51 protein-coding genes (1 of these 51 running past the window's edge) are annotated in these 57,671 nt (G+C 67.0%); 12 read left to right on the top strand and 39 right to left on the bottom strand.

Going from position 1 to position 57,671, the window contains the following annotated elements:
- The 22 genes from NL2_RS04290 to ccmA form a co-directional block, all read right to left on the bottom strand.
- Positions 1-1,674, bottom strand: partial view of an SPOR domain-containing protein gene (locus NL2_RS04290; protein WP_169799461.1) — the 5' portion only. 990 nt of this gene lie to the left of the window's left edge; only the first 1,674 of its 2,664 coding nucleotides appear in the window; the start codon lies at positions 1,672-1,674; its stop codon lies off the left edge, out of view.
- 129 nt (positions 1,675-1,803) lie between these two features.
- Positions 1,804-3,309, bottom strand: coding sequence for a cell division protein FtsZ (gene ftsZ / locus NL2_RS04285; RefSeq protein ID WP_068072547.1), 1,506 nt, complete (start codon positions 3,307-3,309; stop codon positions 1,804-1,806).
- Positions 3,310-3,508: 199 nt separating this feature from the next.
- The gene (gene ftsA, locus NL2_RS04280; RefSeq protein ID WP_068072057.1) at positions 3,509-4,792 is read right to left on the bottom strand and encodes a cell division protein FtsA; all 1,284 of its coding nucleotides are present in this window, start codon (positions 4,790-4,792) and stop codon (positions 3,509-3,511) included.
- A 6-nt stretch (positions 4,793-4,798) separates the two neighbouring features.
- A complete protein-coding gene (locus NL2_RS04275) occupies positions 4,799-5,749 on the bottom strand; it encodes a cell division protein FtsQ/DivIB (protein ID WP_068072053.1) in 951 nt (316 codons plus the stop codon).
- Entirely contained in the window at positions 5,749-6,702 is a 954-nt protein-coding gene (locus NL2_RS04270) for a D-alanine--D-alanine ligase (protein ID WP_068072051.1), read from the bottom strand. The genes NL2_RS04275 and NL2_RS04270 overlap by 1 nt, the downstream gene beginning before the upstream one ends.
- Positions 6,699-7,607 carry a UDP-N-acetylmuramate dehydrogenase gene (gene murB / locus NL2_RS04265; protein WP_068072049.1) on the bottom strand — a complete coding sequence of 303 codons (909 nt, stop codon included), beginning with the start codon at positions 7,605-7,607 and terminating at the stop codon, positions 6,699-6,701. Before murB ends, NL2_RS04270 begins: the two co-directional genes overlap by 4 nt.
- The gene (murC, locus tag NL2_RS04260) at positions 7,607-9,022 is read right to left on the bottom strand and encodes a UDP-N-acetylmuramate--L-alanine ligase (protein ID WP_068072048.1); all 1,416 of its coding nucleotides are present in this window, start codon (positions 9,020-9,022) and stop codon (positions 7,607-7,609) included. The genes murB and murC overlap by 1 nt, the downstream gene beginning before the upstream one ends.
- A gap of 67 nt (positions 9,023-9,089) precedes the next feature.
- Positions 9,090-10,286, bottom strand: a complete 1,197-nt coding sequence (gene murG, locus NL2_RS04255; RefSeq protein ID WP_068072047.1) for an undecaprenyldiphospho-muramoylpentapeptide beta-N-acetylglucosaminyltransferase — start codon at positions 10,284-10,286, stop codon at positions 9,090-9,092.
- The gene (locus tag NL2_RS04250; protein ID WP_084355856.1) at positions 10,283-11,512 is read right to left on the bottom strand and encodes an FtsW/RodA/SpoVE family cell cycle protein; all 1,230 of its coding nucleotides are present in this window, start codon (positions 11,510-11,512) and stop codon (positions 10,283-10,285) included. The genes murG and NL2_RS04250 overlap by 4 nt, the downstream gene beginning before the upstream one ends.
- Positions 11,509-12,825, bottom strand: coding sequence for a UDP-N-acetylmuramoyl-L-alanine--D-glutamate ligase (gene murD, locus NL2_RS04245; protein WP_068072046.1), 1,317 nt, complete (start codon positions 12,823-12,825; stop codon positions 11,509-11,511). The genes NL2_RS04250 and murD overlap by 4 nt, the downstream gene beginning before the upstream one ends.
- Positions 12,826-12,832: 7 nt before the next feature.
- Entirely contained in the window at positions 12,833-13,897 is a 1,065-nt protein-coding gene (gene mraY, locus NL2_RS04240) for a phospho-N-acetylmuramoyl-pentapeptide-transferase (protein WP_068072044.1), read from the bottom strand.
- Positions 13,898-15,367, bottom strand: a complete 1,470-nt coding sequence (locus tag NL2_RS04235; protein ID WP_068072042.1) for a UDP-N-acetylmuramoyl-tripeptide--D-alanyl-D-alanine ligase — start codon at positions 15,365-15,367, stop codon at positions 13,898-13,900.
- Positions 15,364-16,878, bottom strand: a complete 1,515-nt coding sequence (locus tag NL2_RS04230; RefSeq protein ID WP_068072041.1) for a UDP-N-acetylmuramoyl-L-alanyl-D-glutamate--2,6-diaminopimelate ligase — start codon at positions 16,876-16,878, stop codon at positions 15,364-15,366. Before NL2_RS04230 ends, NL2_RS04235 begins: the two co-directional genes overlap by 4 nt.
- Complete coding sequence (locus NL2_RS04225; RefSeq protein WP_068072541.1) at positions 16,875-18,596, bottom strand: peptidoglycan D,D-transpeptidase FtsI family protein; 1,722 nt, start codon at positions 18,594-18,596, stop codon at positions 16,875-16,877. The genes NL2_RS04230 and NL2_RS04225 overlap by 4 nt, the downstream gene beginning before the upstream one ends.
- A 5-nt stretch (positions 18,597-18,601) precedes the next feature.
- Entirely contained in the window at positions 18,602-19,342 is a 741-nt protein-coding gene (locus NL2_RS21520) for a hypothetical protein (RefSeq protein ID WP_174522588.1), read from the bottom strand.
- A complete protein-coding gene (rsmH, locus tag NL2_RS04215) occupies positions 19,339-20,334 on the bottom strand; it encodes a 16S rRNA (cytosine(1402)-N(4))-methyltransferase RsmH (RefSeq protein ID WP_068072040.1) in 996 nt (331 codons plus the stop codon). Before rsmH ends, NL2_RS21520 begins: the two co-directional genes overlap by 4 nt.
- A complete protein-coding gene (locus tag NL2_RS04210; RefSeq protein WP_068072038.1) occupies positions 20,331-20,837 on the bottom strand; it encodes a division/cell wall cluster transcriptional repressor MraZ in 507 nt (168 codons plus the stop codon). Before NL2_RS04210 ends, rsmH begins: the two co-directional genes overlap by 4 nt.
- A 333-nt stretch (positions 20,838-21,170) precedes the next feature.
- A complete protein-coding gene (locus tag NL2_RS04205) occupies positions 21,171-21,839 on the bottom strand; it encodes a Gldg family protein (protein WP_068072037.1) in 669 nt (222 codons plus the stop codon).
- A gap of 135 nt (positions 21,840-21,974) precedes the next feature.
- A complete protein-coding gene (locus NL2_RS21010) occupies positions 21,975-22,430 on the bottom strand; it encodes a hypothetical protein (RefSeq protein ID WP_068072035.1) in 456 nt (151 codons plus the stop codon).
- A 14-nt stretch (positions 22,431-22,444) separates the two neighbouring features.
- Complete coding sequence (locus NL2_RS04195) at positions 22,445-23,455, bottom strand: cysteine synthase A (RefSeq protein WP_068072033.1); 1,011 nt, start codon at positions 23,453-23,455, stop codon at positions 22,445-22,447.
- 70 nt (positions 23,456-23,525) lie between these two features.
- Positions 23,526-24,188, bottom strand: a complete 663-nt coding sequence (gene ccmB / locus NL2_RS04190) for a heme exporter protein CcmB (protein WP_068072032.1) — start codon at positions 24,186-24,188, stop codon at positions 23,526-23,528.
- Entirely contained in the window at positions 24,185-24,772 is a 588-nt protein-coding gene (gene ccmA, locus NL2_RS04185) for a heme ABC exporter ATP-binding protein CcmA (RefSeq protein ID WP_068072030.1), read from the bottom strand. Before ccmA ends, ccmB begins: the two co-directional genes overlap by 4 nt.
- Positions 24,773-24,840: 68 nt before the next feature.
- Here ccmA and NL2_RS04180 point away from each other — a divergent pair, with 68 nt between their 5' ends.
- Both NL2_RS04180 and NL2_RS04175 read left to right on the top strand, forming a co-directional pair.
- Positions 24,841-25,131 carry a 4a-hydroxytetrahydrobiopterin dehydratase gene (locus tag NL2_RS04180; RefSeq protein ID WP_068072029.1) on the top strand — a complete coding sequence of 97 codons (291 nt, stop codon included), beginning with the start codon at positions 24,841-24,843 and terminating at the stop codon, positions 25,129-25,131.
- A gap of 13 nt (positions 25,132-25,144) precedes the next feature.
- Entirely contained in the window at positions 25,145-25,450 is a 306-nt protein-coding gene (locus NL2_RS04175) for a DUF1428 domain-containing protein (RefSeq protein WP_068072027.1), read from the top strand.
- Between the two features lie 118 nt (positions 25,451-25,568).
- Here NL2_RS04175 and NL2_RS04170 read toward each other — a convergent pair whose 3' ends face one another.
- From NL2_RS04170 to NL2_RS04160, 3 genes are all read right to left on the bottom strand, one after another.
- Positions 25,569-27,887 (bottom strand): TonB-dependent receptor, encoded by a 2,319-nt coding sequence (locus NL2_RS04170; protein ID WP_068072025.1) that lies wholly within the window; start codon positions 27,885-27,887, stop codon positions 25,569-25,571.
- A gap of 170 nt (positions 27,888-28,057) precedes the next feature.
- Complete coding sequence (locus tag NL2_RS04165; RefSeq protein ID WP_068072023.1) at positions 28,058-28,873, bottom strand: SDR family oxidoreductase; 816 nt, start codon at positions 28,871-28,873, stop codon at positions 28,058-28,060.
- Positions 28,874-28,906: 33 nt separating this feature from the next.
- A complete protein-coding gene (locus NL2_RS04160) occupies positions 28,907-29,524 on the bottom strand; it encodes a DNA-3-methyladenine glycosylase family protein (protein WP_068072538.1) in 618 nt (205 codons plus the stop codon).
- A gap of 151 nt (positions 29,525-29,675) precedes the next feature.
- Between NL2_RS04160 and NL2_RS04155 the strand changes: the two genes are divergently transcribed.
- Positions 29,676-29,993 (top strand): 2Fe-2S iron-sulfur cluster-binding protein, encoded by a 318-nt coding sequence (locus NL2_RS04155; RefSeq protein ID WP_068072021.1) that lies wholly within the window; start codon positions 29,676-29,678, stop codon positions 29,991-29,993.
- A gap of 134 nt (positions 29,994-30,127) precedes the next feature.
- On the opposite strand, the gene argC is transcribed toward NL2_RS04155, so the two are convergent.
- The 3 genes from argC to NL2_RS04140 form a co-directional block, all read right to left on the bottom strand.
- Entirely contained in the window at positions 30,128-31,081 is a 954-nt protein-coding gene (argC, locus tag NL2_RS04150) for an N-acetyl-gamma-glutamyl-phosphate reductase (protein ID WP_068072019.1), read from the bottom strand.
- A complete protein-coding gene (locus tag NL2_RS04145) occupies positions 31,078-31,830 on the bottom strand; it encodes a C40 family peptidase (protein WP_245647565.1) in 753 nt (250 codons plus the stop codon). The genes argC and NL2_RS04145 overlap by 4 nt, the downstream gene beginning before the upstream one ends.
- A gap of 107 nt (positions 31,831-31,937) precedes the next feature.
- A complete protein-coding gene (locus NL2_RS04140; protein ID WP_068072535.1) occupies positions 31,938-33,332 on the bottom strand; it encodes a leucyl aminopeptidase family protein in 1,395 nt (464 codons plus the stop codon).
- Positions 33,333-33,384: 52 nt separating this feature from the next.
- Here NL2_RS04140 and NL2_RS04135 point away from each other — a divergent pair, with 52 nt between their 5' ends.
- The 5 genes from NL2_RS04135 to glnA all read left to right on the top strand — a co-directional run bounded on the left by NL2_RS04135 (position 33,385) and on the right by glnA (position 38,160).
- Entirely contained in the window at positions 33,385-34,236 is an 852-nt protein-coding gene (locus NL2_RS04135; RefSeq protein WP_245647564.1) for a DUF3298 and DUF4163 domain-containing protein, read from the top strand.
- Between the two features lie 126 nt (positions 34,237-34,362).
- The gene (locus NL2_RS04130) at positions 34,363-35,139 is read left to right on the top strand and encodes a hypothetical protein (protein ID WP_068072016.1); all 777 of its coding nucleotides are present in this window, start codon (positions 34,363-34,365) and stop codon (positions 35,137-35,139) included.
- A complete protein-coding gene (gene map, locus NL2_RS04125) occupies positions 35,136-35,960 on the top strand; it encodes a type I methionyl aminopeptidase (RefSeq protein ID WP_068072013.1) in 825 nt (274 codons plus the stop codon). Before NL2_RS04130 ends, map begins: the two co-directional genes overlap by 4 nt.
- Before the next feature lie 300 nt (positions 35,961-36,260).
- Positions 36,261-36,599: a P-II family nitrogen regulator gene (locus tag NL2_RS04120; RefSeq protein ID WP_068072011.1), complete on the top strand. Its 339-nt coding sequence runs from the start codon at positions 36,261-36,263 to the stop codon at positions 36,597-36,599.
- A 148-nt stretch (positions 36,600-36,747) separates the two neighbouring features.
- Positions 36,748-38,160, top strand: coding sequence for a type I glutamate--ammonia ligase (glnA, locus tag NL2_RS04115; RefSeq protein WP_068072010.1), 1,413 nt, complete (start codon positions 36,748-36,750; stop codon positions 38,158-38,160).
- A 104-nt stretch (positions 38,161-38,264) separates the two neighbouring features.
- Here glnA and NL2_RS04110 read toward each other — a convergent pair whose 3' ends face one another.
- Entirely contained in the window at positions 38,265-39,332 is a 1,068-nt protein-coding gene (locus tag NL2_RS04110; protein ID WP_068072008.1) for a DUF5694 domain-containing protein, read from the bottom strand.
- 193 nt (positions 39,333-39,525) lie between these two features.
- On the opposite strand from NL2_RS04110, the gene NL2_RS21005 reads away from it, so the two are divergent.
- Positions 39,526-39,675 (top strand): lmo0937 family membrane protein, encoded by a 150-nt coding sequence (locus tag NL2_RS21005; RefSeq protein WP_157083021.1) that lies wholly within the window; start codon positions 39,526-39,528, stop codon positions 39,673-39,675.
- A 345-nt stretch (positions 39,676-40,020) separates the two neighbouring features.
- Positions 40,021-41,445 carry an aldehyde dehydrogenase family protein gene (locus NL2_RS04105; protein WP_068072005.1) on the top strand — a complete coding sequence of 475 codons (1,425 nt, stop codon included), beginning with the start codon at positions 40,021-40,023 and terminating at the stop codon, positions 41,443-41,445.
- A 275-nt stretch (positions 41,446-41,720) separates the two neighbouring features.
- Here NL2_RS04105 and NL2_RS21000 read toward each other — a convergent pair whose 3' ends face one another.
- From NL2_RS21000 to NL2_RS04070, 8 genes are all read right to left on the bottom strand, one after another.
- Complete coding sequence (locus tag NL2_RS21000) at positions 41,721-42,125, bottom strand: hypothetical protein (protein WP_157083020.1); 405 nt, start codon at positions 42,123-42,125, stop codon at positions 41,721-41,723.
- A 95-nt stretch (positions 42,126-42,220) separates the two neighbouring features.
- The gene (locus NL2_RS04100) at positions 42,221-46,447 is read right to left on the bottom strand and encodes a translocation/assembly module TamB domain-containing protein (RefSeq protein ID WP_084355853.1); all 4,227 of its coding nucleotides are present in this window, start codon (positions 46,445-46,447) and stop codon (positions 42,221-42,223) included.
- Positions 46,447-48,693: a BamA/TamA family outer membrane protein gene (locus NL2_RS04095; RefSeq protein ID WP_245647563.1), complete on the bottom strand. Its 2,247-nt coding sequence runs from the start codon at positions 48,691-48,693 to the stop codon at positions 46,447-46,449. The genes NL2_RS04100 and NL2_RS04095 overlap by 1 nt, the downstream gene beginning before the upstream one ends.
- 55 nt (positions 48,694-48,748) lie before the next feature.
- On the bottom strand, positions 48,749-49,618 hold the full coding sequence (locus NL2_RS04090) for an arginyltransferase (RefSeq protein ID WP_068072003.1): 870 nt from the start codon (positions 49,616-49,618) through the stop codon (positions 48,749-48,751).
- Between the two features lie 173 nt (positions 49,619-49,791).
- Entirely contained in the window at positions 49,792-50,709 is a 918-nt protein-coding gene (locus NL2_RS04085) for a glycoside hydrolase family protein (RefSeq protein WP_068072000.1), read from the bottom strand.
- A gap of 4 nt (positions 50,710-50,713) precedes the next feature.
- Positions 50,714-51,490 (bottom strand): SDR family oxidoreductase, encoded by a 777-nt coding sequence (locus tag NL2_RS04080; protein WP_068071998.1) that lies wholly within the window; start codon positions 51,488-51,490, stop codon positions 50,714-50,716.
- A 73-nt stretch (positions 51,491-51,563) separates the two neighbouring features.
- Positions 51,564-52,838 (bottom strand): threonine ammonia-lyase, encoded by a 1,275-nt coding sequence (locus NL2_RS04075; protein ID WP_068071997.1) that lies wholly within the window; start codon positions 52,836-52,838, stop codon positions 51,564-51,566.
- 81 nt (positions 52,839-52,919) lie between these two features.
- Positions 52,920-53,300, bottom strand: a complete 381-nt coding sequence (locus tag NL2_RS04070) for a VanZ family protein (protein ID WP_157083019.1) — start codon at positions 53,298-53,300, stop codon at positions 52,920-52,922.
- A 167-nt stretch (positions 53,301-53,467) separates the two neighbouring features.
- Here NL2_RS04070 and NL2_RS04065 point away from each other — a divergent pair, with 167 nt between their 5' ends.
- Together NL2_RS04065 and NL2_RS04060 are read left to right on the top strand one after the other, a co-directional pair.
- Complete coding sequence (locus tag NL2_RS04065) at positions 53,468-54,367, top strand: NAD(P)-dependent oxidoreductase (RefSeq protein ID WP_068072522.1); 900 nt, start codon at positions 53,468-53,470, stop codon at positions 54,365-54,367.
- Entirely contained in the window at positions 54,364-56,097 is a 1,734-nt protein-coding gene (locus NL2_RS04060) for an amidohydrolase (protein ID WP_068071995.1), read from the top strand. The genes NL2_RS04065 and NL2_RS04060 overlap by 4 nt, the downstream gene beginning before the upstream one ends.
- A gap of 253 nt (positions 56,098-56,350) precedes the next feature.
- Here the strand turns inward: NL2_RS04060 and tatC are convergent, their stop codons facing one another.
- Together tatC and tatB are read right to left on the bottom strand one after the other, a co-directional pair.
- Complete coding sequence (gene tatC, locus NL2_RS04055) at positions 56,351-57,190, bottom strand: twin-arginine translocase subunit TatC (protein WP_068071993.1); 840 nt, start codon at positions 57,188-57,190, stop codon at positions 56,351-56,353.
- Positions 57,187-57,582 carry a Sec-independent protein translocase protein TatB gene (tatB, locus tag NL2_RS04050; RefSeq protein WP_068071992.1) on the bottom strand — a complete coding sequence of 132 codons (396 nt, stop codon included), beginning with the start codon at positions 57,580-57,582 and terminating at the stop codon, positions 57,187-57,189. Before tatB ends, tatC begins: the two co-directional genes overlap by 4 nt.
- Positions 57,583-57,671 lie beyond the last annotated feature (89 nt).

The raw sequence follows: 57,671 nt of genomic DNA, 5'->3' as shown, positions 1-57,671 counted from the left end.
CGACGCTGCCACCGCTGGTGCGGGCACGGTCGTGGCAGGGCGCTGGCCTGACGAACCGATGCTGCTGAAGCCTGGTGCGGGAACGGGCGATGCAACCGCGAGCCGGACCGGCGCACGGGTCGCAATGGTCGGCGCCACGGTGGCTGCCGACGTGCCGATTGGCCCGGTCATGCCTGCAGACACCGGCGGCGCGGCGACAACACGCGTCACCGGCGGCGCCGAATAGGTTACCGGCGTCTGCGCCGGTCCGCTCGTCGCCGGACCGGATATGGCCGAATGGACGACCGGCGCGGTGCCGCCCGGCTTGCTGCTGACCACCTGCGCCTTGCCGCCGCCCACTTGCGTCGCGACGGCTGCAGCGGGACTTTGCGCCAACGTCGATACCGGCACGGCCGTTGTGCGCGAGGGCGCGAAAGTCGCAACGCCGCCCTGAACGGACGCGGTTGCGGCAGCGGTTGCCGCCGTGCGGGGTACCGGCGCCAGTCCGCTTTGCCCGCGGATCGGCAGGCCGCGCGACGGGCCTGCCGCGGGCGGAAGGTCGAGCCGCGACGGAATGATCGGCTGGTACGGCGTGACCGATGCCACGCGCACCGGAGGCTGGCTTGAATCCACCGGCGGCAGTTCGGCCGACGCGCTGCGGACGACGGGCACATCCTCGCTGCCGGGCCGGCGCCGCTTGGCGCGGCTGGTTTTCTCATCGTCGCGCCCGCGATCGCGCGAGGATGCGCCCAGCGGTTCGCCGACCGGGATCAGGCCGGCATCCGCCCCGCGCCCGTTGCGCGGTGAGGCGGCGGCATATTGCGCGGCGCGCGGATCGTCGCGACCGATGTCGGCGGCTCGGGGAAACCGGCCGAAATTGGCCGCTGCTGCCTGCTGTGCCGCGGTCAGGCGCGGCATGTAGCGCAAGTAGGGCGAAATCGCGGTGGCGAGATCGGGCGGCATAGTCGCGTGGGCGATCGACACCGCTTCATCCTGGTTGCCGGTGATCGCCATGATGAACGCCCGAGTGCGCCAGGCCGGGCGATCCTGCTTCTGCACCAGCGGGCTCAGCACAGTATCGGCGGCGCGCTTGTCGCCGGCAATCGCCAGGCTCAGCGCATAGCGGCGGGTCACCGTGTCGCTGGGCGCGCGGCTCAGCGCCACCTGATACCAGCGCTGGGCGGTGCCGGGATCGCCGACCAGATCATACGCCAGCCCACGATCGGCAGCGACCGAGGCCACGTCCACGCCCGCCTTTTCGGCGGCATCGAAATAGCGGATCGCATCGTAGGGATCGTCGTTCTGGACCATCGCGCTGCCGATCTGCGCCTTGACCCGGCCGTTGCCCGGCGAAACTTCATCGGCGCGCGAAAAGAAGCCGAGCGCGGCCTCGTTGTCGCCCAGCCGCAGCGCGGCGTTGCCTGCCGCCATCAGCGCATCGGCGTTGCGCGGATCGCGCGACAGCCGGCCCAGCGCGGCGTTGAGCTCTGCACTGCCCGATCCGCTGGTCGACTGCACCATGGGGCGCGACGCGGTGGCCGGTTCATCGACATCGTCTTCCTGCGGCGCAGGTCGGGCCGAGACAGGCGGCGCGGATGCGAACAGCGCCAGCGCGCTGACGGCACACAACGCGCCCGTCGCTCCACGCGAAAACCCGGCCGGTCGACCGCCCGCGAACATGGAAGTGAAGTTCATCGTGCCGCGCATATAGCGCCACCACCATTAATCACAGGCAACAAGTGGCCCCGGTGCGAAAAAACGCGCACCGGGGCCACTTGTGCTATCGGACTCCGGCAAGGCGGCAGGCTGGCTGCCGGTCCTGCTTTACTGGTTGTTCTGGCGCCCGAGGAAGCGCGGAATGTTCAGCGCCCCACCTTCGTCGCCGTCTTCGTCATCAGCTGCCGCGCCGCTGTTGCCGCGCGACAGGTTGGCCATACGCTCGAACAGGGTGCTGCCGCCACCACCGGTGGTCACGCGTGGCGCCGGGCGTTCGGAACTGCGGCCGAAACGCGGCGTAGCCGTCGGTTCGGCTTCGACGGGCGCCGCAGAACCGTGGGGCGCAGCGGCCTCGACCGCCGCTTCCGCCGCAACCGGCGGCGCAGCGGTGTGCGTTTCGTCGAGCTCGAACGTGAGATCGAGGGCATCGTCAGCGTCATGCGTGGCCTGGCTGGAAGCCTCGGCAACGGGCGTAGCGACCGCCGGGGCAGCAGCGGGGGCCGGGGCAGCAGCCGGTTCGCTTTTTGCCGCCTCGGCAGCAACGGGCGCGGGTTCGGCAGCGCGTGCGGGCGTAACGCTCGGGAACGCGGGACCGCGCGACGAACCGGCGAAGGTCATCGGACGCGCCGCCTGTTCGGCCATTTCGGCGTTCTGTTCGATGCCGGTGGCGACCACCGACACGCGGATCTTGCCGTCGAGGTTGGGATTGAACGCCGAACCCCAGATGATGTTGGCGTTGGGATCGACCAGTTCGCGAATGTGGTTGGCGGCTTCGTCGACCTCGAGCAGCTTCATGTCGTCGCCGCCGATGATCGAGATGATCACGCCCTTGGCGCCCTGCATCGAGACACCATCGAGCAGCGGGTTGGCGATCGCGCGTTCGGCGGCTTCCAGCGCGCGGTTTTCACCGTGGCCTTCGCCGGTGCCCATCATCGCCTTGCCCATCTCGCCCATGACCGAGCGCACGTCGGCGAAGTCGAGGTTGATCAGGCCGGGCATGACCATCAGGTCGGTGATCGAGCGGACGCCCTGCTGCAGCACTTCGTCGGCCAGCTGGAACGCTTCCTTGAAGGTGGTTTCCGCCTTGGCGACCAGGAACAGGTTCTGGTTGGGGATGACGATCAGCGTATCGACATGCTTCTGCAGTTCCTCAATGCCCGATTCTGCGGCGCGCATGCGACGCGTGCCTTCGAACAGGAACGGCTTGGTCACCACGCCCACGGTCAGCACGCCCTTTTCGCGCGCGGCCTTGGCGATCACCGGTGCAGCGCCGGTGCCGGTGCCGCCGCCCATGCCCGCAGCGATGAAGCACATGTGCACGCCGTCGAGCGCACGCTCGAGGTCATCGAGCGTTTCCTCGGCAGCGGCGCGACCCACTTCGGGACGGGCGCCAGCGCCAAGGCCCTGCGTGATGTCGGGGCCCAGCTGGATGCGATGTTCGGCGATGGAATTGTTCAGCGCCTGCGCGTCGGTGTTGACCACGACGAAGTCGACGCCCTCGACTTTGGCATTGATCATGTTGGCGATGGCGTTGCCGCCAGCGCCGCCGACCCCGATCACGGTGATCCGCGGCCGAAGCTCGTCGATGGCCGGCGGTCCGATGTTGATGCTCATGTCGATCTCCAAGCGGGGTGCGAGGGTATAAATTACGAATATACCGGCTTGTGGCACACAACGATTCGTCGAATCAAAGCCAAATTAACCTTTTCCACAGGCTGAAGCCGCCAAACGGCCCACAATCGCGAATTTCCGACCGTGCTTCGCGAAGTTCGAGCCCGATCCGCAACTCGGTCTGCCGGGTTTCTACGTACCATCAGAAGTATTCGCGCACCGCGCGATAAACCCGGTTGACCAGGCCCAACCCCGAATATCGCATCGTTGGCTGGTAGGCGGGGCCGATCTTGCGGATGTCGACCGGGTCCGCCGCCGCGTACAGCAGCAAGCCCACCAGCGTCGACGAGCTGGGCGTGGCGTGGCCTTGCGGCAGCCCGATCATCGTCGGCGGCCCGCCGATCCGCACCGGTCGCCCGAGCGCGCCCTGGGCGTAGTCTGCCAGCCCTGGCAGCTGCGCCCCGCCGCCAGTCAGCACCACTTGCTGTCCGCGCTGCCCGGAAAAGCCCATCGTTTTGAGGGCGCGGGCTACTTCGTCGGAGAAATGCGCGAGCTGCTGGGTGATCACCGAAATCAGCTCGGCGCGCGGGATGCGGTTCTTGTCATCGGCATGGCGCGCGGTCGGCCCGGTGCCTTCGGCGTCGCCCGGCGCGTTGACCGGGATCATCTCGCGGTGATCGGCGGGGCTGGCGATGGCCGATCCCGACATGCATTTGAGCCGTTCGGCCTGGTGGCGGCGAATGCCGAACGCCGACGCGATGGCATCGGTGACGTCGCTCGACCCGAACGGGATCACGCTCATCCCCAGCAACATGCCGTTGGCATAGACCGATACCGTGGTCACCTCGGCGCCGAATTCGACCAGCGCGACGCCCAGTTCGCGTTCTTCGGGTGTCAGGCATGCGTGTCCGGCCGCCACCGGCGAACCGACGATCGCCTCGACCTCGAGGTGCGCGTTCTGCACCGCCTCGCTGATGTTGCGGATCGGCGCGCCATCGGCCAGCATCACGTGGATGTCGACCGCAAGCCGCTCGGCATGCAGGCCCCGGGGATTGGGCACGCCGTGCGCGCCGTCGAGCGTGTAGTGCGCGGGCTGCGCATGCAGCACCATGCGGCCATCGGGCTGGATCACTTCGCGACCCGCGACGAGCAGGTGCTCGATATCGTCCTGTTCGATCCGGCGGCCGCCGATATCGACCTCGACGCGGGCGGTCGAGCTGGCCAGCCCTGCTCCGGAACAGCCGATCCACACCCGGCTGACCCCGGTGTTGGCCATCTTCTCGGCGCGTTCGATCGCATCGCGCACCGCATGGGTCGCCGCCTGCATGTCGGTAACATAGCCGCGCTTGATGCCCTGCGCGGCGCGATGCCCGGACCCGAGCACGACCATCTCGCCGGTTTCGGACAAGCCGGCGATCATCGCCGAAACACGGAACGATCCGATGTTGACGGCGGCAAAGACCTTGGTGATGCGGGGCGCGGCCATCGATGTTCAGTCCTTCTTCGCGGCGGACTTTGCCGCGACCTTGGCCGACGCCTTGGCGCGATCTTCGCTGGCGGCTTCATCCGCCCGGCCGGGCACCCGCAGATAGATCCGATCCGGCGCGCGCATGTCGATCGTGGCGACCTTGCCGCCCAGCAGCCGGTTGACCCCATCCATCCGCGCGAAGCTGAGCAGCGCGCCCGCCGACTGGTCCGCGCCTTCGGGCAGCGCGAGCACCTGCCCGGTCTTGAACGTGATGTTCCAGCGACGGTTGCCGACCCATTCGGCTTCGGCGACCTGTGGCTTCAGCGCTGGTGCCGCATCGAGCAGGTGGCCGAGTTCCGCCGTCTTCTGCCCTGCGCCCGCGCCCGACATCTGCAACAGGCCACGCGCCTTGGCCGACGAGACGGTCTCTAGTTCCTGGCCGGTCTCGTCGATCAGCACCAACTTGTCGGCCTTCTTGAGCACCGCGTGGGGCACGCGTTCGACCACATCGACCACCAGTGTATCGGGCAGTTGCCGCGAAACGCGCGCGTCCTTCACCCATGACAGCTGGGTCAACGTGTCGCGCAATCCCGCCACATCGACTTCGGGCATGGCCTGATCGCGCTGGCCCAGCACCTTTTCATAGATCTTCAGCTCGTTCATGCGGTTGACGCCGCGCACTTCCACGCGCTTGACCTTGAACCCGGCCTCGCCCGCGACGACTGCCAGCTGCTGCTGCGCCATCGCCGGAACGCCGGCAAAGCTGGCCACCAGCCACGCCAGCACCACCGCTCCGCCCAGAATGACGGACAGCACAATGCGATGCAGCGTTTCCTCGCTGAACGGCATCCACCGCATCACCGTGTCCATAACGCTGCCGGTGCGCTTGCGCGCGACCGCAACCTTGCGCTGGGTGCCCTTGGCGGCGGCAGCGCGCCGCACGCCCTTGCCGCCGCGCCGGATCGTTTGCGCCATCAGTTGTGCCCCCCGGCTTGCTGCTTCATGGCGAGCGCGTCGGCGATGATCGCCTCGACCAGATCGCCGTAATCCATGCCGACGTGGCGCGCCTGTTCGGGCACTAGGCTCAGCGGCGTCATCCCCGGCTGGGTGTTGACCTCGAGCAGAAACAGACCTTCGGCCCCCTGCTCGTCGTCCCAGCGGAAGTCCGCCCGGCTGGTGCCCTTGCACCCCAGGATGCGGTGCGAGCGCAACGCATAGTCCTTGCACAGTTCGGCGATGTGGTCAGGGATTTCGGCGGGGCAGACGTGCTCGGTCATCCCGTCGGTATACTTGGCGTCGAAATCGTAGAAGCCCGACTTGGGCTTCAGCTCGGTGACCATCAGTGCCCGATCGGCGATCACCGCCGTGGTCAGCTCGCGCCCGCGGATGAACGGTTCGGCCAGCAACCGGTCGAATTCCTGCCACGGCCCGCGCGCATCGCGGCTGATCGGGTTGCCGTAGTTGCCCTCGGCGGTGACGATGGCGACGCCCACCGACGATCCTTCGTTGACCGGCTTCAGCACATACGGCCGCGCCAGCGGATCGCGTTCGTACAGTTCGGCACAGTCGACGATGCGCCCGCCGGGCATCGGGATACCGTGCGGCACCAGCGCGTGCTTGGTCAGTTCCTTGTCGATCGCGATGACCGAGGTGGCGAGGCCGGAATGGGTGTAGGTCAGGCCCATCAGGTCCATCATGCCCTGCACCGTGCCGTCTTCGCCGGGCGTGCCGTGCAGCGCGTTGAACACCACGTCGGGCTTGGCTTCGGCCAAGCGCGCGGCGACATCGCGGTCCATGTCGATGCGCGTGACCGTGTGCCCGCGCGCCTCCAGCGCATCGGCCACGCCATTGCCGCTCATCAGCGAGACCGCGCGTTCGCTCGACCACCCGCCCATCAGGACGGCGACATGGAGTTTGGGGAGCGTCACGACTTTCGGCCTACTCTCTGAATTTCCCATTCCAGCTCGACGCCGGACTTTTCGCGCACCCGACGCCGGACTTCGTCGCCAAGGTTTTCGATATCGGCGCTGGTGGCGGTGCCGGTGTTGATCAGGAAGTTGGTGTGCTTCTCGCTCACTTGCGCGCCACCGATCGTCAGCCCGCGACACCCGGCGTCATCGACCAGCTGCCACGCCTTGTGGCCATCCGGGTTCTTGAACGTCGATCCACCGGTCTTGCTGCGCAACGGTTGCGAGGCTTCGCGCGCGGCGGCGATGCGATCCATCTCGGCCTGGATCGCGGTGGGCTCGCCGGGTCGTCCCCGGAACCGCGCAGCGACCACGATCGCGCCTTCGGGTAATGTTGAGTGCCGATAGGTGTAGTTCAATTCGGCCGCCGGCAGCGTCACGCGGTCCCCGTTTCGCAGCACCACGCCGCAATCGACCATCACGTCCTTGACCTCGCAGCCATACGCGCCGCCGTTCATGCGCGCGAAGCCTCCGACCGTGCCGGGGATCGAGCGCAGGAATTCCACACCGGCAATCCCGGCGTCGCGGGCGGTGGATGAAACCAGAATTCCCGAAGCACCGCCGCCACATGCCAGCGTCACGTCATCCACTTTCGCAACATCGGCAAACGCCTTGCCCAGTCGCACCACCACGCCCGGAACCCCGCAGTCGCGCACGATCAGGTTGGACCCCAGCCCCAGCGCCATCACGGGAATCGCGGGATCGAGATCGCGCAGAAAATCCTGCAGATCCGCCACATCCTTCGGCTCGAACAGCCACTGCGCTGCGCCGCCCGCCTTGAACCACACCAGCGGCGCAAGCGGTGCGTTGGGCGTCAGCTTGCCGCGCACAGTCGGCATCGTCTCGGGAGGCAGTGTATCGGCCATCACGCAGCCTTGCCCCCCTGCCGGGCGATGGCGTCGGCAAGGCCAGCAGCCCACTTGGTGATGTCGCCCGCGCCCAGGCACACGATCATGTCGCCGGGCTGGATCATGCCCGCAAGCTCTCCCGCCAGCGCATCGGCGCTCGCGATCAGGTGTGCCGACCGGTGCCCGCGCGCTTTCACGCCATCGACCAACGCGGCGGAATCAACGCCTTCGATCGGCTGTTCGCCGGCAGCATAGACCGGCGCGACATAGACCACGTCGGCATCGTTGAACGCGGCCTGGAAATCTTCCATGTGATCGCGCAGCCGCGTGTAGCGGTGCGGCTGGACCACCGCGATCACCCGGTTCTGCACGCCCTCGCGCGCGGCGGCGAGCACCGCGCGGATCTCGACCGGGTGGTGGCCGTAATCATCGATGATCGACGCACCCCCAACTTCGCCGACTTTGGTGAAGCGGCGCTTGACCCCGCCGAACTTGGCAAAGCCGGACTGGATCACATTGTCATCGCAGCCCATTTCCGCCGCGACCGCCACGGCGGCCAGCGCGTTCTGGACGTTGTGCTTGCCCGGCATGGGCAGTTCGATCCCGTCGATCCGCCGCTGCGAGCCATCGCGCTGGCGCAACACCACGTCGAAGCGGTTGCCGCCGGGAACGGGCGTCACGTTCTCTCCGCGCACATCGGCTTGCGCGGAAAAGCCGTAGGTCACCACGCGCCGGTCGCGCACTTTGGGGATGATGCCCTGGACTTCGGGATGGTCGATGCACAGCATCGCCGCGCCATAGAACGGCACATTCTCGATGAATTCGACGAAGCACTCCTTCACCCGGTCGAAACTGCCGTAGTGATCGAGATGTTCGGGATCGATGTTGGTGACCACCGCGATCGTGCCGTCGAGCCGCAGGAAACTGCCGTCGCTCTCGTCCGCCTCGACGACCATCCAGTCGCTGTCACCCAGCCGGGCGTTTGAGCCGTAGGAATTGATGATGCCGCCGTTGATCACCGTCGGATCGATCCCGCCGGCATCGAGCAAGGCCGCGATCATCGAGGTCGTGGTGGTCTTGCCGTGCGTGCCGGCAACCGCGACTGTGCGCTTCAGCCGCATCAGTTCGGCGAGCATCTCGGCGCGGCGCACCACGGGAATGCGCTGTTCGAGCGCGGCGGCGACTTCGGGATTGTCGCGCTTCACCGCCGTCGAGGTGACGACGACTGCCGCCGTACCGACGTTTTCGGCGCGGTGGCCGATCATCACCGCAATGCCACGCTTGCGCAGACCTTCGACGACATAGCCTTCGGCGATGTCCGACCCTTGCACCGAATAGCCCATGTTGTGCATCACTTCGGCGATGCCCGACATGCCGATGCCGCCGATGCCGACGAAGTGGATCGTCCCGATGTCGGTGCCGACGCCCTTCATGGCCGGGCCTTCCCGGTCATGAAGGGCGTCGACGTCCGCTTATCCTGAGCTTGTCGGAGGACCTCCTTCATTCGGCACCTTCCAGCGCCAGCGCTTCCTGACCGGACAGAGATTCGGCATTCCCGGTGACACGGATCACGTCCATGATCGGCTCCGCACCGAAACTTTCCACCAGATCCGCCAGATCGGACACGGCGTTGGGCAGCCCGCAATTCCACGCGGCATGCGCGGCGATCGAGAGACTGGCGGGATGCAGCGCCATCGCCTGGATCTGCTTGGCCAGTTCCTTGGCGGTGAACCCCGTCTGGCGGATCGCGCGCGCGCCGCCCGCTGCAACGATTTCGCGCGTGTTGGCCGCCTGATGATCGTCCGTCGCGATCGGCAGGGGGACGAGGATCGCGGGGCGGCCCACAGCGGTCAGTTCGGCAATCGTCGAGGCACCGGCGCGGCCGACGAACAAGTGCGATTCAGCCAGGCGCCCGGCCATATCCTCGAAATAGGTGCCGAGTTCTGCCGGGATCTGGTGCCCGGCATAACGCGCGCGCACCGCTTCGATATCTTCGGGCCGGCATTGCTGGGTCACCTGCAACCGGTGGCGTAACGACGGCGGCAGCATCGCAAGGCCATCGGGAACGACATCCGCGAGGATCGACGCGCCTTGGCTGCCGCCCGTGACGAGCACGCGGAACAGCCCGTCTTCGGTGAATTCGGGGAATGGCTGCCCGCGCAGTTCGAGCACTTCGGGACGCACCGGATTGCCGACGAGGCGGACTTTGCTCCACAGCTTGGGATCGAGGCGGTCCACCGCATGGTACGACGTGGCGATCGCATCGACACGCTTGGCCAGCAAGCGGTTGACCCGGCCGAGCACCGCGTTCTGCTCGTGGATCACGGTCGGGATTTTGGCAGACGTGGCGGCGAGCAAGGCCGGCAGGGCCGGATAGCCGCCAAAGCCGACGACGGCCGACGGCTCGAAGCTTTCGAACAGCCGCAACGCCATCGCACGGCCCCGAAAGATCGCGCGTCCGGCGCGCAGCCACGACAGCGGCCCGCCCTTGAACACGCCGCGACCGAGCCGCCCGGCAGGCAGGACGTGCGCGGGCAGCGAGGCCGGCTTGCCCGGGATCTTGGCACCGCGCTCATCTGTCACCAGCGCAACGTGATGGCCGCGACGTTCGAGTTCCTGCGCCAGCGCGAAAGCGGGCAGCAAGTGCCCGCCCGTACCACCGGCGGCGAGGACATAGTGGCGTGATACGGCACTCATTTGCGCGTCAGCTCCGGAAACGACAGGGATTCGCGCGAAAGATAGGGATTGCGCCGCGTGATCGCGAGCAGGAAGCCCACCCCGAGCAGGAGCGCGATGGTCGATGACCCGCCGTAGCTGATCAGCGGCAGCGTCATGCCCTTGGACGGAAACAGCTGCAGGTTGACCAGGATGTTGATGAACGCCTGCCCCACCAGTTGCGCGGTCAGGCCGGCGGCGGCCAGGATCGTGAACAGGTCATCCTCGTCCACCAGACGCAGCAGCACCCGCACCGCGATGGCGCAGTAGACCATCACCACGATCGCGCAGACCACCAGCCCGAATTCCTCGCCGATGACCGAGAAGATGTAGTCGGTGTGCGCCTCGGGCAGCGCCATCTTGCGGCTGCCGAGCCACAGGCCCGCGCCGTTCCACCCGCCCGCCAGCAGCGTGCGCATGGCCAGATCAACCTGGTCGAACTCGGACCCGCCCGACAGGAAGTTGTCGATACGATGCGTGGCGTTCGGGTAGAACAGGTACGCCGCAATCACCACCGCGACCGCGCCGCCGATCGCCCACAGCACGCGCGTGATCGACAGGCCCGACAGCAGCACCAGCACGAACCACACCCCGCAGAACAGCATGGTCGATCCGAAATCGGGCTGGAGCATCAGCAGGCACCCGGTGAGACCGAGCAGTACCAGCGACAGCGACATCACCGGCAGGTTGGGATCGCGAACCCGCCACGACAGGATCCACGCCACCGCGATCGAGAACGCAGGCTTGAGGAATTCGGACGGCTGCAGGCTGAAGCCGATCCACAGCCAGCGCTTGGCGCCTTTGACCTCGCTGCCGATCACCGGGACCAGCAGCAGCGCCACGATCATCGCCGCGCACAGCAGGATCGCGAGGCGCCGTGCCGCCTCCTTGGGCAGCAGCGAGGCGATGAACATCGCCACCAGCCCCACCGTCAGCCAGCGCAAGTGGAGCCAGAAAAAGTAGAGATCGGAAAGCTGCTTGGTTGAAGTCGATAGGCGATGCGCGCTGGCCGGCGAAGACGCGGCGACCGCGACCACGCCGATCGCGACCAGCGTCAGGATCAGCGCCAGCAGCACGCGATCGATCTCGCGCCACCAGATCAGCAGTTCGCTGCGCCGGCTGCGGCGATAGCGCGAACCGGCGCCGACCACGCGCACGCCTCCATCGCGGGTGGTGGTGGTGACAAGGCGGGTGGGCGTGGTGTTCATGCGCGCGGCCCTCGTTGCTCGGCTATCAGCGCCTCGACGATCTGGCGGAAGGAATCGCCGCGCGCTTCGAAATCACGGAACTGGTCGAAGCTGGCGCAAGCCGGCGACAGCATCACGACATCGCCCGGTTGCGCCGCGACCATCGCCTGGCGCACCGCATCGCACATCATCTCGCTGCGTTGCACGGGCATCTGCTGTTCGAGCAGTTCGGCAAAGCGCGGTCCGGCCTCACCGATGGTGTAAGCGGCGACAACGTGATCGAAATAGGGTGCGCACTCGTCGAGCCGATCGCCCTTGGGCAAGCCGCCGACGATCCAGTGGACGCGCGGGAACGCCGCCAGAGCGGGCGCGGTCGATGCCGGGTTGGTCGCCTTGCTGTCATTGATGAACAGTACCCCGTGGTATTCGGCCACGCGTTCCATGCGATGTGCCAACCCCTTGAAGCTGGCCAGCGCCGGGCGCCATTGCGCTTCGCGCAGCCCCAGCAACGTTGCGATCTCGACCGCGATGGCGGCATTCTGGAGATTGTGCGGGCCTTGCAGCGATGGCCAGCCGGCCTGCCCCGTCAGCGTATCGGGATCGACGACATGGACCGTGCCTGGATCGCGCGCCGCCATGACCTCGCTCGCGATCTTCAGCGTATCGCGATCGCCGCGCCCGAACACCGCCTGCTGCCCGGCATGCTGCATGGCGAACAGGCGAGCCTTGGACGCGACATAGCCTTCGAACCCGTCGTAGCGATCAAGGTGATCGGGGCTGAGGTTGATCAGCGCCGCGATGTCTGCCGCAAGGTTGAGCGTCAGGTCGATCTGGTAGCTCGACAGTTCGAGCACGTAGACGCCGCCCGCCGCCAGTGGGTCCTGGCCCAGAACCGGCAAGCCGATGTTGCCACCCATGCGGCAAGGCAAGGCCGCGCTGCGGCACAAGTGGTGGACCAGCGCGGTAGTGGTCGACTTGCCGTTGGTGCCGGTGATCGCGACCACGCGGTGCGGCGGCAGGCTGGGGCGGGCCATGGCGAACAGCTCGATGTCGCCGATCAGCGGCACCCCGGCCTCGCGCGCGGCTGACGCGATCGGGTGGCGGTTCAGCGGCACGCCGGGTGACACGACCACGCCGTCGAACCCGGCGAGGTCTATCGACACCGGATCGCCGATCTCAGCGCGCCCGGCGACCAGTTCGCGCGCTTCCTCGCGGTTGTCCCACGCGGTGACCATCGCGCCGCTGGCCAGCAGCGTCTCCACGCTCGCCAGCCCCGACCGCGCAAGGCCGAGCACTGCAAAGCGCTTTCCGGCAAAGGCGGAGGAGACGATCATCGGACGGTCATCGCACCTTCAGCGTGGCGAGGCCGGCCAGCGCCAGCACGATCGACACGATCCAGAACCGGATCACGACGGTCGACTCCTTCCAGCCGAGCTGCTCGAAGTGATGGTGGATCGGCGCCATGCGGAACACGCGCTTGCCGGTGCGCTTGTAAACGAACACCTGGATGATGACCGAGGCGGCTTCGAGCACGAACAGGCCACCGACGATGGCCAGTACAATCTCGTGGTGCGCGGCGACCGCGATCACGCCCAGCGCCCCGCCCAGTGCAAGGCTGCCGGTGTCACCCATGAACACCGCAGCCGGCGGCGCGTTGAACCACAGGAACGCCAGCCCCGCGCCCATCACCGCGCCGCAGAAGATCGCCAGTTCGCCCACGCCGGGCACATGCGGGATGCCGAGGTAGTGGGCGTAATCCGCGCGGCCCGCCAGATAGGCGATGATCGCGAACGTGCCCGAGGCGATGATCACCGGCATGATCGCCAGCCCGTCGAGCCCGTCGGTCAGGTTCACTGCGTTGCCGGCACCCACGATCACGAACGCGGCGAACAGGTAATAAAAGGGCCCGAGGGGGATGTAGAGGTTGCTGAAGAACGGGACGTAGAGGTTGGTTTCGCCCACCACCAGCCACGCCGCGATTCCGGCGACGATGAATTCGCCCACCAGTCGCGCCCGGCCCGAAACACCGCGATGGCTGGCTTTGCGGACTTTATCGAAATCGTCGAGGAAGCCGATCAGACCGAACCCGATGGTGACCGCCAGGCACGCCCAGACATAACGGCTATTGAGATCCATCCACAGCAACAGCGACAGCGTCAACGCCGTGACGATCATCAGCCCGCCCATCGTCGGCGTGCCGCGCTTGGCGAGATGCGTCTGCGGGCCGTCCTCACGGATCGGCTGGCCCTTGCCCTGGCGCACGCGCAGCATGTTGATGAAGCGCGGCCCGATCAGCAAGCCGATGAACAGCGCGGTGATCAGCGTCGTTCCGGCACGGAAAGTCTGGTATCTGATGAGGTTGCTGAATCCCTCGAAATGCAGCCAGTGCGCCAACAGATAGAGCATTCAGTTTTCCCTGCCCGTCAAGGCCCGCACCAAGGCGCCCAGCCCGACAGAATTCGACCCTTTTACAAGGACGGCATCGCCGCCCTCGGCGCTTTTTCCGGCGAGGCATTCTGCGGCCTCGGCGGTCGTTGCCACATGCGCCACATCGATTCGCGCGGCAAGCGTTTGCGCGTCGTTTTTCCCCAAGGCTTCAGCAAGCGCGGCCATTTCGGTCCCGACCAGGATCACGCGATCGACCTTGGCGGTGCGCAACGGTTCCGCCAGTTCGGCATGATAGCGCGCTTCCGCCTCGCCCAGTTCCTTCATCGCACCCAGCACGGCGATCCGCCGCCGCGCGGGCGTCGCGCCCAGTTGCAGGATCGTTGCGCGCATCGAGGCGGGGTTGGCGTTGTAGCTTTCATCGATCAACAGCGCCTGGCCCGAACCGTCGCCGCCGCTGGCCGCGATACGGTGGCGCGCACCGCGTCCGGCAAGCCCTTCCATCTCGGCCAGGGCCAGACCTGCCGCGCCCAGATCGCCGCCGACCGCGCGCACGGCCGCCATCACCGCCAGCGAATTGACCACCCAGTGGGCGCCCGGCATGGCAATGGTGTAGCACACCCGCCGGTCACCCAGATCGGCCGTCACCAGCGTGCCGCCGCCCGGCGCGGGCACCGCATCGAGCAAGCGGACTTGCGCATGGGCCGCCAGGCCAAAGCCGATGACCGCGCCGGCATGGCGTTCGGCCTTGGCTCTGAGCCTGGCGTAATGGGGGCTGTCGGCAGGAATGATCGCGACACCGTCGGGCTCCAGCCCCTCGAAAATCTCGCCCTTGGCGTCGGCGATGTCTTCCTCGCCGGAGAAGAAGCCGATGTGGGCAGGCGCGATCGTGGTGACGAGCGCGACGTTGGGCCGCACCAGCCGGGTCAACGCCGAAAGTTCGCCGGGATGGTTCATGCCCATCTCGAACACGCCGAACCGGCTGCGCGCGGGCATCCGCGCCAGGCTGAGCGGAACGCCCACGTGGTTGTTGTAGCTTTTGACCGAGCGATGCGCGCGCCCCCGGCTGCCACGATCGAGCGCGGCGAACAGGGCTTCCTTGACCCCGGTCTTGCCCGCCGATCCGGTCACGCCGATGATCGCAGCTTCGGTGCGCGCACGCGATGCGCGGGCCAGTGCCTCCAGCGCGACAAACGTGTCGGCCACCAGCACGTGCGGCTGCGCGATCGGGCGATCCACCACGGCGGCCTGTGCACCCTTGGCAAAGGCGGCGTCGAGGAAACGGTGCCCATCCGATGCTTCGCCCTTGAGCGCGAAGAACAGGTCGCCCTCGATCACGTCGCGGGAATCGATCTCGACGCCCGAAACCTCGAACGCAGCGGACGCGACACCGCAGGTCGCCTCGGCGATTTCGGCGGACGTCCACAACGCCAATCCACGAACATCGGACGCATCGACGGGCCACTGCAACAGCGCGGGGTGGGCATTCATCGGCGAGTTTCCTTCTGCGTTGCGTCCCCTCGCGCAAGTGTATCCTGCCCCGGCCGGTCGTCTGCCGCAGCTGCTTCGCGCGCGACCTGAACGTCGTCGAACGGCAGCACGCGCATGGCATCGCCCGCGCCAACGATCTGGCCCTGTTCGTGGCCTTTGCCGGCGATGAGCACGATGTCATCGCGACCCGCATCCGCGATGGCGGCGGCAATGGCAGAGCGGCGGTCGCCGATCTCGGTCGCGCCGGGACAGCCCGCCAGCACAGCACGGCGGATGGCGGCAGCATCCTCGCCGCGCGGGTTGTCGTCGGTCACGATCACGCGATCCGATCCCGCCGCCGCGCTGCGCCCCATCTCGGGCCGCTTGCCTTCGTCGCGATCGCCGCCGGCGCCGAACACGGTGATCAGCCGGCCTTTCACATGCGGGCGCAGCGCGGCAATCGCCGCCTCGATCGCATCGGGAGTATGCGCATAATCGACATAGACTGGTGCACCGGCGCGGTTGATCGCCGCCCGCTCGAGCCGCCCGCGCACCGGCTGGAGCCGCGCCAGCGCATCGAACACCTGCCCCGCATCGCCGCCGCTCGCCAGCACCAGACCGGCCGAGACCAGCGCGTTGGCGGCCTGGTAGCCCCCGATCAACGGCAGCGCGATCTTGCGCGTGGTGCCGTCGTGCTCGATCTCCAGCGTCTGGCCAAGCTGCGTGGGGGTACGGGCGAGCAGACGGACCCCCGTCCCCTGCTCGCCCACCGTGAGCAGCCGCAACCCCCGTTTGCGAACATGCTCGCAAGCGCGTTCCGACCAGGCATCGTCCGCCCAGACCACCGCCGTGCCGTCATCGGCCACGACTTCGTCGAACAGCCGCATCTTGGCCGCAAAGTAATCGTCCATCGTCGCGTGGTAATCGAGATGATCGCGGCTGAGGTTGGTGAACGCGCCCGCCACCACGCGCAGCCCTTCGTTGCGGTACTGCGACAGGCCATGGCTCGACGCCTCATACGCGACGTGGGTCACGCCCTCGCGTGCCAGCCCGGTCATGTTGGACAGGAACGTGACGATGTCGGGCGTGGTCAGGCCGGTCGAGATCGATTCATCGGCGGTGGTCACGCCCAGCGTGCCGATCGAGGCGGCGGGGTGCCCGCCCATCCGCCAAATCTGGCGGGTCATCTCGGCGGTCGAGGTCTTGCCGTTGGTGCCGGTGACTGCGACGATGGTCTGCGGCACGGGGGTGAAGAACCGCGCGGCCAGCAGGGCAAACGCGCGGCGCGGTTCCACGTCGGCGATATGCTCGGCCCCCGCAACGACCGCGTCGGGCGCCGCGACGATCGCGATCGCACCAGCGGCGATGGCGGCGGAAATATAGTCCTCGCCATTGAAGCGGGTGCCGCGAAATGCGCCGAACACCGTGCCCGGGGCTACCTTGCGGTGATCGATGGCGAAACCGGTGACGATCTCGTCGGCGTTGGCGGTGACGGAAAGGCCTGCGTCCTGCGCCAGCCGACCCAGTTTCATTCGCCCTCTCCGTTGCCGACCAGCGGCGAGAGATCGGAAATGTCGATGTCGCGCGTGCTGTCGGGATTGATGCCCAGCAGCGGGCCGATGCGCGGCACGACCCGGCCCACCACCGGCGCGGCGTTCCACGCGGCGGTGCGCTGGCCCGACGTCGCCTGCGTGCCTTGCGGCTCATCGAGCATGGCGATCACCACATAACGCGGCTTGTCCATCGGAAAGGCGGCGGCGAATGTCGCGATGAGGTTGGTCTTCTGATAACCGTGTGCACCCGGCTTTTCTGCCGATCCGGTCTTGCCGCCCACGCGGAAGCCCGGCGCATTGGCCTTGCGGCCGGTGCCGTCGGCCACGATCATGCGCAGCAACTGGCGCATCCGCGCGCTGGTCGATGCTTTGAACACGCGCCGTCCGGCCGCCGCGTGACCCGGCTCGACCTTCATCAGCGTGGCCGGGCGCCACACGCCGCCGTTGACCATCGCGGCATAGGCCGCAGCGAGGTGGAGCGGGGTCAACGCCACGCCGTGGCCATAGCTGACCGTCATCGTGGTGATCCGCGCCCAGTCGCCGCGCGGCCAGATCGGAAAGCCGCGCGCCGGCAGTTCGATGAACGGCCGTTCGTTGAAGCCCAGTTGCATCATCGTGGCCCGCAATGCCGGGCCGCCCAGCTTGTCGGCCACTTGCGCGGTGACGATGTTGGACGAATGGATCAGCGCCTCGGGCACATTGAGCGACGCGCCGAAGCTGTGGCTGTCATGGATTTGATAGCCCCCGATCTGCAGCGGGCGCCCCGAAGGATAGCGCACCGACAGGTCGGTGACGACGCCGGCGTCGATGGCAGACGCGATGGTGATCGGCTTGACCACCGATCCCAGTTCGTAAACCTGGTTGGTGACGCGGTTGAACACCAGATCGTTGTAAGCCAGATCGCTGCGGTTGGGGTTGAACGAGGGCAGCGATGCCAGCGCGACGACTTCGCCGGTATCGACATCGAGCACGATCCCGGCCGCGCCTTTGGCGTTGCTGTCGGTCATGCCGCGCCCAAGCTCGTCTTCGAGCGCGCCCTGCACGCGCATGTCGATGGCCAGCGCCGTGGGCATCCCGCGCAGCGCGGGATCGTTCAGCCGCTGGTCGAGCACCTGTTCCATGCCGACATGGCCGTGGCCGGTTTCATCGACGAACCCCAGCACGTGCGCGGCGAGCGACCCTTGCGGGTAGAACCGCTGGCTTTCGCGCGGGAATTCCAGCGCCGGCTCGCCCAGCGCGAAGATGCGGTTGGCGTCCTCGGGCAGCATGCGGCGGCGCAAGTAGCTTGGCCGGTCGGACTTCAGGCGGCGCAGGAAATCGTTGTAATCGCCGTCCGGAAAAATCTGCATCAGCGCAGTCGCGATTTCCTCGGGCGTCTTGACCAGCGGGCTGCCACCTTCCGCGCCGAACGCCTTGGGATTGTACCACAGCGCATACGCGGGAATGGCGCGGGCCAGCGGCGATCCGTTGCGATCGACAATGTCACCGCGCGGCGGCAGCAGCGCCTCGGCCATGCTGCGCGCGTCGGGCGCGGGCTCGAACAGGCCGAGCTGCGCGATCCGCAGCAGCGCGGCCAGCGTGGCGAACATGAACAGCGCCACCACCACCAGCACGCGCACTTTGGCGGTGACCAGCGAACGCTGGCGTTCGTTCGCCAGTTCCACGCGACCCGATGCGATAGCGGCCTGGGCGGTCATCGCGTTCACTCGTGGCTCTCCTTGTGAGAGGTGGCGGGACGGGCCGAAGCCAGCTTCTTGCCATCATGCGCCGCAGCATGGTGCGTAGAAGCGTCGGAACGATCGGATTTGCCTGCGCCCGCGGCCTTGTGCTTGCCCGTGGCGGCCGACTTTTCCCCATTCTGGCGGTCGACCCCGCCAAGGTGGGCCGCAGCGTTATGCGAGGCGGTTTCGCCATCTGACCGCTCGACCGTCGACAGGCGCTTGCCCAGCGCAGCGGCGGCGGCGGCGTGATCGACCAGCGGAGTGCGTTGCGCATCGCCCGACAGCGCCGGCTTTTCGTCGGCCGCCGTCATGCCATTCAGGGCCTTGCCGGTCAGCGGCGAAACCATCGCCGGGAAAGCAGCCTGTGCGGCCACGCTGTCGTCGGCCGACGCCACCCGGATCGGCGCGGGCGCATCGGGTCCTGCCGGCTTGCCCAGCGCGGCGAGCTGGCGCTCGTTTTCCAGATACTGACCCGACGTCGGCGCGACATAGCCGAACTCCACGTCGTTCCACGCTTTCAGCTGCTGCTGGTTGGCCCGCGTTTCGAATTCGGTTTCGAGGTAGGTTTTCTGCTGACGCAGCGCGACGATCGTGTTTTCGGCGTGCCGCACCTGGCTGCGCAGCGCATTGACGCGGAACGCCAGCACCAGCACCAGCGCCGCGCACAGGCCCAGCAGCGCGAACCAGCCGATCGAGCGCATACGGTTGGGGCTCAGCATCATGCCGCGCTCCTCGTGCCGCGTGACGAACCGGTGTCGCGTGCCGGGGCGGCGGTGCGCGAAGCCCAGCGCAACGTGGCCGACCGCGCGCGCGGGTTGCGCGCCTGTTCGGCCTCGCCGGGGCGGATCGCGGGCGAAGGCTTGTCGAAACGGGCAGGCTCGGTCGTGGCGGCCATGGGCACATGCCGCGATCCGCCACCCTGCGATCCGCTCGCCTCGCGCAGGAACTGCTTGACGATCCGGTCCTCGAGGCTGTGGAAGCTGACCACCGCCAGCCGCCCGCCGGGCGCGAGCAGGCGCTCGGCCGCCGCCAGTCCCTCGACCAGTTCGTCCAGCTCGCCGTTGACGTGGATGCGCACCGCCTGGAAGCTGCGCGTCGCCGGATCCTTGGGCGCGCCGGGGCGATAGCCAAGCGCCTTGCGCACCACATGCGCAAACTGACCGGTGGTTTCCAGCGGCCGCGCGGCCACGATGGCGCGGGCGATCCGGCGCGACTGCCGCTCTTCACCGTACTGATACAGCACGTCGGCGATCGCCGCTTCATCCGCTTCGTTGAGGAAATCGGCGGCGCTGGGCCCCGACTGCGACATGCGCATGTCGAGCGGGCCGTCGGACGAAAAGGCGAATCCGCGCGCCGCCTGGTCGAGCTGCATCGAGCTCACTCCAATGTCGAACACCACGCCCTGGACATGGGCGATCCCGGCCTCCGCCAGCCCTTCGACCAGTTCGGAAAAGCGGCGGGCATGGAGCACCAGCCGCGGCGCTTCGCCTCCGCCGGACGTCTGGGCTTCGGGCCAGCGGGCGCCCGCCTCGATCGCGTCGGGATCGCGATCGAACGCATGGACGGTGGCACCGGCCTCAAGCAGGCGGCGCGTATAGCCGCCCGCACCGAACGTCGCGTCGATGATCACCGCGCCGGGAACCGGCCCCAGCGCTGCAACCACTTCGTCGAGCAATACGGGAATGTGCGGGACGGATGAGAGGGCTGCGGTCATTTGCGCCGCCCCTTGCCCGCAGCCGCTTCGGCCATCAGCGCGCGGCAGCTGGCCTGCGCCGATTCCCAACCTTCGCCGATCGCCAGCAGGCGGTCCGGGCTCCAGATCGTGAACGAGCTGCCGCCGCCGTGAAAGTACAGCGCATCGCCCACTTCGCGGCTGTTGCCGAGGTGTTCGGGCAGCACGAACCGGCCCGATTCATCGAACGAGGTCGGGGTAAAGCCATAAAGCTGGCCTTCGCGCGTGGTGCGGTTGAAGGTTTTGTCGCCCAGCGCCTTGGCCATGTCGAATTCGCGTTCGATCTGCGCTTCGAATTCATCGACCCGCGACAGGCCGAAACCAACGAGGCAGGGCAGTTCGGCGTGGAGATCGAGGCACAGCGTCCGCTGGCCGTCGGAGGAATTGCGCACGGTGGTCCGGAAGTCGGCAGGGAGCACGAAGCGGTTCTTTTCGCCGCGTAGCGAAAAGCCATGCCCCCAGTACTTTACCGGCCCTCCCGCCACGCCGTTACCCCGTCCGCGAAGAACTCCCTCTGCTCGACCCGCGCCCGCGCGCGGTTCGACCCATCCCCCGCGGATGTGATCTGGAGTCCGTCCCGATAGCCAGAATGCTTAACGCGGGACGGGGCGGGAGCAAAGGGGAAAATACGGGAATATGTGCACTACTTCTGAATCATATCCATATTTTCAGATGCACAAGGTTAACGCGATTGCTTTGTATTCCAAATGTTCTCGTGGACTCGCGACGCCATTGCGGGGATTCGTGCGGATTAGTTGAAATGACCGTGATGGCGGCCCGCAGTTTCCCGCTGGGCCCGCCCATTCGACCGCAAGCGATCAGTCGGCGAACGCTTCTTCGAGCAGCGCGCCAAGCGCCGCAACGCGCGCGGCAGTGTCGTCGGCCGGTTCCAGCATGGCGGCATCCGCCACGATCAACGCCCGCCCCCGGCCGATGCGGCAACGCGCGACAAGACCGTTCGCAGCGATCGCACAGTGCGCATCGAAGCCGCCTTGGCGCAGCGTCAGTTCGCCGGGCAGGTTCACCGGAATGGCGCCGGGCTGCACGCTATGTTCGCCCGGCACGCGGGTTTCGTCGAACAGTAGTTGCAGCCCCCATCGCGCCAGGATCGGCGAGAGCAGCGCGATGTCCTGCGGGCGTCGGCGATCCCCCGGCGCAAACGCGCTGTCCCATGTCAGCGCGGGATCGACGAACAGCAGCAGCCGGCCTCCGCCGCGCAGCCATGAATCGAGCGCGACGTTTTCAGCCGGGCTCAGCGGGCGCGGCTGCGCGATCAACAGCCGATGCGGCAGCCGCAAACGATCGAGCGTATCGAGCGCAGACGGGCGATAGCGCCGCTCCAGCGCCAGCTTGGCCCAATGCGGCGGACCGGGCGACGCCAGCTGCTGCGCGACGCCATCCGCTTCGTTCCACAGGATCGGCAGGCTGGTGAACAGGCCCAGCTCAGGGCGGTCATCCGGCCCCGGTCGCGAGCTGGCCAAGGCCATGCCGAGCCATCCCGCGCACGCGATGGCCAGCAGCGCAACGATCCACCGAGGAGCGCTGGCCCATCGCGGAGGCAGAAGCGGGCGCAGACGTCTCAGGCGCACGGATGTGTCATTGCCACCGGCGCGCGCAACCGCTCAGCGGCGGGTGGGGGCCGCAGGTGCTGCGACGGCAGGGGCGCTCGGTGGCCGGGCCCCGGTGACCGCACCGCCGCCCGGAGCACCGGCCGCACCCGCGCCCGCCTTGCCCACCGGCAGTTCGGGCACCACGCCCATGTCGACCAGCGGATCGTTGGCGGCCGAACTTGCGGCTGCGCCGGGGGTGGCCCCCGCTCCGGTCAGCGATATCGTCGCCCGTTCCGCCAGCTGCGCCCGGTCCATGATGATGTTGGCCAGGCTCACCAGCAGAAGCATCCCGGCCAGCCCGAACAGCCCGACCTGCAGGCGATGCACCGCCTGCGCGCGGCGTTCGCGCGGGGACAGGGTCACGTAGTGGACGGGGATCGGCGGACGGGCCAGTTCGGCAGACGAAGCCATGAACCCGCCGGGCGAGGCGGTTCTTTCACGTTTGAGCGGATTGGCGAACCGGGCCATCCGCCGGTTCTAACTTATTGCTGCAGCCAAGGGAACACCGGCAACTGCTTCTGCTCCAGCCATTGCGCGTTGTAGAGCGAGGAGAGGTAGCGGAAGCCGGTGTCGCACAGGATCGTGGCGACGCGCACGTCCTTGCGCCCTTGCGCCACCAGTTGCTGGCCCAGCGCGATCGCGCCGGCCACGTTGATGCCGCTCGACAGGCCCAAGCAGAGCCCTTCTTCCGAAAGCAGTCGCCCGACCCAGCGCAGGCCTTCCTCGTCCGAGATGCGGAACTGCGTGTCGATCGGCGCGCCGTCGAGGTTGGCGGTGATCCGCCCCTGCCCGATCCCTTCGGCGACCGATGACCCTTCGGCCTTCAGCTCGCCGTGGGCGTAATAGTTGAACAGCGCCGCGCCGTGCGGGTCGGTCAGCGCGATGACCACGTTCTCGTCGAAGGATTTCAGCCCCATGCCGACGCCGGCGATGGTCCCGCCGGTGCCCGCGGCACACGTGAAGCCATCGATCCGGCCGTCCATCTGCGCCCAGATCTCGGGCGCGGTGCTTTCGATATGCGCGCGGCGGTTGGCGATGTTGTCGAACTGGTTCGCCCAGATCGCGCCCTCGGTCTCCTCCGCGATGCGGCGCGAGGTGTGGACGAAGTGCCCCGGATTGGAGAACGGCGCGGCGGGCACAAGCACCAGTTCCGCGCGCAGCGCGCGCAGCGTGTCCATCTTCTCGCGCGATTGCGTTTCGGGCATCACGATCACGGTCTTGTAGCCGAGCGCATTGGCGACCAGCGCGAGCCCGATGCCGGTGTTGCCGGCGGTGCCTTCGACGATCGTGCCGCCCGGCTTTAGGATACCGCGCTCTTCTGCGTCGCGCACGATCCACAGCGCGGCGCGGTCCTTGACCGAGGCGCCGGGGTTGGCGAATTCGCACTTGCCGAAAATGTCGCACCCCGCGTCCGCGCTCGGCCCGGCGAGGCGGACGAGCGGGGTGTTGCCGATGAGCGATAGCGTGTCGGGGAGCGTGGTGTGGGACGTCATACTGCTGGAACTAGGGAGCGTGACGGCATTCGGCAACGCAATTGAACTTGCGCGGCCGTTGGCTGGACTATCACTCGCGTCCTGCCCGGATCGCCGCGCCGCCCGCAAACGGCGCGATCGCCAGCGCCGCCAGGCTTGCGGCGGCCAGCAGCAGCAGCCCGCCCTCGCCGCCCCGCTGGAGCGAGCCTGCGCCAAAGATCAGCAGCGGCACCGCCAGCGGGATCGCCAGCAACCCGCCCAGCGCCGACCCGGCGCGCAAGCCGGCGGTGAGCGCGGCGATGGTGACGCCGATCGCGGCCAGTCCCGGCGTGCCGAGCAGCAGGCCCAGCTCGACCGTGGCCAACTGCGCGCCATCGAGCGACAGGAGCCCGGCGGCAATCGGCGCGGCCAGCATCAGCGGCACCCCGAAGCTCAGCCAGTGCGCCACGATCCGCGACACCAGCAGCACTTCTTCCGACAGCCCGCGCAACGCCCACTGGTCGAAAAATCCCGCCTCGACATCGGGCTCCACGAGCCGGTCGAGCGGCAGGATCGCGGCGAGTAGCGCGCCGACCCAGATCACCCCCGCGCCGGTGCGCTGCAGCAGCCGCGCGTCGGGGCCCACCGCGAACGGGAACAGCATCGCCACCGCCATGAAGAACAACAGCGGCAGCACCGCCCCGCCGCGCCCTTGGGCGCCTTTCAGCAGCAGCACGAAGTCGCGCACGAAGATGGGCCACAGGCGGGCAATCATGGCACGTAATCCGCCAACGCGGTCCGGGCGAGATGCGGCAAGTCCACCGGCTGGTGCGAGGCGATCACCGCGATGCCACCGCCTGCGCAATGCGCCGCGATCCCGGCCTGCGCCACGCCCGACCAATGACTGTCGAGCCCGTTGAGCGGTTCGTCGAGCAGCCAGATCGCCGCGCCACTCGCTGCGATCCGCGCCAGCGCGGCGCGCTTGCGCTGCCCGGTGGACAAATAGCGCACCGGCACGTCGGCCAGGTCGGCCAGTCCGAAATCGGGGAGCGGAGCTGTGGCATCGGGCGCAATGCGATCGACGCGTCTCCAGAACGCCAGCGCCTGTCCCAGCGGCAGATGCCCGTCGAGCGCCAGCCGCTCGTCCGCCAGCGCCAGCGTGCCCTCGCTCTCAACCAGCCCCGCAAACGGCGGCAGCAGCCCGGCCAGAATGCGGATCAGGCTGGACTTGCCGATGCCGTTGGCGCCGACCAGCTGCAACGCCTCGCCCGGTGCCAGCACCAGCGAGAGCCCGCGAAACAGGATGCGGTCACCGCGCCGACAGGCGAGATCGGTCGCGGCGAGGCGGGGCACTTGCATGACGCGGGGCGATAGGGGAAACCTGCCGCACTGCCAAGCCGACCCCCGGCACCCCTGCGGAGAGCCTCATGCCGATCGCCCGCCTGACCGATGCCGAATGCGACGCCGCGCTGGCGGCCCTGCCCGGCTGGACCTTGCGCGCCGACGGACTGGCGATCGAACGCACGTTCAGGTTCGCCGACTTCGTGCAGGCCTTCGGGTTCATGGCGCGCGTCGCGATCCTCGCCGAAAAGGCTGATCACCATCCCGAGTGGTTCAACGTCTACAACCGCGTGGAGATCACCCTCACCACGCACGACGCGGGCGGGCTCAGCCGCCGCGACATCACCTTGGCCCAGACGATTTCCGCCATGCTGTGAAGGAAACCCAGCCATGTATGTCGCCGGAATGGTCATCCCCGTGCCCGCAGACAAGCTGGACGCCTATCGTGCCTGGGCCGAGAACGGGGCGCGGATATTCCGCAAGTATGGCTGCCTCGAGATCGTCGAATCGTGGGAAGACTTTGTGCCCGACGGCCAGCACACCGACTTCCGCAAAGCGGTCGCCGCTCAGGCGGGCGAGAAGATCGTGTTCACCTGGCAGATCTGGCCCGACAAGCAGACCCTCGACGCCGCCGAAGCCCGCATGCACGAAGGCGGCGCGCTGGATGTCGCGGGCGAGATCCCGTTCGACGCATAGCGCCTGATCCTCGGCTGCTTCGCGCCGATCTTCACGATGGGGCGCGATTGAGCGAAGTGTCGCAGCGACGGTCCCGCCCCCCGGGATGCACCGGAGGCAGGATCGCTTCACCGCCGGATCAGCGGAACGAACCGCTCAGCATCACGCCGAACACGCGCGGTTCGTTGTAGATGCCGGCGCGGTAGTTCGAGGTGTCGATCACCCCGACCAGATTGGTCTTGTTGGTCAGGTTGCGGGCAAAGCCGGCAACTTCATACCGTCCGAACGCATAGCCCGCTTTCAGGCCCAGCTCGAAATTGCCGTTCGAGATGTACTCGACCGACTTGTACAGGACATAGTTGACCTTACCCTGCATGTTGAAATCGCCGCCGACGAACAGCCGTCCCTGGCCCTCGCCCAGCGGCAGGTCGTAGCGCCCGCTGATGTTCAGGTTGAACGTCGGCGCGTTGGGCAGCGTATTGCCGTTGATCTGCGCGAAGTAGTTGTTGCCCACGCGCACCACCGGGTTCAGCACCGTCTGCGAAAGAACGCCGCCGGCCGCGCCGGTCTGGGCGAAAACATTCGGGTCCTGGATTTCGGTGTGGAGCAGGCTCAACCCCACGTTCATGCTGAAATTGGTCACCGGCTTGATCGCCAGTTCGGCCTCCATGCCATAGCCCTTGGCCTTGTTGGCGTTGAACAGCACGCCGTTGCCGTTGCTGTCGTTGCCGTTGAGCTGGATGTTTTTGACGACGTAGTAGAACCCGGTCAGGTTGAAATGCACCGCGCCATCGAGCCACGCGCTTTTCAGCCCGGCTTCGTAACTGGTGTTGGTTTCCGAAGTCGCGGTGGTGAACGGCGAATTGAACACCGCCGAACGGCCCTGGATCGTCGGCCCCCTGAAACCGCGGGCGACCCGGGCGTAGAAGCTGAGGTCGCGGCTGGCGCTGTACAGCAGGCTCGCGTCCCAGCTCGGCTTGGTGTCGGCCAGATTGACGTGGGTGGCACCGCCAAAGGTCGAGACGTTGGCGATCGAATTCGCCGTCTTGAGCAGCGTCGTGTCCTTTTCGTCGCGCGTGACGCGGACGCCGCCCGTCGCGGTCAGCTGGTCGGTCAGCTGGTAGCTGGCCTGGCCGAACACCGCCCACGAGGTGTTGACGTTGCGCAGCAGCACCCAGTTGTTCGGGTTGGGCGTGGTGCCCAGCACATTGCTGGTCAGGAAGAACGCGCGCTGGTCGAACTCGGTCATGTCGCGCGAATCGAAGTAGATCCCGCCCAGCTGCCACTTGAACCGCCCAGTGTCGGGGCTGGCGATGCGCACTTCCTGGCTCCACTGGTTGAGGCTGCGCAGGCGGCCCTGCGATTCGCCGCAACCCACCGCGCAGATGTTCGGTGCCACGCCGCCGAAGTTGGCGGCCGCGCCGCCATCGGTGTCGCCGCGACTGAAGCCCGAGGCATGTTCCCACGCCGTGATCGAGGTCAGCGTCGCAAAGCCCATGTCGTAATCCGCCTTCAGCGAGATACCGTGGGTCTTGTAGGCCTGCGGGTTGTTCTGCGCCTCGTCGTAGGCGACGACCGTCCGATCGAAGTTGTCGGGCACAGTATGCGTGCCCTTGATGATCGACCCGCGATAGAAGATCGACGCGGAGCCGTCGTAGTCACGGTAATGGCCCGACAGCCGCAGGCTCAGCGCGTCGGTGGGCTTGGCCAGAAACTGCAGCCGCACGTCGCGCTCGTTGAAGCCGCCCATCACGTTCTTGCCGGGAACCGTGCCGTCATCGGACGGGCCGGCGTAAGTGTTGCTGATCCAGTTGTCGCGGTGCTGGTACAGTCCTGACAAGCGGAAGCTGAGGCTGCCGTCGCTGCTCAGCGGACCGCCGACCCCGGCATCGGCGTTGATGCTGTTGTAGCGGCTGTAACTGACCGAACCCTGGCCGTTCCAGTCCGTACTGGGCTGTACGCTGTCGAACTTGACGATGCCCGCCGTGGTGTTGCGGCCGAACAGCGAACCTTGCGGACCCTTGAGCACTTCGACTTGCGCAATATCGAACGCCGGGTTCGATTTCAGCACGACATGTTCTTCGACCACGTCATCCTGGATCACCGACACTGGCTGCGAAGCGCCGAGGTAGAAGTCGATGTTGCCCAGGCCGCGAATGTAGAACCGGGGGAAAATGCGCCCGGTCGTCGATTCGACATAAAGGCTGGGCACTTTGCCCGACAGCGAGAGCAGCGTGTCAGCGCCTGCGGACTGGTAATCGTGCAACGCCTGCGTGGTCAGCACCGACACCGCGACCGGCACTTTCATTGCGTCTTCCGAGCGGCGCTGGGCGGTGACGACGATCGTGTTGCTCGCGCTTTCGTCCGCTGGCGCATCGGCGGCGCGGGCGGCGGCGGGGAACAGCGCGAGACTGGCAAAGCCGACGAGAAGCACGGGAGCGAACGACGAACGGGTCATGCAGAATCCTTATTTACCAATGCGCTGCGGATCCGCGCGCTAGGCCAGTATGCGATGACCGACTAGTGCCCCGCCCCCGTGTAGCTTTTGTTGCAGTGCAAAATTGTCCGCCGATGCGACATTTCGGCAACGCCTGTGCGGGCTTGGGCAGCACTCTGGACGCGATCGCCTTATTCGCCCTTGCCCGGCCCCATCAGCCCGCGCATCCGCTTGCGCACGCGGCCCGGCATCCAGCGGGCCGCAAAGGCCAGCTGGCGTGAGGTCTTGCCGACCAGCGTGTGCAGCACTTGCCCGTGCACCGCATCCCACGCGGCTTGCGCCACCACCTCTACGGGCGTGAATTCCAGCCCTGCGGCCACGACCACATCGCGCGATGTCTCGTTGGTGCCCGGCACCACGCGGGCCAACAGCGGGGTGTCGATGAAGCCGGGCAGCAGGTCGCGCACCTTGATCCCGGCACCATCGACGCCGGCCTGCGCCCATTCGCCATCCAGCGCCTCGGTCAGCGCGCGCACCGCGAACTTGGTGGCGGAATAGACCGCCAGACCGGACGATCCGTAATGCGCGGCGGCGGACGCAGTGTTGAGCAGGCAGCTTCCCGGCGTGGCGGCAAGGTAGCGATAGGCGGCTTGCGCACCATAGACCACGCCGCGAAAGTTCACGTCGATCAGCGTGTCGATCTCCCACTGTTCATTGTTCACCAGCGGGCCGCCGGAGCCGACTCCGGCGTTGTTGAACAGCACATCGAGCCGCCCGTCGGTGGTGGCAGTGAACGCCGCCAGCGCCGCGTCCCATGCCGCACGGTCGCGCACGTCGAGCGGGTGGAGCCAGGCTGCACCCGGTGGCAGAAGCGCGGCGGTTTCGGCCATGCCGCCCTCGTTGACGTCGGCCAGCCCGACCAGCCAGCCCTCGGCGGCAAAGCGGATCGCCACGGCGCGGCCGATGCCCGATCCGCCCCCGGTGATGAAGATCGCCTTGCGCGCCATGCCGTGCCCTCCCGGTTTTGTTGAAGGAGGCACTTACAGCGCGGGGTTGTTGTAGCAATGCCAGGTGAAGATCGCCGCCGCGCCGCGATGGGGACGCCATGCCTCGCCGAGGGTACGCGTCAGCTTTTCGTCGGGTCGCGCCTCCAGTTCGAGCAGCTTGTGCAGCCCGGCCTGCACCGCCAGATCGCCGGCCGGCCAGATGTCGGCGCGGCCTTCGGCGAACAGCAGGTAGATTTCGGCCGACCAGCGCCCGATGCCCTTGATCCTGACCAGTTCGGCGATAGCTTCCTCGTCATCGACCGGCAGATTGTCGAGATCGAGTTCGCCCGAGATCACCAGTTCGCACAGCGACCGCGCATAACCCTGTTTCTGCCGCGACAGGCCGCAGGCGCGCAGGGCGTCGAAATCCGCGTCGAGCAGGTCCTGCGGCGGCAGGTCATCGCCCAGCAGCGCCTCGAGCTTGGCCCAGACCGAGGCGGCGGCGGCCACGCTCACCTGCTGGCCCACGATCGTGCGCAGCAGCGTGGCATAGCCGGTCTCGCGGATGCGTGGTTCGGGGTAACCGACGCGTTCCAGCGCGCGCGCCATCCCGGGGGAAAGTCCGGCGATATGATCGAGTCCCAGCCGTATCGCATCGGTGCCAAGGCCCATGTCCATCCCGTTCGCGTTTCGTGGCCAAGCGGATCGCTTGCCAAACCTTGCGCCAGCCATTAGCAGCCCGGCCCAAAGCCGAACAGGCCATCAGGCCGGGGCTGCGAACAACCGGGGACGTTTTGCGCCCCAGTACCAATGAGGATGGACGATGCCCAAGCTGATCGTGATCGACCGTGCCGGTGAAGAAAAGATCGTGGAAGCCGAAACCGGCCTGTCGGTGATGGAAGCGATCCGCGACAACGGTTTCGACGAACTGCTGGCGCTGTGCGGCGGCTGCTGCAGCTGCGCCACCTGCCACATCCACGTCGATCCGGCGTTCAAGGACAAGCTGCCCGCGATGACCGAGGACGAGAACGACCTGCTCGACAGCTCGGATCACCGCGACGCAAATTCGCGCCTGTCGTGCCAGCTGCAGATGAGTGCGGATCTCGACGGCCTCAAGGTGACGATCGCCGAAGAGGATTGAGAATAGCTCTCTCCCCCGCGAGGGGGAGAGATACGAAGCCTTGGGCCGCAGGGCCTAGGCGGAGTTGAGAGGGGCGGACGCAGCGCCTTCCCCCTCTCCCAACCCTCTCCCCCTACCGGGGGCGAGGGCTTTTACTACAACCGCAACCCCGCCGTCTCATCCAGCCCGGCCATCAGGTTCAGGCTTTGCACCGCCGCGCCGCTGGCACCTTTGCCCAAGTTGTCGAGTCCTGCCACCAGCCGCGCCTGCGATCCGTCGGCGCTGGCCAGCACGTGCAGTTCCAGCCCGTCCCACGGTTCCATCGACGCGCGCAGCAGCAGTTCGCCGTCGGCGGGCGGCTCCTGCGACACCGAAACGACCGGCGACCCGGCGTAGAATTCGGTGAGCGCGGCGCGGAAGGCGTCGGTCGATCCCATACCCGGCCCCTTACCCGGCCCCATGCCCGCCATCGCGCCCAGCGGCAGCGGAATTTCCACCACCATGCCGCGATGCGCCGGAATGACGGCGGGGGTGAACAACGGGGCATGCGCCAGCCCGCTGAGCGCCTGCATCTCGGGCACGTGCTTGTGGCCCAGGTTCAGCGCATAGCCGCGCCAGGCGATGTCGCCGTCCGCCTCGAACCGCGCGATCAGCGCCTTGCCGCCGCCTGAATAGCCCGAGACGGCGTTGCACGTGTAGGGCCAGTCGGCGGGGAGCAGCCCCGCGCGCACCAGCGGGGCGAGCAGCGCGATGAACCCGGTGGAATAGCAGCCGGGGTTGGACACACGCAGGGCTCCCGCCACGGCATCGCGGCCGGTGATTTCAGGGAAACCATACGTCCACCCGGCGGCCACACGGTGCGCGGTCGAAGCGTCGATCACGCGCGTGTGCAGGTTGGCGATCATCGCCACCGCTTCGCGCGCGGCATCGTCGGGCAGGCACAGGATCACGAAATCGGCGGCGTTGAGCGCCTCGGCGCGAGCCGCATCCTGCTTGCGCCGCGCTTCGTCGAGCACGATCAGTTCGAACTCGGCGCGCCCGGTCAGCCGCTCGGCGATTTCCAGCCCGGTGGTGCCGACTGCCCCGTCGATGAAGACTTTGTGCGTCACAGTACTCTCCGCCTGGCAGTGATCGCCGTGCCCTTGCGCGCGACCATATCGGCCAGTGGCTCGATCGCCACCCGGGCCAGATCCTGGCTGGCGTGGATCACCGTGTCGGCATCCTTGAGGATCCCGACATGGCCGGGCAGGAACACCAGGTCGCCGCGCTGACCCGGCTCGCTATCGTCCAGCAGGCGCCCGACGTCGGCATCGCGCTGCTGGTCGCTGTCGCGCGGCAATACGATGCCGGCGCGCGCGAACACGGTCTGCACCAGCCCGGAACAGTCGATCCCCGCGCCGCCACGTCCGCCCCAGACATACGGCGTGCTGGCCAACGCCTCCGCCAGCGCGACGGGGTCGGCATGGTCGGGAGCAGCCGGTGCGGGCACATCTGCCGGATCGGCCAGCGCCTCCATCGGCAGGTAGCCGAGATAGTGATCGTGCTTGCCGTAGCCCCAGCCCCAGCCGCCCGCGATATCGAGCAAGCAGAAGCGTTCGCCGCGCAGCAGTTCGGATACCTGTTCTGCCCCATCGCCCTTGGCCTTGCGCAGCGCGATGTGATCGACCGCCACCGCGCGCTCCATCGGCACGACATAGTGCGGCGCAAACAGCTTGCCCGCCAGCGCGATGTCGCCCAGATCGCCGCGGATAGGCGTCACGCGCGGATCGCGCACTTTCGCCGGGCCCGACAGCATGTACTGTCCGGCGTACGGGCGGGTAGCGGGTGATCCACCGGTGCCGGCGGTCGTATCGTTCAAGTGTGGCCCCTCCACGAAAGCCGCGCCGATTAGCGTTTCATCGCCGCCGGGGCAAGCATGGCGGCCCGCAGGCGCCAGCATGAACGCGGGCGCCTGCAGCGTTGCGCTCATCCGAAACGGGCGCGCAGCAGGCCCCAGGCGGCGCGCAAGCCCAGCGCATCACCACCCTTGGGCCGCCCCGGCTTGCCCGCCGGACGCCATGCGAACGTATCGAAATGCGCCCAGTCCAGCCCGTCGCCGACGAACCGGTCGAGGAACAGCGCGGCCACGCTCGCCCCGGCATATCCGTTCGACGGACTGTTCAGCAGGTCGGCGATGTCGGACTTGAGGTACTCGCGATAGCCATCGTGCAGCGGCAGGCGCCAGACCGGATCGTCGGCGGCGATACCGGCGGCCAGCAGCGCGTCGGCGGTTGCATCCAGCCGCGCGAACATCGCGGGCAGATCCGGCCCCAGCGCCACGCGTGCCGCGCCGGTCAGCGTCGCGAAATCGATCGTCAGCACCGGCTTGTCCTCGCTCGCGCGGGTCAAGGCATCGCCCAGCACCAGCCGCCCCTCGGCATCGGTGTTGGTCACTTCCACGCTGATCCCCGCGCGGCTGCGCAACACGTCGCCGGGGCGGAACGCGTTGCCCGCGATCGCGTTTTCCACGGCAGGCACCAGCAGGTGCAACCGCACCGGCAACGCCGCGCCCATGATCAGGCCGGCCAGCGCCAGCGCGTGCGCCGCGCCGCCCATGTCCTTCTTCATCAGCAGCATGCCCGACGACGGCTTGATGTCGAGCCCGCCCGAATCGAAGCACACGCCTTTGCCGATGATCGCGACGCGCGGGTGCGCCGGGTCGCCCCATTCCAGCTCGATCATGCGCGGGGCATGGCTGCGCGCAGCGGCGCGCCCAACGCCGTGAACCATCGGAAAGTCCCGCTCGAGTTGTTCGCCGCTGGTCACGCGCATCTCGGCATGGTGGCGCTTGGCCAGTGCGCGCGCTTCCGTCTCGAGCGCGGCGGGGCCCATGTCCTCGGCCGGGGTGTTGACCAGGTCGCGCACCAGCGCCACCGCCGCCGCCTCGGCCAGCGCGGGTTCGATCGCGCCGAGTTCGGGGGTGAGCAGGATGCGCGCCTCGACCGGCTTGCCTTCGGTGCGGTAGCGGTCGAACCGGTATTGCGCAGTGATCCAGCCGAACAGCGCCTTGTCGGAACCCTGGGGCCGTGCGGGGACGCGCAGGCGATAACGCCCGCCGGGCAGCACATCGGCCAGCTTGGCCAGGCACCAGCTCGACAGGCCCGCCGCATCGGCCACGCCGCCCACCGCGAACCAGCCATCGCCATCGGGCACGATCGCGTGTTCGTATCCACCGCCTTCGAATTTCTGCGCGGAAACCGCAGCGCGCTGCGATGCGTTGAGCGCCTTGAACCAGTCGGCGAACGTCGACTTGTCGACAAGATCGACCGGAATGGCATGTTGTCCGCGATCGGGCTGGATAAGGGCGTTCTTGTCGGTCATGGTGCAACGATCCTTGCCGCAGACGTGCAGCAAGCGCGAGAGGAATTTGGCTTTGCGACTTCCCGCCTGCCTGCTGCCAGCTCTGACGTCCGCTTTGCTGCTCGCGGCCTGTTCGCAAGGCATGGCGCCCGACGGCGGAGCATCGACGTCCGCTTCGGTTGCGCCGCCCGCTGCCCCGGCGGCGCCTGCGCCTCAGGACATGGCGAGCGCCAGCGCCGCCGCCGATGTCGGCGCGGATGCCCGATCGGTCAAGGTCGAGAACCCGCTGGTCGATTTCGAATACGGCTATCCCGCCTCCGCCGCCGCGATCCCGGCCCTGCGCGCGATTCTCGAAAAGGACATCGTGCGGCAGAAGGCGCAAGTCATGGCCGATGCGCGGTCCGACCAGCTCGAGGCGAAGAAGGCCAGCTTCCCGTTCCACGCGCACAGCCTGTCGTATGATTGGAAAGTCGTCACCGACCTGCCACGATGGCTCAGCCTGTCGACTCTGGTCGCCACGTACACCGGCGGAGCGCACCCCAATTACGTGTTCGACACGCTGCTGTGGGACAAGACGGCGCACGTGCGCCGCGATCCGCTTGACCTGTTCGTGTCTAAAGCGGCGCTGAGCCACGCGATCCGCAAGGATTTCTGCGTCGCGCTCGACAAGGAACGCGCCAAGAAGCGCGGCGAGCCGAAGAAGGCTGGCAGCACCGACGAGTTCGACGCCTGCATCGATCCGGCGGCTGAGACCGTGATCCTGGGGTCGCGCGGCAGGACAGGCTTCGACCGCGTCGGCATTCTGGTGCCGCCGTATGAGGCCGGGCCTTATGCCGAAGGCGACTACGAAGTGACGCTGCCGGTGACGCCGGCGGTGATCGCGGCGGTCAAACCGCAGTACCGCGCGGCGTTTTCGGCTCCCTGAGCACGCGCCCGATTGCGTTTGCCGACCGGCGCGCACAGACAAGGCGCATCACGCAAGCCGTCGGGCCCAAGCGAGTCGCAACCCTGCCACCATGCGCGGACTAGCCGTCCGCATCGGGGACTTGCGATGTCGATCAGCGGACCAGCCATCCACGCCGCCGTGCAGCATTCTGCGGCCATGTCATCTGCGGCCATTCAAGCGGTAGCGATCGATCATGCGGCCGTGCTCAACGCGCCCGTCGTGTCGCTGGCGCTGGACCTCGGCCTGATTTTGCTGGTGCCAATCGTGGCGATACTCACCATGGCGTTCGCGATGAAGCGGACGATCGATTTCTGCCACCGCAGCTTCGGCATGTCGCTGGCGCATGGCCCCACGGTGGTCATGGGCGGGCTGTTCGGCATCAGCGTGCTGTGGATGGCGATTGCCGGCGCCACGGTTCTGGGATCGCTGCTGCCCGGCAGCCCGCGCGATAGTGCGATCCACGTCATCGCCAGCCTGCTGGTCGCACTGCTCGGCGGGGTGGCGGGCGGGGTCGCGGGCATGCTGGTCTCGCCGTTCGGCAAGGCCGATGCGCAACGCTTCGGATCGGTGATGAAAGCCGGATCGGCGTTCGCCACGGGGTATCTGGTCACCAAGTTCGATACGCTGTTCGACCATTTCGTGTCGGGCAAGACCACGTTCGATCCCACCGTGATCGCGATTGCCTTGGCCTGCCTGATCGCCGCGGTCGGCGCGTTCGTGATGATCTTCGTGCCGCGCCTGTACGGGCGTCGCTCGGCGGAGGTGGTGGAGCTGGAATTGCCGCTCCCCCCGCCGCCCGCCGCCAAAAACGCAACATCCGGTCCGTCGCATGGCGACTCCATCTCGCAATCGGGCAAGGAAGCGACTATGTCGGCGCCATGACCGAATACATGACCGTTGACGATAACGATGTCCTGCCGCGCGACGGGACGATCAAGCTCCATGGCCCTGCCGGCTTCGACGGCATGCGCAAGGCCGGGCGGCTGGCCGCCGAAATTCTCGATGCGCTGGTGCCGCTGGTCCAGCCGGGGGTGACGACGCAGGCGCTCGACGACGTGGTGCGGCAGATGACGCTGGACGGCGGCGCGGTTCCCGCAACGCTGGGCTATCGCGGCTACACCCACAGCTGCTGCATCTCGATCAACCACGTGGTCTGCCACGGCATCCCGTCGGACAAGACGCTCAAGGATGGCGATATCGTCAATATCGACGTGACCCCGCTGCTTGATGGCTGGCACGGCGACAGCAGCCGCATGTACCTGGTCGGCGATGTGGCGCTGAAGGCGCGGCGGCTGGTCGAAGTGACCTACGAATGCCTGATGATCGGGATCGAGCAGGCCCGCCCCGGCGCGCGGCTGGGCGACATCGGTTCGGCGATCCAGAACCATGCCGAACGCCAGCGCTATGGCGTGGTGCGCGAATTTTGCGGGCACGGCGTGGGCCGCCTGTTCCACGATGCGCCCGAAGTGGTGCACGCCGGTCGTCCCGGCACTGGCCCCGAACTGCGCCCCGGCATGTTCTTCACGATCGAGCCGATGATCAACCTGGGCAAGCCGCCGGTGAAGATTCTGGAGGACGGGTGGACGGCGGTAACGCGCGACCGCTCGCTGTCGGCGCAGTTCGAACACTCGATCGGCATCACGGAAACCGGCTGCGAGATCTTCACCGCCAGTCCGACCGGATTGCACTCGCCGCCTTACTGAGCGCCGTCGGCTGCGCCTGACGGATCGTGCGCGGGTAGCCGCTGCCCAAAAATCAGGCAGCGCGCTGCGCAAAGTTTAGGCAGTGCAGCCGTGTTTGCGCGCAACTTGCAGTCGCCGCACGTCGTCCCGTGCTTCCGAAAATTGCTGCACCCGCGAAATTGGCGCTTTGCCGCGCGCTTGCGATGTCCTAGGACTGTCGCATCGAGCTGGCACGATTCTTGGATGGGACGTGCTGTACGGGAAAATCGCCGGTTGCACGGTATTGGTGCTGCCGGCTCGTGTTGCAGGGGTCTGAACGACGTGAAAAAGGTCGAGGCGATCATCAAGCCGTTCAAGCTGGATGAAGTGAAGGAAGCCCTTCACGACATCGGCGTATCCGGCATCACCGTGACCGAGGCCAAGGGCTTCGGACGGCAGAAGGGCCACACCGAACTTTATCGCGGTGCCGAATATGTCGTCGATTTCCTGCCCAAGGTGAAGCTTGAAGTCGTCGTGCCCGATGCGCTGGTCGACCGGGTGGTCGAAGCCGTGGCTGCCGCCGCGCAGACCGGCCGCATCGGCGACGGCAAGATCTTCGTCATCCCGATCGAAAGCGCGCTGCGCATCCGCACCGGCGAACGCGACGACGACGCGGTCTGATTGCTGCCCGGGCAGTTCGCGTCCGGCCATTGCATCCGTGTGCGCCTGACGCGCGCAAGACGTTCATCGCCGGATTTCGGTCCGGCTGTTTCCATCCGGCCAAAGTAGCGAATGGCCATCGTTCAAACCGAGAAAAGGGCGAAGAAACATGGCGACTAAACCCGCTGATATCCTCAAGCGCATCAAGGACGAAGAGATCGAATGGGTCGATGTCCGCTTTACCGACAGCAAGGGCGCCTGGCACCACCTGACCATGTGCTCCAGCGTCATCGGCGAAGATGAGCTGACCACCGGCCTGATGTTCGACGGTTCGTCGATCGAAGGCTGGAAGGAAATCAACGAGTCGGACATGATCCTGCAGCCGGATCTCGAAGCCTGCTACGTCGATCCGTTCAGCGCGACGCCGATGCTGATCCTGTTCTGCGACATCGTCGAGCCGGCCGATGGCTCGCTCTACGCCCGCGATCCGCGCTCGACCGCCAAGCGCGCCGAAGCATTCGTCAAGGCATCGGGCCTGGGTGACACGATCTACGTCGGCCCCGAACCCGAATTCTTCATGTTCGACGACGTGACCTTCGACACCACCTACAGTTCGTCGTTCTTCAAGCTCGACGACGTGGAACTGCCGACCAATTCGGGCACCAAGTACGATGCCGGCAACATGGGCCACCGCCCGCGCGCCAAGGGCGGTTACTTCCCGGTCGGTCCGGTCGATGTCACCACCGACATCCGCGCCGAAATGGTCTCGACGATGATGGAAATGGGCCTGCCCATGGACAAGCATCACCACGAAGTCGCCGGCTCGCAGCACGAACTGGGCCTGACGTTCGGCAAGCTGGTCGAAACCTGCGATCGCATCCAGATCTACAAGTATGTCGTGAAGATGGTCGCCCAGGCCTATGGCAAGACCGCAACGTTCATGCCCAAGCCGATCAAGGACGACAACGGTTCGGGCATGCACACCCATATGTCGATCTGGAACAAGGGCAAGAACACCTTTGCCGGCAACGGCTATGCCGGACTGTCGGACACCTGCCTGTATTTCATCGGCGGCGTGATCAAGCATGCCAAGTCGATCAATGCCTTCACCAACCCGACCACCAACAGCTACAAACGCCTAGTGCCGGGGTTCGAGGCCCCCGTGCTGCTCGCCTACTCGGCGCGCAACCGGTCGGCTTCGTGCCGCATTCCGTACGGTGCGGGCGAAAAGGGCAAGCGCGTGGAGTTCCGCTTCCCCGATCCGCTGGCCAACCCCTATCTCGCGACATCGGCACTGCTGATGGCCGGGATCGACGGTATCCAGAACAAGATCCATCCCGGCGAGGCGATGGACAAGAACCTGTATGATCTTCCGCCTGCGGAGCTCTCGCTGGTTCCCACGGTGTGCGGTTCGCTGCGCGAAGCGCTCAACTCGCTGATCGCAGACCACGACTACCTGCTGCAGGGCGGCGTGTTCACGAAGGACCAGATCGACGCCTATATCGAACTCAAGTGGCCCGAAGTGGCGCGCTGGGAAATGGCGCCGTCGCCGGTCGAATTCGACATGTACTACAGCGGCTGATCTTCAGCCTCACTGGACGACACGAAAGGCGTCCGGACTGCGGTCCGGGCGCCTTTTTCGTGGGGGCTGGCGGCCAGCCCGTGCCGACGACCCGCCCCGACCGGCTATTTGAGCACCTGCTCCGCGTCGATCACCGTCACGTCCGACATCATGTCGAGGTAGGCATCGTAATACGCCTTGTGTGATGACCCGACGATGTTGAGCACGCGCGCGCCGGGATGATTGGCGAACGCCGTCCGGATGTTCGAAACCATCCGCAAGTTGCGCACTTCCCACCATGCGAGATAGGCGCGGCCGTAGTTCTCGGGCGAGTGCGCGCTCATCGCGCGATGATAGTCGACGGTAACGTATTCGCGCTGCGAAGCCGGCCGGTTGATCAGGCGATAGAACGCGAGCAACTCGGCCCCCGATGTCATCGCCTCGCTCTGCCGACGATCCTCATCGACGGCCGCCGATTTCGCGCCCTCCCAGAACTGCGTCATGTAGGCATCGAAGCCCGGGCCGGCCAAGGCCTGGACGACATCGGCCGTGTGATCATCCACCGCATAGATGCGCTGAAGCCCGAGCCGGACCGCAAGCGCTGCGGCAATATCGAATGTCTCGTTGGGTCGCGGCGCCGATCGCGTGAGGATCTTGAGCATGGCCGGGTCGATGCCGTCACCCAGCTTGCGCTCCTCGACGGGCAATTGCAGCCACTGCACGTATGCTGACGGCCGGTCCCCCGCAGCAATGAACACGGCGGCGAGATGACGCCGCTGGACCGCCGACGGTTGGGCAGGCCAGCTGGCCATTTCCTTGTCGATTTCGGCCATCGCCGCCGGAATATCCAGGCCCGTCGCCTTTTCGGCGTCGTCAGTCGGCCAGCAATAAGTATCGAACATCCCGGGATATTTGACCGGATAGCGCTTGAGCGTGTCGCACTGTTCGCCCGAGAGGCCCTCATGCGTGATGACGGTCGGTCCGTATGCCGCAAGCTTGTCGAGCAGCGGCGCGAGCATCGGCGGCGTCACAACGTTCTTCAACTGGCTGAGGTGGGTGCTGCCGATGGTCAGCACTTGCGTCGGCGGCCCGTCCTGCGCGCCTTTCCAACTGCGCGGATCGAATGCCGGGGGCTTGGCGACGGCTGGTGTGGCCAGCAGGAATGCCATGAAAACCGAAACGAACAGCCGCATACGTTCTCCCGAGATGCTTTTGTGTGTTACCTCGACAATACACTATGGCAAGCAGGATTTGGCGCGGAGCCGGAATGGGCGCAGCGGCGCGCGCAATGCGGTCGGCGGGCGGACGGAACCCAATCGCCGGTCATACGTAATCCCACCAAGGCGCCACGCCATGCGGCGCCGGTCTTTCTGGGAGACCTGTGACATGCTGCTGACCATCGCCCTCGTGCTTCTCGTCCTGTGGGCTCTTGGCGTCTTCGCGTTCCATGTGACCGCCGGCGTCATCCATATCGTTCTCGTGCTCGCGATCATCATCGGGCTGCTGCACTTGTTCACCGGCCGCAAGGTGGTCTGACTCAACGGTTAGCGGCCCTCTGTCCCCTCCCCCTCCGGCGGAGGGCCGCTATAATTCCTGCCACTGGTTTTGACCGGGCCGGATGGGGCCTTGATCCGAAACCCGCACCGAACGCTGCACGAAGCGTGACTTCGCGAGTCATGTTTTCGGGCAGAGCAACCACCTCATACCTGCCATTATGGCATCAGCGGCCCTTCCGCTCGCGCGCACGCCGCAGCGTGAAACGCGCCGATGATTGTCAGCAAGACATACAATTCTCCCTTGCAATCCGCGCTTGCGCAACCGACATGACAGCGGCAATCAGCGGGACCAGATCCCAGTTTCCCAGATTTCCAGGAGGATGCCATGCGCGAACGGCTTCAGAACTACATCGACGGCAAATGGGTCGACAGCCAGGGAGGCACGCGCCACGAAGTGATCAACCCGGCGACCGAAGAAGCCTGCGCGGTCATCACGCTGGGCACCAAGGCCGACGTCGACGCCGCCGTGATCGCCGCGCGCCGCGCCTTCAAGACCTACAGCCAGACCACGCGTGAGGAACGCCTCGCGCTGATGGGCCGCATCGTCGAGGAATACAAAAAGCGCATCCCCGAACTCGCCGCCTCGATGGCCGAGGAAATGGGCGCGCCGGTCAGCTTCGGCGGCACGGCGCAAGTCGGTGCGGGCATGGGCGGGTTTCTGGGCACGATGGAAGCGCTCAAGAACTTCGAATTCAGCGAAAAGGTCGGCGCCGCCACCGTGGTGTATGAACCGATCGGCGTGGTCGGCATGATCACCCCGTGGAACTGGCCGCTGAACCAGATCGCGCTGAAGGTCGCCCCGGCGCTGGCCGGCGGCAACACCATGATCCTCAAGCCGTCGGAAGAATGCCCCACCAACGCCGCGATCCTGGCCGAGATCATGGATGCCGCCGGCGTGCCGCCGGGCGTGTTCAACCTGGTTCAGGGCAACGGCCCCGACGTGGGCAACGCGATCAGTTCGCACCCTGACATCGACATGGTCAGCTTCACCGGATCGACCCGCGCCGGGATTATGGTGGCCAAGGCGGCCGCAGATACGGTCAAGCGCGTGCACCAGGAACTCGGCGGCAAGGCGGCCAACGTGGTGCTGCCCGACGCCGATTTCGCCGCCACCCTGCCCCCCACCGCCAGCGGCCCGCTGGTCAATTCCGGGCAAAGCTGCATCTCGCCAACGCGCGTGCTCGTCCCGCGTGAGCGCGAGGCCGAGGCCGCCGCGTTCATCAAGGCGATGTATGCCGGCACCCCCGTCGGCGATCCGATGCAGGAAGGCGCGCACATCGGTCCGCTGGTCAACAAGACCCAGTATGACAAAGTGCGCGGGCTGATCCAGTCGGCGATCGACGAGGGTGCCAAGCTCGAAACAGGCGGCACCGATCTGCCCGCCAATGTCAACCGCGGCTACTACATCCAGCCCACGGTGTTCTCGGGCGTGACGCCTGGGATGCGCATCGCGCAGGAGGAAATCTTCGGACCCGTGGCGACGATCATGGCGTACGACAGCCTCGACCAGGCGATCGAGATCGCCAACGACACGGTCTATGGCCTGTCGGCGGTGATCTCGGGCGATCCGGCCAAGGCGGCGGACGTGGCACCCAAGCTGCGCGCGGGCATGGTCGCGATCAACAACTGGGGCCCCAGCCCTGGCGCACCGTTCGGCGGCTACAAGCAATCGGGCAACGGCCGCGAAGCCGGCCTGTTCGGCCTGCGCGACTTCATGGAAGTGAAGTCGATCAGCGGCCTTCCTGCCTGATTTCAGCGAGTAGCTGAAACGAAGGGGCCCCTGCGAAAGCGGGGGCCTTTTTCGTGGGGCGGTTAGATTGAACGCCCTTCATCATGCCGCCCATGTCGGCCAGCCCCGCTCATCCTGAGCCTGTCGAAGGAGGCAACGAACCCCAACTGTCATGCTGAACTCGTTTCAGCATCCATCGCGTCTCCCGACACGGCGGCATGTGACGAGAAATGGATCCTGAAACGAGTTCAGGATGACGACTGGGAAGCATCTTTAGTACGGTAAAAAGCTGCCATTCAGACCTGGTAGCGCAGATGGTGCAGCATCTGATCCAAGGTCTGCTCGACTTCGTCGCGTCCAACCCACTTATCTTTCCATGCTTCCGCAACAAGCTGCGAGCGAGCAGTCATTCCGTCAAGATAGCTCATTTTTTGCAATTCGGCAGGCTTGATGCGTACAGTGCGTTCGCCTTCTGGCCGCTCGAGCTGAAGTATGAGCCAACGATCTCTGGCATCCCAAGTGACCCGGTGTTTTGGGACGCCTTTCGTGGAAAAGACGATGAACCAATTACCAAATGTATCGCCAGCGTATTCCGCAGTGTGGATAGTAAAGTCCCGTTCGGCGAGGCCGACACAAAATTGGGTAAACCGGTTCGATGTCGTCATGCCTTCTGGATAGCTGTCCGACCCCGCACTTTCCACCCTCGGAGATCATGATAATTTAGGCTGCTTCCCCGCGCATTCATTTCACGGAAAATGTCGGTTATATAGTCGCTAACAGCCAAGCCCCCCACCCCTCAATAATCCTTGCTCGCCTTCAGGTTCACGCCGTTGTTGCCGATGGTCGAGACGGTGGCGAGCAGCGACAGCCAGCGGGTGATGCGGAATTCGATCGAGGTGGCGCTGTAGCCTTTGCCGTCGGTCACCAGTTCCACGAAGAACCGCCGGCCGAGGTACTTGCCCACCGCGATGCTGGTGCCCGCGCCGGTGGTCGCGTCGGCGCCGACGATGCGCAGGCGGTCGAGGCCGATCGCGCTGCGCAGCTTGTTGATCGGATCGAGCCCGCCGCCACCGCGCAGGCTCGCGAGCGCGGAGGCCAGTTGCAGCGCCTCGGGCGCGGAAATCTGCGTGATCGAACTGCCGAACAGCAGGCGGCTGAGCACTTCCTCTTCGGGCAGTGCGGGGGTGGACGAGAACGTGATGATCGGCCGGGCCGCCGTGCCGCCGATGGTGATGCGCGCCGAAAGTCCGGTCACATCGCCTTCGGCCGCGATGTCGAGCAGCGGGTCGGGCGGCACTTCGCCGGCAAAGCGGATGCGGCCACGGCTCAGCTCGAAGCGCTTGCCGGCAAATTCGTAGCCGCCGCGCACCAGATCGGCGGTGCCGAAAATCTGCGGGTTGGTGGTATCACCACGCAGGCGGATGTCCGCGCCCCATTCGCTGTCGAGCCCCAGCCCGCGCACCGCGACGCGGTTGCCGCCCGACGCATCGATCAGGAACCGCCACGGCTCTGCCTTGATCCGCTGCGGCGCGATATCGGCGGGCGCGTTGATCTCGCGCGTGGGGATGTCGGGCAGGTCCGCCGCCGTGCTCGCCCGGCCCAGCATCCAGCGCGCGGCATCGATCTTCAGCCGCCCGGCGATCGTCCCGCCGGTGCCATTGCTGATCAGCCGCAGCGGGCCGGTGACGGTCGCGCCCATGTCATCGCGGTTGAGCAGGCGCGCGTTGGTCGCCGCCAGCCGCAGATCGAGCGCCACGCCTTGCGTCGCCACGTTGGAGAGGTCGACCGTGCCGCTGCCCACCACTTGGCCGCCGCCGGGCGTGGTGCCGGCAAAGCGCGGCAGCGTCAGGCGCGATCCGGTGAAGCTGCCGGTCATCGCCAGGTTGGTCAGGTCGGTGCCGGTCAGCGCGCTCTGCAACCGCAAGTCCTTGCTCGCCAGCGTGCCGCGCAGTTCGGGGTTGTCGAGCGAACCGGTGACGTCCGCCGCCACGCCCAGCGTACCGGTGAGGTCGAACACCTCGATCGAGGTCAGCCGCCACAGCGCGTCGGCGGGGCCGTTGTAGCGCAGTTGCGCGACAAGCGATCCGCTGCGCAGCCGTTCCAGCACCGTGCCGCCGCGCGGCAGCCCGCCGATGCGGCCCTGGAGCCGTCCGCGCACCGCGCCGCCTTCCTGCATCACCGCGCGCGCCTCGAGCGCATCGGTGCCGAGATCGGCGACGAGGAACACGTCGAGCGGGCGCGAGGTCAGCACCAGCCCGGACCGGGTGAGCCCCTTGATCTGCAGCTTCGCGCTGCCGGTGGGCGCGCCGTGGCCATCGTTGCGATAATCGACCAGGCCCGAGGCATTGCCGCCCAGCCCGAGGTCGCTGACCAGGATATCGCCGACCGACAGCGGCATGTCGGCCATCTGCAGGCTGATCTCGGTCGGCCCGCCCAGCACGTGGCCCGAGGCGATGACGATCCCGCGCCCGAACCCGATCTGCGTGGGGGCCAGCCGCCAACCGGCACCGTCGCGGGTCAGCACCGCGCGGCGCGGCATGGTGATCTTGCGCCCGGCGTAGTTGCCGTTGGCCAGCATCACCACGCGATCGGGGCTGACCGTGCCGGTGCCCTGCAGCGCAAAGCGCGTGCCGCGCCGTCCGGCGACCGAGGCGGTGATCGTGCCCGATCCATCGACCAGTTGCACACGCGCCGCCAGCCGGCCGAGGAACATCTGCCCGCTGCCCACGCCTTCGGCATAGACGCTGCCATCGATCGTGCTGCGGCCTTTGAGCAGCGTGCCGTTGACCTCCAGCCGCGCATTGCCGATCGACAGCGGGGTCGGCCCGCCGAAACGCGCGTTGTGCGCGGTGATCAGCGCGGCAATCGCCTGCCCGCCGCCGCCATGCGGATCGATCCGGATCGTGCCGTCGAGCCCACCGCCGTTGAGCGCGAGGTTGCCGGCGACACCCGCCTTGCCCAGCAACAGCGTGCCGGTGACATCGGTCTGCCACACCTTGAACCGTTCGATCGCCAGCCGCGTCGGCCCGTTGGGGCTGGAGAACAGCCCGATCGTGCCCTCGAACGGCCCGAGCCGCGACCCGCCCTTGGCTTCGATGCGGAACCCGTCTGCGATCGGCGCCAGCGCCACGCGCACATCGGCCAGCCCGGCGGCCGGATAAGGGCTGGCGAACACCAGATCTGCGGTCGGGCCATTGCTGCCCACCGCCGCCTGGATGGTGAACGGTCCGTAATCGAGGCTGCGCCCGTTGCCATGCAGCGTCGTGCGCCCGTCGGCGGTCCGTTGCCCGTCGATGGCGAGCGCGAGTTTCTGCGAACTGAGCCGCGTGTTGCGGAACAGCAGCGGCGCCGTCTCGCCCAGGCTGACCGCGCCGGTGAAGCGGATATTGCCGCCCGTCAGGCTTTGCAGCGTGGCGTTGTCGACCCGCACCATCCGGCCCGACGCATCGGCTTGCAGCGTCCACGGCACGCCCGCACCGATGCGGAACAGGATCCTGGCGTCGGCATCGACCGCGCCGAGGTTGGTCAGCGCAAACCCGCGCGCCGCGACCGGCCCTGCCAGCGCATAGCCCCCGCGCGCGAGATTGCCGCGCAACGCGAGCCGCGCGGCCAGCCCTTTGAGATCCATGGCGAGGTTGTCGGAACTGAGGTCGTTGCCCGCGAGCAACAGGTTGCCGGTCACCCGAGCCCCGGCAAAGCGCGGATCGAACTGCGCGTTGCCGGTGTGCACCGACTGGGCGGTCAGCGCGAGCGGGAACGCCAGCCGCGCGCCGTCCCAGTGCGCTACACCGGCGGTGCGCAAGCCTTGCGCAATCGTGGTGCCGACCGTCAGCTGCCGCGCGGCAATCTGGTGGTCGATCGACAGGTTGCGAAACGGCCCGTCGAGCGTCGCGGCGATCTGCAGGCCATCGATCCGTGGCGACGCCATCAACAGGTCGCCGCGCGTGACCAGCGCCTTGATCACGAGGCCCCGCGCCGCATTGTTGCCAAGATCGAGCGCGCCGCCGCTGTTGGCACGAAAGCCTGCACCGACCGCGTCGAGTTTTCCCTCGACCACGCTGTTGACCATCGTGCCGTCGAACGCCAGCGACAGCTTGGGCCCGATCAGCTTGGCCGCCGTGCCACTCAGCAATCCATCGGGATAAGCCTGCCCCATCGCGTTGTAGCGCCCGGCGCGGTTGCCCAGCAGGAACGCCGCGAGCGGCTTGGCGTCCTGGCTGACCCAGGCCCAGCCCTGCCAGTTGTGCCAGCCGCCCTTGCCCGCCGCGATCATGCGCACGCTGCTTTGCGCGCCCGCAAGGCTCGCCAGCAGCCCGCCGCGCGGCGCGGCATAATCGAGCGCGAGGTCGAACTTGTCGCGATCGGGCTCGCTGTCGAGGTGCAGCACGAGCTTGTCGCCGCCGCCCAGCTTGCCGTTGACGTCGAGCAGCGCGCGGCCTTTGCGGATGTCCGCCTTGGCCGCCAGATCGACGCGGCGACGTTCGCCCATCACGCCTTTTTCGACGGTGAGATTATCGATCACCAGTTTGTCGATGCGGATATCGAAATTGGGCAGCACCGGCGAACTGGGATCGCCCGGCCGCATCTTGGGCGCGCGCAGCAGATGCCCGCGATGCAGCGCCAGGCTGCGGATATCGAGTCCGCGTTTCAGCCACGAGAACGGCCGCCAGTCGAGCTCGGCATCGGGTACCGTCAGGAACTTGCCCTGCGGATCGCTGAGCGTGATGTCGTGCAGCTTCGACTCGCCGAACAGCGATCCCTCGATCCGCCCGATCTGGATGCGCAGCCCCGATCCCGGCGTGAGCGCCGCGATCCGGTCGATGACAAAGCGATGGCCCAGCGAACTGTCGAGCAGCACTGCGGCACCCATCAGCGCCAACAGCGCGAGCAGCACGCCCAGCAGCCCGCGCCGTCCCCAGCGCAGCGTGCGCGATCCGCGACGGCGTGGCGGAGGCGGCGGGGGCGGTGGCGGGGGCGGCGCATCGGCCGGGCCACCAAAATCGACAGCGGCGGTATCCGCCATCAGAACGCCTGACCCAGCGCGACGTAGACGCCGATGCGGCTGTCACCCGGTCCGGGGTTGAGCGGCGTGCCGAGATCGATGCGCAGCGGCCCGAAGTTGGTCTTGTAGCGCAGGCCGATCCCGGCCCCGATCTTGAGGTCGCGCAGGCGCGGGGTAGAGGTGTTATCGACTGCCCCCGCATCGACGAACGGCACCACGCTGACCGCGCCGCCGAACAGCCCGGTCTTGACCCGCGCCTCCAGACTGAACTCGCTGAGCGACTTGCCTCCCGATGGATCGCCAGCGGTGTTCTTGGGGCCGATGTTCTGGTAACCATAGCCGCGCACCGATCCGCCGCCACCGGCGTAAAACCGCCGCGACGGCGCGACGTTCTCGATCGTGGTGCCCGCCAGTGAACCCAGCCGCGCGCGCGCCGCCATCACCACCGTGCCGCCCAGAGGCAGGTAGTAGCTCGCGTCGGCTTGCGCCTTGACGTAAGTGGCGCCGCCGCCGTTGTGGCGCGAGTACTCGGGCGAGATGCGCAAGGCCGCGCGGAAGCCATGCGTTGGATCGAGCAGATCGTCGCTGCCGTCGTATCCCGCGCGCACCGGCCCCGCGATGACGAAATAGTCCTGCGCGGGGCTGAGCACGCCGGTCTTGGATTTTTCCTGTTCGCGCGTCGCCACCAGTTCCACGCCCGCCGAATAGACCAGACGCTTCTGGTAGATCAGCGTGGTCTGGCGTTCGAACGTGGTGATGAACGATGCAGTCTTGGCCTTGTACGCGTCGGTATCGATCGTCTGCGCAAACAGGTCCGCGGTCAGCGACTGGTCGCGCGTAAGGAAATTGCTGCGGCGGAAGGTGACCCCCGCCAGCTGTTCGCGCGTGCCGGCCACCGCGCGAAACCGGAGCAGTCCTTCGGGCGGGAAGAAGTTGCGGTGCTCCCAGCTGACTTCGGCGCGGAAGCCCTCGCCGCTGGAATAGCCCGCCAGCCCGGCAATGGTGCGCAGCGGCGCCTTGCCCAGTGCAACATCGAAATCGACCGTGCCGGGCTGCGTGGCGGCGGGCGGGGTCGCCTCGCGCGCGGTGACCGTCACCGTCGAGACCAGCCCGGTCGCCAGAATGGCCTTGCGCAAGTCATCGACTTGCGAACGCTTGTAGAGGTCGCCCGGCCGGAACCGCGCGATTACCTGGAGGTGGTGCGAGTTGAGGAATTCGGGCGCGCCGCTCACCACCTGGCCGAACACATAGCGCCCGCCCGGCTTGACCGGCACGGTCAGGTCGCCGGTGCGCGGCTGGTGGTCGATCACCAGGTCCGGATCGCCCACGGTCGAAAAGGCATAACCGTTCTCGCCCAGCGCGGTGGTGAGATTGGTCCGCTCGATCAGGATCCTGTCGGAGTTGATCGCATCACCCACATTGAGCGCGAACGCGCCGCGCAGTTTGGTGAAGTCAGGGCCAGTGGTTTCCAGTTCGGCAAGGTTGATCGCGCCGAAATGGTATTGCGGCCCGGGCTGGATGTCGAAATGGACGACGACCTTGCTCACGTCGACGGGGCCGGGCTGTTCCCCATCGGTGGAAAACCCGCCGAGCGACTGGGTCACGTCGACGGGGCCGGGCTGTTCCCCATCGGTGGAAAACCCGCCGAGCGACTGGGTCACGTCGGCATCGTAATAGCCATAGACGCGCAACATGCGCAGCAGCAGGTCGCGGTCGGACCGCGCGCGGCGGGACAGTTGCGCGATGTTCTCGTCACCCTTGGCCAGTCGCTTGAGGTCTGACAGCGACGCGAAGCGGTCGGTGAATTCGTCGCGCTGGGGGAATGCCTCGATCGCCGGCGGAAACGCCAGTTCGACCTGCTTGCCGACGTGTTCGAGCGAGGCATCGCCGGCCAGTTTGACGCCGGGCTTGCCACTGGTCGCGGCGGGCCCGGGCAAGGCCTTGATCTCGGTATCGGCCTGCGCCTGCGCCTGCGCGATATCGGGATCGGGCGAAAGCGGCTCGATCGCGGCAAGGTCCGTCTGATCGGGCCACGGCAGTTTCATGCCGGCGATGTCGGGCAGCGGCGCGGTGGGATCGAGCGCCTCGACCGCGCTGGCGGGGGCCGGGCCCTGATTGGCTTGCGCACCTTGCGTTTCCACGGCCCAGTCCTGCGGACGGTCGAGCGCGGAATCGGGGATGAGGTCTTTGAGTTCCTGATCGGTCGAGCGGCTTTGTGCGGCTGCGGGCCCCGCCAGTCCGGCCATCGCCTGTACCAGCACGAGCACCGCGATCGCCCCGCGCAGCAACGGGCGCAGGCGACAGCGCAGCGTCCTGCCGCGGCTATTCGATGATGCGGGTGGGATCGGCGCGATAATGATCCTGGCTGCCGGGGACGCCGTCCTTGCAGCTGCCGTCGATGGGGGCGAGATCGCGGGGTGCGGCCTTGGCGGCGCGAACGATGGCGCTGGCCTGTTCATCGGGATCGAAGCGTTCCCACCCGTCGCGGCCCAGCCGTTCGAGCGGACGGTAGCGCACTTTGTACTGCATCCGCACGGATCCTTCGACCCAGTAGCCCAGATAGACAAAGGGCAGGCCGACCCGCGCCGAGCGCAGGATGTGGTCAAGGATGATGTAGTTGCCAAGCCCGGTGCGAGTCTCGTGTTGCGGATCGTAAAAACTGTAGATCATCGACAGACCGTCACCCTGCTGATCCGTCAGGCAGGCTCCGACCAGTTTGCCCGGCGTGTCACCGACGCCTGGTTCCCTGTATTCAATGACATAGCTCTTGACCGGGGTATGCTCAACCATGTCCGCGAAGTCCATCTCGTCCATGCTGGCCATCCCCCCGCCAGGGTGACGAACCGACAGGTAACGCTGCAGCAGCTCGAACTGTTCCGGGGTGGACCACGGTTTGCAGGCGTTGACGACGAGATCGGAATTGCGTTTCAGGTTTTTGCGCTGGGTGGCGGAAGGCTGGAACCGGTCGGCCACGACGCGGACCGAAACGCAGGCTGAGCAATCGAGGCAGCTGGGGCGATAGGCCACGGTCTGGCTGCGACGAAACCCGATGCGGCCCAGCGCATCGTTCAGCTCATCGGCGTGCGGGCCCTTCAGCTCGGTAAACACCTTGCGCTCGCTCTTGCCCGGAAGATAGGGGCACGGCGAAGGGCTGGTCACGAAAAAGCGTGGGAAGCGGACAGGTGCGGTCACAACCGGTTTGCAATCCCTCAATCACCTTCCGGACAATCCGGCAGCGTCGGGCTTAACAATGCCAGCCCGAAGCAAATGGTGAAAGCCCTTTAACCACGAAACGCAGTTAATCTCCGGTTAGTTTGCACATTTTTGTCCACTGAGAGTCCGCCGCGTTCGCCGGTCACGACACATCAATCGAACCGGCGGATCGCGGCGCGGCGCAGCAGCCGGTCCTCCAGCGAATAATACAGCAGGATTGCCTCATCCTCCACCAAGCACGAGGCGGCAAACGCGATGTCGGTGCCGTCGCGGTGGACCGGCGGCGGGGGGATGAGCATCGGCTGGATGCAGCGGTCGGTGATCCGCTCGAAATTGGCGTCAAAGCTGATCCAGCCGATCCGCCAGCGCGCATCGACCGTGGCGCCGTTGTAAAACATCACCGGGTCCGCACCCGGCTGCGACACGATCGGGCCGGTCGACAGGTGCCAGTTGTCCCACGCATCCTCGCGGATGCCGAACGGATCGTCGACCACCTCCCACGGACCGTTGGGCCCCGGTGCGATGGCCATGCCGATGCGCGAGGCACCGACGCCCGGCGTGATCTCTTTCGCGTATTCGTAGAACAGGCGAAACCGCCCGTCCGTGCCCTGCGCAACGGTGGCTTCCTTGATGTTGCCCTCGCCCGGCGGGGCCTTGAGCAGCACTTGCTCCTTGGCGAGCTTCTCAAGGTCGCAGCCCCGCGCCACCATCATCGATCCCTGCCCGCGCTGGCCATCTACGCCAGTGTAGAACACCAGCACCTCGCCCTGGTCGGCCAGCACCACAGTGGGATCTTCCACCCCGCCGGCGTCCACGAAATCGGGCCCGGGCACGATCGCGGGCCGGTCGCGCATGATGAACGACAGGCCATCGTCGGAATGGCCACAATAGATGATCCCGGTGGGGTCAGTCTCCGCCAGCGGATGCGCGAGCACGCGCACCAGCAACTGGTGGCGTCCATCCTGCGTCCACACGTAGGGGCTCATCAGGTCGTGCCCGGCCAGCAGCCCGTCGGGGCCGGAAATGTCGAGCGTCACCTGATCGAGCGCCTGCACCACGTAATCGACCATGGCTTCAGGCTCCCAACGCGACGGTGAGCGACAGCGCGCCGTCGATGGTGATGGTGGTGCCGGTGATGTAGTCGGCCGCAGGCGAGAGCAGGAACACCACGACGTCGGCCACTTCTTCGGGCCGGCCGGCGCGGCCCCACGGGATCACGGCTTCCTTGGTGCGCAGTTCGTCGGGGTGGTCCATTGCCGACTGGTTCATCGGGGTGAGGATCATGCCCGGCGCCACGCCATTCACCGCAATCCGCTGCGGCGCGAGTTCGAGCGCGAGCGTGGCGGTCAATTGCGCGAGCCCGCCCTTGGCGCTGTCGTATTCCACCCCGCCGGGGCGCGGCGCCTTTTCATGGATCGAGGAGATGTTGGCGATGCGCCCTCCTCCACCGCCTGCGGCCGCGATCCCGCGCACGAAGCGCCGGCAGGTGAGGAACGGGCCGTAAAGATCAGCGCGAACCACGCGGTCGAACTGCGCCAGCGCCATGTCGGCAATCGGCGTTCCGCTCATGTTGAGTCCCGCCGAATTGACCAGCAGCCGGACGGGCCCGAACGCTGTTTCGGCTGCGGCAAACAGCGCATCGACTTGCGCCTCGTCGCTCACGTCGGTCTGCACGGCAAGCGCTTGGCTACCGGCCAGCTCGATCTCCGCCACGACCGCCTGTGCCACCGCATCATCGCGAAAATAGGTCAGCGTCACCGCCGCGCCTGCCTGGCCGAGCGCCAGCGCGCATGCGCGGCCGATGCCCGATTCCCCGCCGGTCACTACGGCGCCTGTCCGATTGAAATCCATCACCCCAGCCAACGCGCGAACGCGTGGATGGGTTCATGAATTATCGGTCACGCGTATCGAGAACGGCTGCGGCTCACGCCAGTTCGACCTGGCTCACGTCGTAGCCGTCGGCGCGCAGCGCGGCGGTCAGCTTGTCGATCTGCGCACGGTCGCGCGCCTCGCACTCGATGTCGGTGATCAGGCCCTTGGCAGGCAGATGCGTGAAGATGCGCTGGTGGTAGATCTCGATGATGTTGACCTGGTGCGCATCGAATTCGCGCATCACCTTGAACAATGCGCCGGGCCGATCCTGCAGCGTCAGCCGCAGCCGCGCGAGGCGGCCCGAGCGGGCGAGATCGCGCAACAGCACATTGGCGAGCAGCCGCGTGTCGATGTTGCCGCCGCAGATGACGATGCCGACGTTTCGCCCGGCGAACAGCTCGCGGTGGCTCATCACCGCCGCCAGTCCCGCCGCGCCCGCGCCTTCGGCCACGGTCTTTTCGATCTGCAGCATCAGCGCGACCGCGCTTTCCAGCGCCGGTTCATCGACCAGCACGATATCGTCGACCAGCGTTTCGAGCACCGCCGAGGTAAACACCCCGGGCTCCTTCACCGCGATGCCTTCGGCCAGCGTATCCCCGCCGCACGGCAGGTCGAGGTGCTTCAATCGCCCGTACATCGACGGGAACAGCGCCGCCTGCACGCCGATCAGCCCGATATCCGGCTTCAGCCCGCGCGCTGCGGTACCCATGCCCGACAGCAGCCCGCCGCCACCGATCGGCACCGCCAGCATGTCGATCTGCGGCGCATCCTCGAGCATTTCGAGCGCGACCGTGCCCTGCCCCGCCGCCACGTGCGGATCGTCGAACGGATGGACGAAGGTCAGCCCCAGTTCGCGCTCCAGCAGCCTCGCATGGGCATACGCATCGTCGAATGTCTCACCCTCGAGCACGACCTTGCCGCCGACGCTTTCGGTCTGCATGATCTTCACCGTCGGTGTCGTCTTGGGCATCACGATGGTCACCGGCACGCCCAGCCGGGTGCCGTGATAGCTCAGCCCTTGCGCGTGGTTGCCGGCCGATGCGGCGATAACCCCGCGGCTGCGCCGCTCCTCGTCCAGCAGCAGCAGCGCGTTCAACGCGCCGCGTTCCTTGTAGGCGGCGGTGAACTGCAGGTTTTCGAACTTCAGCCAGATCTGCGCGCCGCTGATTGCGCTCAGCGTGCGGCTGTAGAGCGTGGGCGTGCGCACCACGTGGCCCTTGATCCGCGCCGCCGCCGCCTGGACGTCAGCCAGCGAAAGCAGCGCGCCGGGCTCTCCCTCCGCTGCGGATTCGGACAAGTCGAGCGGCTGCGTTGCGGGCGTATCCATGGCTGCGCGCCCTAACGGAAAGCACCTGCGTTGGAAACAGGCTTACCCCAACAGGCTTGGGGAAAGCCGTCAGCCCTGCAGTTACGGCTGCGGCTGCGCTTGCCCCCAGCGGCGCGCCACCAGCGCACACAGCGCGGTGACCACCAGGATCGCCAGCGTATCGGCCACCCAATCGCGGATGTCGCAATCGCGGTGCAGCGCCGGGATCGACTGGACCACCTCGATCAGCGCACCCAGGAACGAGAGCCGTTCGGCGATCCGCAGCCGTGGCATCGCGCGATAGGAAAGGTTGGCCAGCACCGTCAGCACCGAAAACGCCAGCATATGCTCGAACTTGTCGCCGAATTTGTCCATCGGCATCTGCGGCGGCTTGGGCAGCACGGCCATGGTTACGGCGAACACGGCGGCACCCCAGAACAGGAAGCGGCTGGTGCGAATCGCAAGTGCGGAGTTCAGGTTCATCGGTTCGCGTCGATAGCGGGTTGGCGGCGCGGAGCAAGGTCGTTCGACCGCGCGTTTCCGCCCGCCAGGCACCGCTGCGGTCGCCCGGTTCCAGCGCCGGGTTCGACGCCGGCATTGGCGCGGCAAAGGGGCTGGCGGCGGCAGCCAAAGCAGGTAAACATGGGCTGATGAGCGAACCTCTCAACGTATCGTTTCTCGGGCTCGGCGTCATGGGCTCACCCCTGGCACGCCACCTCGCCCATGCGGGCCACCGCCTGACCATCTTCAACCGTTCGCCCGCCCGCGCCGAAGCATGGCAGGCTGCCAACCCGGGGCTGGCCGCGCGCGTCGCGGGCAGTCCGGCCGAGGCAGCGCAAGGGGCCGACGCCGTGCTCACGTGCGTGGGCAACGACGATGACCTCGCCGATGTCGTGCTCGGCCCCAATGGCGTGTTCACCGCGTTGCGGCGCGACGCGGTGTTCATCGACCACACCACGGTTTCGGCCAAGATCGCGCGGCAGATCGCGGTCGAGGGGCGCGACAAGGGCATCCTGTGCGTCGATGCCCCGGTCACCGGCGGCCAGTCGGGCGCGGAGGCCGGAACGCTGTCGGTCATGTGCGGCGGCAGCGCCAAGGCGATCGAGGCGGCGCGCCCGATCCTGGCCGCCTATGCCAAGCGCGTGACGCACGTGGGCAAGCCGGGCGCGGGCCAATCGACCAAGATGGTCAACCAGATCTGCATCGCCGGGGTGCTGGCAGGCCTGTCCGAAGCCGTACGGTTCGCGCAGGCCGCGCGGCTCGACATGGACAAGGTCTATGAGGCGATTTCGGGCGGCGCGGCGCAAAGCTGGCAAATGGACAACCGCTGGAAAACGATGGACGCCGACGAATTCGAGTTCGGCTTTGCGATCGACTGGATGCGCAAGGACCTGGGCCTGACCATCGACGAGGCGCGGGGCCTTGGCGCCAGCGTGCCGATCACCGCGCTGGTCGATCAGTTCTATGCCAAAGTGCAGGCGCAAGGCGCCGGGCGCGACGACACCAGCGCCCTGATCCGGCACCTGCCGAAAAAGGGCGGCCGCGCGTGAAAGCTGCGATAGCCGCGCTGGCGGCTCTGCTCGCGGCAACGGCAGCGCCGGTGCTTGCCGACGCCCCGCGCGACGATACGCTGGTCGATAACGTCCATGGCGAAACGGTGAGCGCCGACGGCCGGGTCGAGACGTTCATCGCGCTGGTGTTCGGCAACGATGGCACGATCCGCCAGGTGATCCATTCGGGTGAGAAAAAGCCCAAGGCGCAGTACCGCATCGACGGCAAGGGCCGCACGATGCTGCCCGGACTTATCGATGCCCATCTGCACGTGATGGCGCTGGGCTTCGCCGCGCTGACGCTCGACCTGTCGGACACGAAGTCGCTGGCCGAGGCGCAGGCCAGTATCCGCGCCTACGCCGCCGCGCATCCCGACCGGCCATGGATCATCGGGCGCGGCTGGAACCAGGAAGTCTGGGGTCTTGGCCGCTTTCCCACCGCTGCCGAAATCGACGCGATCGTACCCGATCGCCCCGTCTGGCTCGAACGCGTCGATGGCCACGCCGGCTGGGCCAACAGCGCGGCGCTGCGCAACGCTAACGTGACCGCCGCCAGCAAGGACCCGGCCGGCGGACGGATCGAGCGCGACGCCACGGGCAAGCCTGCGGGCGTGCTGGTCGATGCGGCCAAGGACCTTGTCGGACGGACCGTGCCGCCGCCGCGCGCGGTCGACCGCGATCTCGCGCTCGCCACCGCGCAACAGTTGCTGTTCAAGCGCGGCGTGACCGCAGCCGCCGACATGGGCACCTCCATGGACGATTGGCAGGCGTTCCGCCGCGCGGGCGACCGCAACCGCCTGTACTTGCGGATCATGTCCTATGCGCTGGGCATCGATGCGATGATCGCCATCGCCGGGCCGGAACCGACACCGTGGCTCTACCAGGACCGCTTGCGGATGGGCGGGGTCAAGCTCTACCTCGACGGCGCGCTGGGTTCGCGCGGGGCGTGGCTCAAAAAGCCGTACGCCGACGCGCCGGGCACCACCGGACTGCCGCAACTGTCGCAGACCCAGCTCGGCAATCTGATGAGCCGCGCGGCGATGGACGGGTTCCAGGTCGCGGTGCACGCCATCGGCGACCAGTCCGTTTCCCAGATGCTGGGCGAGATCGAGGAACTGTCTGCCACCTACAAGGGCGATCGGCGCTGGCGGATCGAGCATATGCAGATCGTCGATCCCGCCAACTTCCCCGATGTGGCGCGGCTGGCGCAATCGGGCACCGGCGTGGTCGCGTCGATGCAGCCGGTCCATCAGACGTCCGACCGGCTGATGGCCAAGGCGCGGCTGGGGCCGGATCGGCTGCTGGGCGCGTATGCGTGGAACACGCTGAAGGCGCGCGGCGCCACGCTGGCGTTCGGGTCCGATGCCCCGGTCGAAGCGCCCGATCCGTTCGCGGGCATCGCCGCCGCGATCAGCCGCGAAGGGCCGGACGGTCAGCCGTCTGGTGGATGGCAGCCGCAGGAGCGGGTCGATCGCGCGACGGCGCTGGCGGGCTATACCAGTGCGGCGGCTTATGCCGGGTTTGCCGAAAAGCGCTTCGGACGGCTTGCGCCCGGACTGCGCGCCGATTTCATTTTCGTCGATACCGACCCGATGATCGCCACCCCGGCGCAAATCCGCGCGACCAAGGTATTGGAAACATGGATCGGCGGCGGCAAGGTCTATGCCGCAGACGCGCCCGTTTCCGCAGATGCGAAATCGCCGGAAACCAAGCAACCCGACGGACGTTAGATCACGGACGCGGAAGGCAGCCGGCTCCCCCTCCCCCGGTTGCTGCGTTGCGGGGCGCATTTATTGCGCCCCGCTTTCGAGCATCGCCCGATGGGTGAGGACCGAAATGATACCGAGTTGAACAGGCGAGGCTGAAAGGCCTCGCCTTTTTCATGAGTGGACAAGTGAGTTGGCTGTTACGTCGCCAATCCCGCTCGTGTCGAGCCCATCGACTGGCTCTGGATCAGCGGGTCGAACGTGGTTTCATGCCGCCCTACGGCTGCGTCGAGACCGGATCTGCGGGCGGTACCACGATCGCAGCTGTTTCGGCGCGCGCTTCGGCTTCGGCCTTGGCCTTTTCCTTCGCGTCGGCGCGTTCGGCAAAGCGCATCACGATCAGGGTGCCTTCGAACAGGATCAGCAGCGGGATCGCCAGCATCAGCTGCGAGACGACGTCGGGCGGGGTGATCACCGCCGCCACCGCCGTGATCCCGACGATCACATAGCGCCGCGCCGCCACCAGCTGCACGCGCGTGACGATCCCGGCGCGGTTGAGCAGCATCAGCAGCACCGGCAGCAGGAAACTGATGCCGAACGCGAGGATGAACTGCATGACGAGACTGAGGTAGTCCGCCGTGCCCGGCAGCGCCTCTACCTGCAATCCGCCGCGATGGCCCTCGAAGCCGAGGAACCACTTGAACGCGGTGGGCATGACGACGAAATAGGCCAGGCACGCGCCCATCGTGAACAGGATCGGGGTGGCGATGAGGAACGGCAGGAACGCCCGCTTTTCCTTGGCATACAGCCCCGGCGCGACGAACGCCCACAGCTGGTTGGCGATCACCGGGAAGCTGAGCAGGAACGCCGCGAACAGCGCCACCTTGATGTTGACGAAGAACGCCTCGTACAGCTTGGTGTAGATCAGCTTGCCCTGCCCCGGCGGAAACGCCTGCGTCAGCGGGCGCACCAGAATGCCGAAAATCTCGTCGGCAAAATAGAAGCACACCGCAAACGCCAGCGCCAGCGCATAGACGCAGCGCAGCAACCGCGTCCGCAGTTCGAGCAGATGATCGAGCAGCGGCGCCTGGCTCTCGTCGAGTTCGCGCAGTTTCATGGCGGGGGTGGCCCGGCGGAAGCGTGCTGATCAGCGGGAACAGCGGCAGGCGCCACGACCGGATCGGCCGAAGCTGGGGTCGACGCGATCGGGGAAGATTCTGTCGGCGCATGCGGCAGCAGCGTCTGGTCGATCGCGGCGGCGGGCGTCTGTCCGGTCGCATCCTGCGCCATGATCGCGGCGTTCTGCTCGCGCCACTTCTTTTCCATTTCCTCCAGCTCCGCCTCGCGGATCATCGCTTCGATGCCGCTGCGGAAGTGGTTGGAGACGCGGCGCACTTTGCCGATCCAGCGGCCTGCGGTGCGCAGCGCCAGCGGCAGGTCCTTCGGGCCGATCACGACGATCGCCACGATGACCACGAGCAACAGCTCCGACGGAGCGATATCGAACATCTTTGCTGGCGACCTTCAGACTTCAGGCGTCGAGCGGAGGTTCCCCGCCGGTGGCCGACGGAACCGGAGCCGCCGTGGCGGGCGGAACG

The organism is Novosphingobium lentum NBRC 107847 (assembly GCF_001590965.1).
Taxonomy (GTDB): domain Bacteria; phylum Pseudomonadota; class Alphaproteobacteria; order Sphingomonadales; family Sphingomonadaceae; genus Novosphingobium; species Novosphingobium lentum.
Note: the sequence above shows the minus strand (reverse complement) of the source record. Positions and strands in the feature narration are given on the sequence as shown.

Coding starts and splice junctions, on each gene's coding strand:
- ftsZ (WP_068072547.1), bottom strand. CDS start 3,309: ATGAGCATCAACATCGGACCGCCGGCCATCGACGAGCTTCGGCCGCGG.
- ftsA (WP_068072057.1), bottom strand. CDS start 4,792: ATGGCCGCGCCCCGCATCACCAAGGTCTTTGCCGCCGTCAACATCGGA.
- NL2_RS04275 (WP_068072053.1), bottom strand. CDS start 5,749: ATGGCGCAAACGATCCGGCGCGGCGGCAAGGGCGTGCGGCGCGCTGCC.
- murB (WP_068072049.1), bottom strand. CDS start 7,607: ATGGCCGATACACTGCCTCCCGAGACGATGCCGACTGTGCGCGGCAAG.
- murC (WP_068072048.1), bottom strand. CDS start 9,022: ATGAAGGGCGTCGGCACCGACATCGGGACGATCCACTTCGTCGGCATC.
- murG (WP_068072047.1), bottom strand. CDS start 10,286: ATGAGTGCCGTATCACGCCACTATGTCCTCGCCGCCGGTGGTACGGGC.
- NL2_RS04250 (WP_084355856.1), bottom strand. CDS start 11,512: ATGAACACCACGCCCACCCGCCTTGTCACCACCACCACCCGCGATGGA.
- murD (WP_068072046.1), bottom strand. CDS start 12,825: ATGATCGTCTCCTCCGCCTTTGCCGGAAAGCGCTTTGCAGTGCTCGGC.
- mraY (WP_068072044.1), bottom strand. CDS start 13,897: ATGCTCTATCTGTTGGCGCACTGGCTGCATTTCGAGGGATTCAGCAAC.
- NL2_RS04235 (WP_068072042.1), bottom strand. CDS start 15,367: ATGAATGCCCACCCCGCGCTGTTGCAGTGGCCCGTCGATGCGTCCGAT.
- NL2_RS04230 (WP_068072041.1), bottom strand. CDS start 16,878: ATGAAACTGGGTCGGCTGGCGCAGGACGCAGGCCTTTCCGTCACCGCC.
- NL2_RS04225 (WP_068072541.1), bottom strand. CDS start 18,596: ATGACCGCCCAGGCCGCTATCGCATCGGGTCGCGTGGAACTGGCGAAC.
- NL2_RS21520 (WP_174522588.1), bottom strand. CDS start 19,342: ATGATGCTGAGCCCCAACCGTATGCGCTCGATCGGCTGGTTCGCGCTG.
- rsmH (WP_068072040.1), bottom strand. CDS start 20,334: ATGACCGCAGCCCTCTCATCCGTCCCGCACATTCCCGTATTGCTCGAC.
- NL2_RS04205 (WP_068072037.1), bottom strand. CDS start 21,839: ATGGCCTTGGCCAGCTCGCGACCGGGGCCGGATGACCGCCCTGAGCTG.
- NL2_RS21010 (WP_068072035.1), bottom strand. CDS start 22,430: ATGGCCCGGTTCGCCAATCCGCTCAAACGTGAAAGAACCGCCTCGCCC.
- NL2_RS04195 (WP_068072033.1), bottom strand. CDS start 23,455: ATGACGTCCCACACCACGCTCCCCGACACGCTATCGCTCATCGGCAAC.
- ccmB (WP_068072032.1), bottom strand. CDS start 24,188: ATGATTGCCCGCCTGTGGCCCATCTTCGTGCGCGACTTCGTGCTGCTG.
- ccmA (WP_068072030.1), bottom strand. CDS start 24,772: ATGCAAGTGCCCCGCCTCGCCGCGACCGATCTCGCCTGTCGGCGCGGT.
- NL2_RS04180 (WP_068072029.1), top strand. CDS start 24,841: ATGCCGATCGCCCGCCTGACCGATGCCGAATGCGACGCCGCGCTGGCG.
- NL2_RS04175 (WP_068072027.1), top strand. CDS start 25,145: ATGTATGTCGCCGGAATGGTCATCCCCGTGCCCGCAGACAAGCTGGAC.
- NL2_RS04170 (WP_068072025.1), bottom strand. CDS start 27,887: ATGACCCGTTCGTCGTTCGCTCCCGTGCTTCTCGTCGGCTTTGCCAGT.
- NL2_RS04165 (WP_068072023.1), bottom strand. CDS start 28,873: ATGGCGCGCAAGGCGATCTTCATCACCGGGGGCGGATCGGGCATCGGC.
- NL2_RS04160 (WP_068072538.1), bottom strand. CDS start 29,524: ATGGGCCTTGGCACCGATGCGATACGGCTGGGACTCGATCATATCGCC.
- NL2_RS04155 (WP_068072021.1), top strand. CDS start 29,676: ATGCCCAAGCTGATCGTGATCGACCGTGCCGGTGAAGAAAAGATCGTG.
- NL2_RS04140 (WP_068072535.1), bottom strand. CDS start 33,332: ATGACCGACAAGAACGCCCTTATCCAGCCCGATCGCGGACAACATGCC.
- NL2_RS04130 (WP_068072016.1), top strand. CDS start 34,363: ATGTCGATCAGCGGACCAGCCATCCACGCCGCCGTGCAGCATTCTGCG.
- map (WP_068072013.1), top strand. CDS start 35,136: ATGACCGAATACATGACCGTTGACGATAACGATGTCCTGCCGCGCGAC.
- glnA (WP_068072010.1), top strand. CDS start 36,748: ATGGCGACTAAACCCGCTGATATCCTCAAGCGCATCAAGGACGAAGAG.
- NL2_RS04110 (WP_068072008.1), bottom strand. CDS start 39,332: ATGCGGCTGTTCGTTTCGGTTTTCATGGCATTCCTGCTGGCCACACCA.
- NL2_RS21005 (WP_157083021.1), top strand. CDS start 39,526: ATGCTGCTGACCATCGCCCTCGTGCTTCTCGTCCTGTGGGCTCTTGGC.
- NL2_RS04105 (WP_068072005.1), top strand. CDS start 40,021: ATGCGCGAACGGCTTCAGAACTACATCGACGGCAAATGGGTCGACAGC.
- NL2_RS04100 (WP_084355853.1), bottom strand. CDS start 46,447: ATGGCGGATACCGCCGCTGTCGATTTTGGTGGCCCGGCCGATGCGCCG.
- NL2_RS04085 (WP_068072000.1), bottom strand. CDS start 50,709: ATGGTCGATTACGTGGTGCAGGCGCTCGATCAGGTGACGCTCGACATT.
- NL2_RS04080 (WP_068071998.1), bottom strand. CDS start 51,490: ATGGATTTCAATCGGACAGGCGCCGTAGTGACCGGCGGGGAATCGGGC.
- NL2_RS04075 (WP_068071997.1), bottom strand. CDS start 52,838: ATGGATACGCCCGCAACGCAGCCGCTCGACTTGTCCGAATCCGCAGCG.
- NL2_RS04070 (WP_157083019.1), bottom strand. CDS start 53,300: ATGAACCTGAACTCCGCACTTGCGATTCGCACCAGCCGCTTCCTGTTC.
- NL2_RS04065 (WP_068072522.1), top strand. CDS start 53,468: ATGAGCGAACCTCTCAACGTATCGTTTCTCGGGCTCGGCGTCATGGGC.
- tatC (WP_068071993.1), bottom strand. CDS start 57,190: ATGAAACTGCGCGAACTCGACGAGAGCCAGGCGCCGCTGCTCGATCAT.
- tatB (WP_068071992.1), bottom strand. CDS start 57,582: ATGTTCGATATCGCTCCGTCGGAGCTGTTGCTCGTGGTCATCGTGGCG.